The organism is Chryseobacterium sp. CS2K3, assembly GCF_059515185.1.
On record NZ_JCAKRW010000007.1, the window covers coordinates 173,015 to 230,685 of the forward strand.

53 protein-coding genes (2 of these 53 running past the window's edge) are annotated in these 57,671 nt (G+C 36.4%); 32 read left to right on the forward strand and 21 right to left on the reverse strand.

Annotated elements, in window-relative coordinates:
* Nucleotides 1–255, reverse strand: partial view of a helix-turn-helix domain-containing protein gene (locus AC5YGG_RS13810; RefSeq protein ID WP_496145049.1) — the 5' portion only. The gene continues 639 nt to the left of window position 1, outside the view; the window shows 255 of its 894 coding nt (coding positions 1–255); the start codon lies at nucleotides 253–255; the stop codon falls past the left edge of the window.
* Between the two features lie 145 nt (nucleotides 256–400).
* The gene (locus AC5YGG_RS13815) at nucleotides 401–1,342 is read right to left on the reverse strand and encodes a hypothetical protein (protein WP_496145050.1); all 942 of its coding nucleotides are present in this window, start codon (nucleotides 1,340–1,342) and stop codon (nucleotides 401–403) included.
* A 121-nt stretch (nucleotides 1,343–1,463) separates the two neighbouring features.
* On the opposite strand from AC5YGG_RS13815, the gene AC5YGG_RS13820 reads away from it, so the two are divergent.
* Complete coding sequence (locus tag AC5YGG_RS13820) at nucleotides 1,464–1,619, forward strand: hypothetical protein (protein WP_496145051.1); 156 nt, start codon at nucleotides 1,464–1,466, stop codon at nucleotides 1,617–1,619.
* 98 nt (nucleotides 1,620–1,717) lie between these two features.
* On the opposite strand, the gene AC5YGG_RS13825 is transcribed toward AC5YGG_RS13820, so the two are convergent.
* On the reverse strand, nucleotides 1,718–2,188 hold the full coding sequence (locus AC5YGG_RS13825) for an Lrp/AsnC family transcriptional regulator (protein ID WP_496145052.1): 471 nt from the start codon (nucleotides 2,186–2,188) through the stop codon (nucleotides 1,718–1,720).
* A 142-nt stretch (nucleotides 2,189–2,330) separates the two neighbouring features.
* Between AC5YGG_RS13825 and AC5YGG_RS13830 the strand changes: the two genes are divergently transcribed.
* The 8 genes from AC5YGG_RS13830 to AC5YGG_RS13865 all read left to right on the forward strand — a co-directional run bounded on the left by AC5YGG_RS13830 (nucleotide 2,331) and on the right by AC5YGG_RS13865 (nucleotide 14,633).
* Nucleotides 2,331–3,719: an MFS transporter gene (locus AC5YGG_RS13830; RefSeq protein ID WP_496145053.1), complete on the forward strand. Its 1,389-nt coding sequence runs from the start codon at nucleotides 2,331–2,333 to the stop codon at nucleotides 3,717–3,719.
* Between the two features lie 107 nt (nucleotides 3,720–3,826).
* On the forward strand, nucleotides 3,827–4,573 hold the full coding sequence (locus AC5YGG_RS13835) for a metallophosphoesterase (protein ID WP_496145054.1): 747 nt from the start codon (nucleotides 3,827–3,829) through the stop codon (nucleotides 4,571–4,573).
* A gap of 83 nt (nucleotides 4,574–4,656) precedes the next feature.
* The gene (locus tag AC5YGG_RS13840) at nucleotides 4,657–5,583 is read left to right on the forward strand and encodes a helix-turn-helix domain-containing protein (protein ID WP_496145055.1); all 927 of its coding nucleotides are present in this window, start codon (nucleotides 4,657–4,659) and stop codon (nucleotides 5,581–5,583) included.
* A 216-nt stretch (nucleotides 5,584–5,799) separates the two neighbouring features.
* Nucleotides 5,800–6,945 (forward strand): efflux RND transporter periplasmic adaptor subunit, encoded by a 1,146-nt coding sequence (locus AC5YGG_RS13845; protein ID WP_496145056.1) that lies wholly within the window; start codon nucleotides 5,800–5,802, stop codon nucleotides 6,943–6,945.
* A gap of 9 nt (nucleotides 6,946–6,954) precedes the next feature.
* On the forward strand, nucleotides 6,955–10,095 hold the full coding sequence (locus tag AC5YGG_RS13850) for an efflux RND transporter permease subunit (protein ID WP_496145057.1): 3,141 nt from the start codon (nucleotides 6,955–6,957) through the stop codon (nucleotides 10,093–10,095).
* Nucleotides 10,096–10,112: 17 nt separating this feature from the next.
* The gene (locus AC5YGG_RS13855; RefSeq protein ID WP_496145058.1) at nucleotides 10,113–11,525 is read left to right on the forward strand and encodes an efflux transporter outer membrane subunit; all 1,413 of its coding nucleotides are present in this window, start codon (nucleotides 10,113–10,115) and stop codon (nucleotides 11,523–11,525) included.
* Nucleotides 11,526–11,583: 58 nt separating this feature from the next.
* A complete protein-coding gene (locus AC5YGG_RS13860; protein WP_496145059.1) occupies nucleotides 11,584–12,138 on the forward strand; it encodes a DUF2652 domain-containing protein in 555 nt (184 codons plus the stop codon).
* 323 nt (nucleotides 12,139–12,461) lie between these two features.
* Nucleotides 12,462–14,633, forward strand: a complete 2,172-nt coding sequence (locus tag AC5YGG_RS13865; protein WP_496145060.1) for an outer membrane beta-barrel family protein — start codon at nucleotides 12,462–12,464, stop codon at nucleotides 14,631–14,633.
* A gap of 302 nt (nucleotides 14,634–14,935) precedes the next feature.
* On the opposite strand, the gene AC5YGG_RS13870 is transcribed toward AC5YGG_RS13865, so the two are convergent.
* From AC5YGG_RS13870 to AC5YGG_RS13890, 5 genes are all read right to left on the reverse strand, one after another.
* Nucleotides 14,936–17,194, reverse strand: coding sequence for a glycoside hydrolase family 3 C-terminal domain-containing protein (locus AC5YGG_RS13870; protein ID WP_496145061.1), 2,259 nt, complete (start codon nucleotides 17,192–17,194; stop codon nucleotides 14,936–14,938).
* 335 nt (nucleotides 17,195–17,529) lie between these two features.
* Nucleotides 17,530–18,336, reverse strand: coding sequence for a methionine ABC transporter substrate-binding lipoprotein MetQ (gene metQ / locus AC5YGG_RS13875; RefSeq protein WP_496145062.1), 807 nt, complete (start codon nucleotides 18,334–18,336; stop codon nucleotides 17,530–17,532).
* A gap of 78 nt (nucleotides 18,337–18,414) precedes the next feature.
* A complete protein-coding gene (gene metI, locus AC5YGG_RS13880) occupies nucleotides 18,415–19,071 on the reverse strand; it encodes a methionine ABC transporter permease MetI (RefSeq protein ID WP_496145063.1) in 657 nt (218 codons plus the stop codon).
* Nucleotides 19,064–20,092 (reverse strand): methionine ABC transporter ATP-binding protein, encoded by a 1,029-nt coding sequence (locus AC5YGG_RS13885; RefSeq protein ID WP_496145064.1) that lies wholly within the window; start codon nucleotides 20,090–20,092, stop codon nucleotides 19,064–19,066. Before AC5YGG_RS13885 ends, metI begins: the two co-directional genes overlap by 8 nt.
* A gap of 18 nt (nucleotides 20,093–20,110) precedes the next feature.
* On the reverse strand, nucleotides 20,111–21,109 hold the full coding sequence (locus tag AC5YGG_RS13890) for an EamA family transporter (RefSeq protein WP_496145065.1): 999 nt from the start codon (nucleotides 21,107–21,109) through the stop codon (nucleotides 20,111–20,113).
* A gap of 552 nt (nucleotides 21,110–21,661) precedes the next feature.
* On the opposite strand from AC5YGG_RS13890, the gene AC5YGG_RS13895 reads away from it, so the two are divergent.
* The 7 genes from AC5YGG_RS13895 (at nucleotide 21,662) to AC5YGG_RS13925 (ending at nucleotide 26,165) form a co-directional block, all read left to right on the forward strand.
* The gene (locus tag AC5YGG_RS13895) at nucleotides 21,662–22,594 is read left to right on the forward strand and encodes a ring-cleaving dioxygenase (RefSeq protein ID WP_496145066.1); all 933 of its coding nucleotides are present in this window, start codon (nucleotides 21,662–21,664) and stop codon (nucleotides 22,592–22,594) included.
* Between the two features lie 50 nt (nucleotides 22,595–22,644).
* Nucleotides 22,645–22,941 carry a GNAT family N-acetyltransferase gene (locus AC5YGG_RS13900; RefSeq protein ID WP_496145067.1) on the forward strand — a complete coding sequence of 99 codons (297 nt, stop codon included), beginning with the start codon at nucleotides 22,645–22,647 and terminating at the stop codon, nucleotides 22,939–22,941.
* A 142-nt stretch (nucleotides 22,942–23,083) separates the two neighbouring features.
* On the forward strand, nucleotides 23,084–24,037 hold the full coding sequence (locus AC5YGG_RS13905) for a VOC family protein (protein ID WP_496145068.1): 954 nt from the start codon (nucleotides 23,084–23,086) through the stop codon (nucleotides 24,035–24,037).
* Between the two features lie 7 nt (nucleotides 24,038–24,044).
* Nucleotides 24,045–24,665 carry an alpha/beta hydrolase gene (locus tag AC5YGG_RS13910; RefSeq protein ID WP_496145069.1) on the forward strand — a complete coding sequence of 207 codons (621 nt, stop codon included), beginning with the start codon at nucleotides 24,045–24,047 and terminating at the stop codon, nucleotides 24,663–24,665.
* A 168-nt stretch (nucleotides 24,666–24,833) separates the two neighbouring features.
* Nucleotides 24,834–25,181, forward strand: coding sequence for a cupin domain-containing protein (locus tag AC5YGG_RS13915; RefSeq protein ID WP_496145070.1), 348 nt, complete (start codon nucleotides 24,834–24,836; stop codon nucleotides 25,179–25,181).
* 77 nt (nucleotides 25,182–25,258) lie between these two features.
* Complete coding sequence (locus tag AC5YGG_RS13920) at nucleotides 25,259–25,570, forward strand: hypothetical protein (RefSeq protein ID WP_496145071.1); 312 nt, start codon at nucleotides 25,259–25,261, stop codon at nucleotides 25,568–25,570.
* 10 nt (nucleotides 25,571–25,580) lie between these two features.
* The gene (locus tag AC5YGG_RS13925; RefSeq protein ID WP_496145072.1) at nucleotides 25,581–26,165 is read left to right on the forward strand and encodes a Crp/Fnr family transcriptional regulator; all 585 of its coding nucleotides are present in this window, start codon (nucleotides 25,581–25,583) and stop codon (nucleotides 26,163–26,165) included.
* 55 nt (nucleotides 26,166–26,220) lie between these two features.
* On the opposite strand, the gene AC5YGG_RS13930 is transcribed toward AC5YGG_RS13925, so the two are convergent.
* Nucleotides 26,221–26,877 (reverse strand): DUF1349 domain-containing protein, encoded by a 657-nt coding sequence (locus AC5YGG_RS13930; RefSeq protein WP_496145073.1) that lies wholly within the window; start codon nucleotides 26,875–26,877, stop codon nucleotides 26,221–26,223.
* A 143-nt stretch (nucleotides 26,878–27,020) separates the two neighbouring features.
* On the opposite strand from AC5YGG_RS13930, the gene AC5YGG_RS13935 reads away from it, so the two are divergent.
* The 4 genes from AC5YGG_RS13935 to AC5YGG_RS13950 all read left to right on the forward strand — a co-directional run bounded on the left by AC5YGG_RS13935 (nucleotide 27,021) and on the right by AC5YGG_RS13950 (nucleotide 31,828).
* Complete coding sequence (locus tag AC5YGG_RS13935) at nucleotides 27,021–27,779, forward strand: response regulator transcription factor (protein WP_496145074.1); 759 nt, start codon at nucleotides 27,021–27,023, stop codon at nucleotides 27,777–27,779.
* Between the two features lie 122 nt (nucleotides 27,780–27,901).
* Nucleotides 27,902–28,777, forward strand: coding sequence for a pirin family protein (locus AC5YGG_RS13940; RefSeq protein ID WP_496145075.1), 876 nt, complete (start codon nucleotides 27,902–27,904; stop codon nucleotides 28,775–28,777).
* A gap of 12 nt (nucleotides 28,778–28,789) precedes the next feature.
* Nucleotides 28,790–29,494, forward strand: a complete 705-nt coding sequence (locus AC5YGG_RS13945) for a M17 family peptidase N-terminal domain-containing protein (protein ID WP_496145076.1) — start codon at nucleotides 28,790–28,792, stop codon at nucleotides 29,492–29,494.
* Between the two features lie 207 nt (nucleotides 29,495–29,701).
* The gene (locus AC5YGG_RS13950; protein ID WP_496145077.1) at nucleotides 29,702–31,828 is read left to right on the forward strand and encodes a type IA DNA topoisomerase; all 2,127 of its coding nucleotides are present in this window, start codon (nucleotides 29,702–29,704) and stop codon (nucleotides 31,826–31,828) included.
* A gap of 88 nt (nucleotides 31,829–31,916) precedes the next feature.
* On the opposite strand, the gene AC5YGG_RS13955 is transcribed toward AC5YGG_RS13950, so the two are convergent.
* On the reverse strand, nucleotides 31,917–34,526 hold the full coding sequence (locus AC5YGG_RS13955; protein ID WP_496145078.1) for a TonB-dependent receptor: 2,610 nt from the start codon (nucleotides 34,524–34,526) through the stop codon (nucleotides 31,917–31,919).
* Between the two features lie 396 nt (nucleotides 34,527–34,922).
* Between AC5YGG_RS13955 and AC5YGG_RS13960 the strand changes: the two genes are divergently transcribed.
* The 4 genes from AC5YGG_RS13960 (at nucleotide 34,923) to AC5YGG_RS13975 (ending at nucleotide 38,785) form a co-directional block, all read left to right on the forward strand.
* Entirely contained in the window at nucleotides 34,923–35,345 is a 423-nt protein-coding gene (locus AC5YGG_RS13960) for a PaaI family thioesterase (protein ID WP_496145079.1), read from the forward strand.
* 106 nt (nucleotides 35,346–35,451) lie between these two features.
* Nucleotides 35,452–35,796 carry a phage holin family protein gene (locus tag AC5YGG_RS13965; protein ID WP_496145080.1) on the forward strand — a complete coding sequence of 115 codons (345 nt, stop codon included), beginning with the start codon at nucleotides 35,452–35,454 and terminating at the stop codon, nucleotides 35,794–35,796.
* 307 nt (nucleotides 35,797–36,103) lie between these two features.
* Nucleotides 36,104–38,098 carry a S9 family peptidase gene (locus AC5YGG_RS13970; RefSeq protein WP_496145081.1) on the forward strand — a complete coding sequence of 665 codons (1,995 nt, stop codon included), beginning with the start codon at nucleotides 36,104–36,106 and terminating at the stop codon, nucleotides 38,096–38,098.
* Nucleotides 38,099–38,284: 186 nt separating this feature from the next.
* Nucleotides 38,285–38,785, forward strand: coding sequence for a DNA-deoxyinosine glycosylase (locus tag AC5YGG_RS13975; protein WP_496145082.1), 501 nt, complete (start codon nucleotides 38,285–38,287; stop codon nucleotides 38,783–38,785).
* 187 nt (nucleotides 38,786–38,972) lie between these two features.
* Here AC5YGG_RS13975 and AC5YGG_RS13980 read toward each other — a convergent pair whose 3' ends face one another.
* The 6 genes from AC5YGG_RS13980 to AC5YGG_RS14005 all read right to left on the reverse strand — a co-directional run bounded on the left by AC5YGG_RS13980 (nucleotide 38,973) and on the right by AC5YGG_RS14005 (nucleotide 45,221).
* Nucleotides 38,973–40,007, reverse strand: coding sequence for a phosphotransferase enzyme family protein (locus AC5YGG_RS13980; RefSeq protein ID WP_496145083.1), 1,035 nt, complete (start codon nucleotides 40,005–40,007; stop codon nucleotides 38,973–38,975).
* Nucleotides 39,998–40,906, reverse strand: coding sequence for a sugar phosphate nucleotidyltransferase (locus AC5YGG_RS13985; protein WP_496145084.1), 909 nt, complete (start codon nucleotides 40,904–40,906; stop codon nucleotides 39,998–40,000). Before AC5YGG_RS13985 ends, AC5YGG_RS13980 begins: the two co-directional genes overlap by 10 nt.
* Nucleotides 40,896–42,293 carry a Gfo/Idh/MocA family protein gene (locus AC5YGG_RS13990; protein WP_496145085.1) on the reverse strand — a complete coding sequence of 466 codons (1,398 nt, stop codon included), beginning with the start codon at nucleotides 42,291–42,293 and terminating at the stop codon, nucleotides 40,896–40,898. Before AC5YGG_RS13990 ends, AC5YGG_RS13985 begins: the two co-directional genes overlap by 11 nt.
* Before the next feature lie 379 nt (nucleotides 42,294–42,672).
* On the reverse strand, nucleotides 42,673–43,746 hold the full coding sequence (locus tag AC5YGG_RS13995; RefSeq protein ID WP_496145086.1) for a serine hydrolase domain-containing protein: 1,074 nt from the start codon (nucleotides 43,744–43,746) through the stop codon (nucleotides 42,673–42,675).
* 60 nt (nucleotides 43,747–43,806) lie between these two features.
* Nucleotides 43,807–44,499: an AIM24 family protein gene (locus AC5YGG_RS14000; RefSeq protein WP_066696301.1), complete on the reverse strand. Its 693-nt coding sequence runs from the start codon at nucleotides 44,497–44,499 to the stop codon at nucleotides 43,807–43,809.
* A 29-nt stretch (nucleotides 44,500–44,528) separates the two neighbouring features.
* Entirely contained in the window at nucleotides 44,529–45,221 is a 693-nt protein-coding gene (locus AC5YGG_RS14005) for a hypothetical protein (protein WP_496145087.1), read from the reverse strand.
* 176 nt (nucleotides 45,222–45,397) lie between these two features.
* On the opposite strand from AC5YGG_RS14005, the gene queA reads away from it, so the two are divergent.
* The 5 genes from queA to AC5YGG_RS14030 all read left to right on the forward strand — a co-directional run bounded on the left by queA (nucleotide 45,398) and on the right by AC5YGG_RS14030 (nucleotide 50,716).
* Nucleotides 45,398–46,447, forward strand: a complete 1,050-nt coding sequence (queA, locus tag AC5YGG_RS14010) for a tRNA preQ1(34) S-adenosylmethionine ribosyltransferase-isomerase QueA (protein WP_496145088.1) — start codon at nucleotides 45,398–45,400, stop codon at nucleotides 46,445–46,447.
* Between the two features lie 71 nt (nucleotides 46,448–46,518).
* Nucleotides 46,519–47,553 (forward strand): dual-specificity RNA methyltransferase RlmN, encoded by a 1,035-nt coding sequence (gene rlmN / locus AC5YGG_RS14015; RefSeq protein ID WP_496145145.1) that lies wholly within the window; start codon nucleotides 46,519–46,521, stop codon nucleotides 47,551–47,553.
* A 75-nt stretch (nucleotides 47,554–47,628) separates the two neighbouring features.
* The gene (locus tag AC5YGG_RS14020) at nucleotides 47,629–48,576 is read left to right on the forward strand and encodes a sterol desaturase family protein (protein ID WP_496145089.1); all 948 of its coding nucleotides are present in this window, start codon (nucleotides 47,629–47,631) and stop codon (nucleotides 48,574–48,576) included.
* Nucleotides 48,577–48,786: 210 nt separating this feature from the next.
* Nucleotides 48,787–49,665 (forward strand): hypothetical protein, encoded by an 879-nt coding sequence (locus tag AC5YGG_RS14025; protein WP_496145090.1) that lies wholly within the window; start codon nucleotides 48,787–48,789, stop codon nucleotides 49,663–49,665.
* 73 nt (nucleotides 49,666–49,738) lie between these two features.
* A complete protein-coding gene (locus tag AC5YGG_RS14030) occupies nucleotides 49,739–50,716 on the forward strand; it encodes a polyprenyl synthetase family protein (protein WP_496145091.1) in 978 nt (325 codons plus the stop codon).
* A 1-nt stretch (nucleotide 50,717) separates the two neighbouring features.
* On the opposite strand, the gene AC5YGG_RS14035 is transcribed toward AC5YGG_RS14030, so the two are convergent.
* Complete coding sequence (locus AC5YGG_RS14035; RefSeq protein WP_496145092.1) at nucleotides 50,718–51,011, reverse strand: hypothetical protein; 294 nt, start codon at nucleotides 51,009–51,011, stop codon at nucleotides 50,718–50,720.
* Between the two features lie 137 nt (nucleotides 51,012–51,148).
* On the opposite strand from AC5YGG_RS14035, the gene AC5YGG_RS14040 reads away from it, so the two are divergent.
* The gene (locus AC5YGG_RS14040) at nucleotides 51,149–53,581 is read left to right on the forward strand and encodes an alpha-ketoacid dehydrogenase subunit alpha/beta (RefSeq protein ID WP_496145093.1); all 2,433 of its coding nucleotides are present in this window, start codon (nucleotides 51,149–51,151) and stop codon (nucleotides 53,579–53,581) included.
* A gap of 418 nt (nucleotides 53,582–53,999) precedes the next feature.
* Here the strand turns inward: AC5YGG_RS14040 and AC5YGG_RS14045 are convergent, their stop codons facing one another.
* Nucleotides 54,000–54,380: a winged helix-turn-helix transcriptional regulator gene (locus AC5YGG_RS14045; protein ID WP_496145094.1), complete on the reverse strand. Its 381-nt coding sequence runs from the start codon at nucleotides 54,378–54,380 to the stop codon at nucleotides 54,000–54,002.
* 168 nt (nucleotides 54,381–54,548) lie between these two features.
* Between AC5YGG_RS14045 and AC5YGG_RS14050 the strand changes: the two genes are divergently transcribed.
* The gene (locus AC5YGG_RS14050) at nucleotides 54,549–55,610 is read left to right on the forward strand and encodes an NADH:flavin oxidoreductase (RefSeq protein ID WP_496145095.1); all 1,062 of its coding nucleotides are present in this window, start codon (nucleotides 54,549–54,551) and stop codon (nucleotides 55,608–55,610) included.
* A 186-nt stretch (nucleotides 55,611–55,796) separates the two neighbouring features.
* On the opposite strand, the gene AC5YGG_RS14055 is transcribed toward AC5YGG_RS14050, so the two are convergent.
* Both AC5YGG_RS14055 and AC5YGG_RS14060 read right to left on the reverse strand, forming a co-directional pair.
* Nucleotides 55,797–55,958: a bacteriocin-like protein gene (locus AC5YGG_RS14055; protein ID WP_496145096.1), complete on the reverse strand. Its 162-nt coding sequence runs from the start codon at nucleotides 55,956–55,958 to the stop codon at nucleotides 55,797–55,799.
* 47 nt (nucleotides 55,959–56,005) lie between these two features.
* On the reverse strand, nucleotides 56,006–56,158 hold the full coding sequence (locus AC5YGG_RS14060) for a bacteriocin-like protein (RefSeq protein ID WP_496145146.1): 153 nt from the start codon (nucleotides 56,156–56,158) through the stop codon (nucleotides 56,006–56,008).
* 233 nt (nucleotides 56,159–56,391) lie between these two features.
* On the opposite strand from AC5YGG_RS14060, the gene AC5YGG_RS14065 reads away from it, so the two are divergent.
* Nucleotides 56,392–56,823, forward strand: coding sequence for a hypothetical protein (locus tag AC5YGG_RS14065; RefSeq protein WP_496145097.1), 432 nt, complete (start codon nucleotides 56,392–56,394; stop codon nucleotides 56,821–56,823).
* 106 nt (nucleotides 56,824–56,929) lie between these two features.
* Here AC5YGG_RS14065 and AC5YGG_RS14070 read toward each other — a convergent pair whose 3' ends face one another.
* On the reverse strand, nucleotides 56,930–57,671 hold the 3' portion of the coding sequence (locus AC5YGG_RS14070; protein WP_496145098.1) for a C1 family peptidase. The gene runs 461 nt beyond the window's last position; 742 of the gene's 1,203 nt are visible here — the last part of the coding sequence; its start codon lies off the right edge, out of view; it ends in the stop codon at nucleotides 56,930–56,932.

Here is a 57,671-nt window from a genome sequence, read left to right on the forward strand (position 1 = left end):
TGTATCAATTAATAACTGTGGTGGTAAAACCGCTATATCACCTGCATTTATTTCATAATCTAGGAAGTGAATCTGCATTTTCATAGATCCATTAATCATAAAGCCAAGTAATAATCCGTCAAATAAGCGGCTATGCTCAGTATAGTCATTATTGGAGTCGTTCAATTGATGGAATATAACTATTCCGTCTGTCTTTTTTGAAAGATCAATATTATATAATTGATAAACGTTATTCAGAGTTATAAATAAAGCCATGTACAAATATGAATTTTCCTGTATCCCTAATATGAGAAGGGCTTTCGTTTAAGCGATTCTCTACCTACATTGTTTAGTTGTAATACACCTCTTTTGATTTTTTTTTTGCTCCCTTACTTTAAACCTCTTAAGATCCAATAAGCTATCATATTTCCATTAATAACCGAGTACGGTCATAGGGTGATTCCCAAAATCTTCTGATTTTTGTTTCCAAATTATTTTCCTTCATTAAAGACTCATTATAAGAATCTTCAGGAAATAAGTGTACATTATTTGATTGAATTGAAATTGAAAAATGATTTATTTGATCTTCAAAATACCCTTCTTCTTTTAAATCACGTAAAGCATCCAAAAATACTAAATCCAGTGCCTTAAAATCAATTTCAGTTTTAATATCTATCAAAACTTCATCAATAGAAATAGTTTGATGATAGCTCATTTTTTCAGGGTTCCACAATTTATTATAATCTATCGTTTGCTTGTTAATTTCTAATCTAAAAGCAGCAAGACTTCCAGCATCTAAACTGTACAAATTAAGTTTTCTGTTTTTTGTAATAATTACACCATATAACTTATCCTGACTGCTAACGACTGTTGCATTCAATTGACTAAAACTTTTTTTAAAAGAATTTTTCAAAGTAGTTTTATGATCTTGAAGACTTTCATAAACGGAATTAACTTGCTGTATGGTTTCAAACTTTTTAGAATCTAAAGCTTCTACAGCTTGAATCAACATCTGAGAAAAGGTTATTTCCAGATCAATCAAATGATCATCTTCTATTAAAAACAGCTTCTGATTTTCATTGTGTGCAACAATAAGATTTTCATTGTATGCATCGCCTATAGCAATATAACCAGTATATCCTAATTCCTGAATCATCTCATTTTGCTCCAGAAAATCATCTTCCTCATTAAAAACTGCACTAAATAAATTATCATTAAATCCAAAAATGTTGAGATATGATATAAAAAAGCCAGGAATATCGTTTTTTAAACTCTCATTTAACAAGCTAATATTCTCTAAACTAAGTCCTTTTTCTTTTTCAAAACTGTTAATTTGGATTAGTTTGTTTATTATCTTCTCCATGACATGTTTTTTATTGATCTTTGTTTTTCAAATTAAAGCTTTTAAAACTTAAAAATTACTCCCTATAATCAGTGGTTTTCTTAAATATCACAACCATTTTAAGAGATTTATGCTAAAATCAATGAAAAAAGTAGAAATTGATTTCGGTTTAGATGCTTTAGTGAACAAACAAAGAAAAAGCGTGGCGGAAAAAGAGTTAGAAATTAAATTTAATGAGTTGATTTTCTCAGTAATAGAAACAAAAAATCATAGATATATTCTTCCGATAAAATTTTAAATTAAACAACGATTTAACCTCTACTTGAGGTACAAATACTGTGTTTTCGTAATTTGAAATCTTTAAAACAATTTTAATCTTATTGCTTCAATTTTTAATTATATAATCTGAGCACTTTCTTTAATACTACTCATTACAAAAATACTTTTGGTCTGCCCAATTCCTTCAATTTCCGATAATTTGTTGATAAAAAACTCATGAAACTCATCCATATTGGGAGCCAGAATTTTCAGCATGAAATCAAAATCACCACTGATGTTATAAAACTCAACTACTTCTTTTAGCTTGCTTACCTCTTCGATAAATTTTCCGGCAGTTTTTTTATTGTGGACATTCAAAGCAATCATACAGATGACCATCATTCCTTTATTTACTTTTTTGCGGTCCAATACAGCTGTATATTCTTTAATAATTCCTAATTTTTCCATACGCTTGATGCGCTCATGAGTAGGGGTAGGACTTAGGTTGATTCTTGCGGAAATATCCCGTACGCTCATTTTAGCATCTCTTTGAAGAAGCCTTAAAATAGAAAGGTCCTTTTCGTCCGGAGTGTAATTTTCTGTTGACATTTGTTCTGTTTTATGAGTATTATTGTATTTAAACAGTAGTTTTGTTCTTTATTGATTTTATTTTTGGTTGTATTGTTCCAAATTTAGTATAAAATTTTTACATACGTTCTGTTAATTTTAATTTTGCAGGAAATTTGAACATATGGATACAAGGAAGAATATAATATTAATTTTAGCATCGGTAGGAACTTTTGTGGAGGCTTTGGATATTGCCATTATTAATTTAACAATTCCTTCTATTCAGGAGCAGTTTCACATAGGGGCAGGAACGGTTCAGTGGCTGCAAACGTTATATGTATTATTTTTTGGAGGCTTTCTGATTATTGGAGGGAAACTTTCTGATCAGGTAGGTAGAAAAAAAATGTTCTTATGGGGAGCGCTTATTTTTATGCTGACATCATTGGGAGCAGGATTATCTCAAAGTTTTGAAATGTTAGCGCTATTTAGAGCTTTACAGGGATTGGGGGCAGCATTTGTGATGCCATCTACGCTATCTATTGTTACCAATACCTTCAGAGGTGAGCAGGAAAGAAACCGTGCCATAGGAGTTTTCAGTTCCTTTGCCGCAATAGGTTCGGGGAGCGGTCTTTCAGTAGGGGGAATCATTAGTACCTATTTAAGCTGGCACTGGGTCTTCCTTATTAATGTTCCTATTCTTTTAATTACATTAATCTTGTCCTATTATTACTTGCCTGCAGACGAGAAAAATGAAAATAAAGGGAAAACAGATGTGGTTTCCGGAATATTAATGATAATTGGACTTTTAAGTTTAACGTACGGAACGCATGAGTTGGTTCATATCAAAGAACAGCCTTTCCTGGTAATAGGTTCATTAGTTGCAGCAATAGTACTTTTAATAATGGTATTCTATCGTTTAAGATCTGTTGCGGAGCCATTATTTGATTTGAAATTATTTAAACATGGTTCGTTAGTGGTTTCTAATGCTGCTTTCTTTACACTGGGAGCATTTTTTATAGGATTCTTATTTCTTATTTCGCTTATGCTTCAGAAAGATATGGGATATAGCGCTGCTTCGGCGGGATTAATGCTTGTTCCATTCAGTGTTCTGTCAGCTTTAACGGCCAAATTTATTTTACCTCATGTTTCAAAACGATTGAGTTCATCGCAAATGGGGATGCTGGGCTGGTTATTTATGCTTGCTGGAGGGTTATTGTTGTTGATTTCAGTGTTTACAGGGCATCCGTTAACTATAGTTCTGTTGGGAGCTGCATGTATCTCAGGAGTGGGAATGACATTCTGTTTTACAGCATTGTCAGTTCTTGGAATTCAGGATGTAGAGCCTTCAAATTATGGATTGGCATCAAGTTTGAGTTCTACAAGTTACTTTTTGGGAGCCGGGATTGGATTATCCTTTATGACGCTAATGAGTCAGGTTTTTCCTTCAGAATTTGCGGTAGGAAGCCTTAATCTGATCATTTTAATTGGTTACGCTCTTCTGGCACTCGGAATGTTATTCTATTTTATATTGAAAAGCTTAAAAGTGAAGCAGGCAGAAGTAGCTGTTTCATAATAAGCGACCTTAAAATTACACAAACTATATGATAAAGGAATCGGTGCATTGGGCATCGGTTCTTTTTTTGTCTTAGGGATTTCGTCTGTCTTTATTACTTTTGTAGTATGAGAATACAAATCATTAGCGATCTTCATCAGGAATTTGGAAAAACTGAATTATGTTTTGATAATGCAGATGTTCTAGTCTTGGCTGGCGACGTTAATTTGGGAAGAAAAGGAGTTGAATGGATGAAAAAGACAATTCCCAATAAGCCGATTATCTATGTTTTAGGGAATCATGAATATTATAAAGGTTCATACCCGAAAACATTGGAGAAAATTAAAAATGCTGCCGAAGGTTCCAATGTTTTTGTACTCGAGAACTCTTTTGTTGATATTGAAGGTGTTCGTTTTCATGGAACTACTTTATGGACTGATTTTTCAATTTTTGGAAACCCCGTGAAATATGGAATAATTTGTCAGCCCAAGATGAATGATTACAAAAAGATCAGACGAGATCCATCGTACTCGAAAATGAGAACCATAGATACTTTTAAGATTCATCAGTTTTCCAAATTATGGTTGAAGGAAAGTCTTCAGGAATCAAAAGGTCTTAAAAATATTGTAGTTACTCATCATGCTCCAAGTATTCAATCTGTACCGGAACATTATAAGGAAGATCCATTGACCTCAGCTTATGCTTCCAATCTGGAAGATATGATTCTTGAACATCAGCCTTTATATTGGATTCATGGTCATATCCATACGCCATGCCAATATAATATTGGAAAAACTGAGGTGATCTGCAACCCTCATGGATATATTGATGAAAAATACAATGGATACCAGAAGGAATTAATTGTTGAAATATAGAAAAGGAAAGCCCCAAAAGCCTAAGTATACTTTTTATTAATTTCGCCTTTTTCATTACCTTCGTATACCATAATCCGTTTTCCATGGCTAAAAAACTCACAAAAGAACTTGTTTCAGACTCCGATTTCGTATCAAAATTAGCTTTTGATGAAGTTTTACAACAGGTAGAATTTGAGGTAAGGATTAAAGAGTTTGTCGTCATGGAAATTGATAAGGCGAATTATATTATAAAACCGAATATCCCTTACCGTTCAGACTATTTCTGTATTTTTCTTGTGCAGGAAGGAAGTGTAGGATTTAGGTTGGATGATAACAGCTATGAAGTATCTAAAGGGGATGCTATTTTTTGTCCCATGTTAGAAACCTTTTGGTTAGAAGATATTGCAGAAAATTATCGGGCAACCTATATTTTCTTTTCTGTAGATTTTATTTCTCAGGCAGGTTTCAATTATAAGTCAAACAATGTTCTTAAAAGTCTTTCATCAGATCCTACCCACATTATCAGGAACGAACCTGATTTATTCAGGAAGCTTAATTTTCATCTTGCAGAATTGAAACATCTGAATAATAAGGAAAAAGACAATTATTACTTTAATGAAATGATCTGGCATCACTTCTCGCTGGTGATTTATGAAATAGACAATTACTTTAAGAAAATTGAAAAACCTCTTGTTGTCACCCATCGGGAGGATGAACTTACAACCAGCTTCTTCACCTTAGTACAGCAACATTTCAAAGAAGAGCATAATGTTCAATTTTATGCAGATAAGCTATTTATCAGTCGTAAATATCTTACGAAGGTCATTAATAAAACGATGTGTAAATCTCCTCGGGATATTATTCATCAGGTATTGGCAGTGGAAGCAAGGCTATTGCTTAAGAATCCCAATCTTAATGTCAGTGAAGTAGCGTCACAGCTTAAATTTTCAGATCAGGCATCGTTCAGCAAATTTTTTAAAAAACATACAGGAAGGTCACCTTTAGAATACAGGAAAGATGATTTGTATTGAAAATGAGGTGATTATGTTTTAGGTGCCTTTTTGATAAAATTAACACAATATTTTGATTTAAAATATAGAAATATGTCATTTAAATTATCTATGAATGATATTTCTCATGTTTTTAAAAATAAGGAGTCTTTTTGACAAAACAAGGAGTTTTTTGAATAATCCGATTGAATTTTTTTCGTTCGAATTTTGTGCGGAAAATTTAAAAGGACTATTGTTATGCAAAGATTTTTTATTCAGAAATCAACCATACTTTTCCTCTCGCTCATCGTCTTGGCGGGATGTAGGAAAAACAACCAAAACCAATCTTATCAGCAGCAGGCACCAGAACTTCCTGTAGAAATAGTAAAGCAGGGAGACGCTTCTGTTTCCAGAGAATATGCAGCATCCATTGAAGGTGTTTCTAATGTAGAAATAAGACCGCAGGTAACCGGATATTTAAGCAAAATTTTTGTAGATGAAGGAGATTATGTGAGAGCAGGACAGCCTTTATTTAAAATTGAAGACAGAATATTCGCTGAACAGTTAAAAAGCGCACAGGCAGCTTTGATTACGGCACAAGCTAATCTTTCAACTTCAAGAATTGATCTGGACAGAAAAAAAGAGCTTTTTAGAAATAAAATGGTTTCCGAAATTCAGGTGAAAGAAGCAGAAGCGGCTTATAATGCGGCAAGAGGAGCAGTAAGCCAATCAACGTCATCTATTGAATCAGCAAAGATCAATCTTAATTTCTCTACAATTAAAGCCCCGGTGAGTGGATTTATCGGAAGATTCAATTACCGTTTGGGAAGCTTAATGACGCCCGGCAATCAGGAGCCGATTACCTTGTTATCAGATATTCATCAGGTGTTTACCTATTTCAGTTTAAGTGAAAATGATTTTAATAATTTTCAGAAACAATATACAGGAAGCAGCATAGATGAAGTCATTAAAAATACTCCTGCAGTATCTCTATTGCTTTCGGGAGGCGAAAAATATGCTGAGGCAGGTAGAATTGATGCTGTGGAAGGACAGTTTAATAAAACTACAGGTTCCATCACGTTAAGGGCAAGATTCAACAACCCAAATAATACTCTAAGAAGCGGAAACACGGGGAAAATCTTATTAAACCAGTTTTACAGCAATGTGGTTTTGCTTCCTATCGCATCTACCAGAACTATTCAGGATAAAGTTTTCGTATTTACCATCAAAAATGGAAAAGCAGAAATGCTGCCGGTTGAAGTCAATGGAAAAGCAGGTGATAATTTCATCGTATCCAAAGGGTTAAAGGCTGGTGATCAGTATATCGTTTCCGGTTTCGACAGATTACAGCCGGGAACACCTGTAGTGGCACAAAAGAAAAATGCTCAACAGAAAAAATCGTAAGAAGAAATCATGTTAAAGAAAATTATAAAAAGACCCGTACTGGCAACGGTTATCTCTGTATTGCTGGTGATTCTCGGGATCGTCGGGATGGTCAGCCTTCCGATTACAAAATTTCCGGACATTGCGCCACCTACCGTTATGGTAACAGCTGCTTATCCGGGAGCCAATGCTGAAACGATTGCAAGATCTGTAGCACCGCCGTTGGAAAACGCCATCAACGGGGTGGAAAATATGGACTATATTACTTCCACAGCAAGTAATGACGGTACTTTGAGCATTACTGTTATCTTCAAACTGGGAACAGATCCCGATCAGGCAGCAATCAACGTTCAGAACAGGGTAGCACAGGTAACGAACCAGCTTCCTGCTGAGGTAATTCAAGCCGGAATTACTACGGTAAAGAGGCAGAACAGTATGATCGCGATGGTTTCTCTGACGAGTAAAGATGGTTCTATGAATGATCTTTTCCTTGAAAACTATGCGAAAATCAATATTGTTCCTGAGCTAAAAAGGGTAAAAGGAGTAGGAGATGCCATGGTTTACGGAAACAAAGATTACTCAATGCGTATCTGGCTTGATCCGAATAAGCTGACCTCTTATAATCTAACACCATCAGATGTTTCAAGAGCAATTCAGAGCCAGAATCTTGAAGCGGCGCCGGGAAGACTGGGAGAAAGAAGTAAAGAGGTGATGGAATATGTTCTTCGCTATAAAGGAAAATTCACAGAGCCTGAGCAATATGAAAACATTACCATTAAAGCATTGAACGACGGTTCTGTTTTAAAACTGAAAGATGTAGCAAAAGTAGAATTTGGAGCTTACAGTTATACCGTTTCCTCCAATTTCAATAAGAAAGCTTCTGTAACAATGGCAATTTTCCAGATGGCTGGATCAAATGCGAATGAAGTACAGATCGCTCTTCAGGAAAGAATGAAAGAACTGGAAAAATCTTTTCCCGCGGGAATGGATTATGAAATTCCTTATGCAACAAAAGAAGCATTGGACCAGTCTATTGAACAGGTAATTCATACGCTGATTGAAGCATTTATTCTTGTATTCATCGTAGTGTATATTTTCTTGCAGGATTTCAGGTCTACATTGATTCCGGCAATTGCAGTTCCGGTGTCTATCGTGGGGACGTTCTTCTTTATGAGGATTTTTGGATTCTCTATTAATATTCTTACACTATTTGCCCTCGTACTTGCTATTGGTATTGTGGTGGATGATGCCATTGTTGTAGTAGAAGCAGTTCACGCCAAAATGGAACATAAGAAATTGAATCCAAGAGCAGCAACCATGTCGGCAATGAGTGAAATAACGGGAGCAATTGTTTCCATTACTTTAATCATGTCTGCGGTATTTGTACCGGTGGCTTTCATGAGTGGTTCTACAGGACTGTTCTATCAGCAGTTTGCGTTAACATTGGCAATTGCGATTGTGATTTCTGCAATTAATGCATTGACATTAAGCCCGGCTTTATGTGCTTTGTTCTTAAAACAACATCACGGTGGTGCTCATGAAAAGATGAACTTTAAAGACCGTTTCTTTGCGGGATTCAATGCCAGTTTCAATAAACTTACATTCCGTTATGGAAAAGCAGTATTGTTCCTTCTGAAGAAAAAATGGATCGCATTGGCAATAATCGTTGCTTTTGGAGGATTGTTTGCCTGGATGTCTATGACTACGCCAAAAGGATTTATTCCTGACGAAGATCAGAGTTTTATTATTGTAACTGCCAATCTGGCTCCGGGTGCCTCTAAAGACAGAACATCCAAAGTAGTTTCTGATACAGAAGATCTTTTAATGAAAAATCCGGCAGTGGATAAAGTGATTTCAGTAGATGGGCTGAATCTTTTCAGTGGCTCCATGTCATCATCTGCGGCTTCTATTTTCGTTAAATTAAAAAATTCAGGAGAAAGAGGTGCTGTTAACAATATTAATGATATCATCGGGCAGACTCAAGGAATGCTTTCGAAGGATAAAAGAGCAAACTTCCTGGTAATTAATACACCAACCGTTGATGGTTTCGGAAATACAAGTGGAATGGAGCTGGTACTTCAGGACCGTACCAACGGAGAACTTCAGAATCTTGGAAATATCTCTTACGGAATGATGGGGGCTTTGATGCAGAGACCTGAGGTTGCGGTGGCATTTACCACATTTGATGTTACCTATCCGCAGTTTGAAGTGCTTGTAGATGAAGTGAAAGCAGCACAGCTAGGAGTGAATGTTTCCGATGTATTAGGAGTAATGCAGGGATATTACGGAAGTATTCAGGCTTCTGATTTCAACAGATTCGGGAAGTATTACAGAGTGCTGGTACAATCTACTCCGGAAACAAGACAGGATAAAGAATCCCTGAACGGTATTTTCGTGAAAAATAATTTGGGACAAATGGTTCCTATTAATACTTTGGTAAGCTTAAAACAGGTAACCGGAGCTGAAGTGGTAGACCGTTTCAATCTTTTCAACTCATCAAATTTAACGGTAATGGCTGCACCGGGTTACAGTACAGGTCAGGCAATGGCTGCTGTAGAAGAAGTGAGCAGCCAGGTACTTCCCCCGGGATATACTTATGATTATAAAGGAATGAGCCGTGAAGAAGCGGGTTCAAGCTCACAATCAGTGATGATTTTCGGATTGTGTATTGTGTTTGTATTCTTCCTGTTATCTGCTCAGTATGAAAGTTATATTCTCCCTTTTGCAGTATTAATTGCTATTCCAGTAGGGTTATCAGGCGTTTTTGTGGGAATTACTTTTGCGGAATTATCCAATAATATCTATGTGCAGATTGCTTTGGTAATGTTGATCGGACTTTTGGCGAAAAACGGTATTCTGATTGTGGAATTTGCCATTCAGAGACGTAGAGCAGGAAAAAGCCTCATTGCTTCTGCCGTTGAAGGCGCAAAGGCCCGTTTACGTCCGATTTTGATGACCTCTCTGGCATTTATTACCGGATTGTTGCCGTTGATTTTTGTTGTCGGTCCATCCGCAATGGGTAACCATTCTATTGGATATGCAGCAATTTCAGGGATGCTTTTCGGAACCATTCTGGGGATTTTTGTAGTGCCTGTGCTTTTCGTGATGTTCCAGGCTTTGCATGAAAAAATTAATGGAAAAGTAGTAACAGATGCAGACTGGGAGTATTAATTCAAATGATTTTAACAATGAAAATTAGAAATATAGCCTATATTATGTTCGTTTCAGGAGCTGCGGTTTCCTGTAAGGTTCAGAAGTATGAACAACCCCAAATCAACATGCCTGAAGCTTTCAGAAGTGACAGCGTTGTAGTGGAGCAGAACGAAAATATCGCGAAGATCGGCTACAAAGACTTTTTCAAAGATCCGGTTTTGATTGGATTAATTGATAAGGCTATGGTGCAGAATAATGATCTGCAGGTGGCTCTAAAACAGATAGAATTTGCATCACTTGCCTATGATCAGAGCAAGTGGGGCAATATTCCTACCATCAATGCTGCGGCAAACGCGAATATCAGCCGTGCTTCGGACAATAGTATGAATGGCATGATGGGTAGACAGTTCATGGGAAAAAGATATACAGAAGATTATACAACAGCGCTTACTTTTTCATGGGAAGCTGATATCTGGGGGAAAATCAAAGGAAGAAAAGAACAGGCATTGGCAGATTATCTTAAAACTCAGGAAGCGGCAAAAGCAGTGAAAACGCAAGTAGTAGCCGCTGTTGTTCAGGGATATTATAATCTTTTGATGCTGGATACTCAGCTGGAAATTACAAAATCGAATCTGACGTATGCCGATAACACCCTGAAGTTTCTTGTAAAACAACAGGAGCTTGGATTGATAACAGCTTTAGCGGTTCAGCAGCAGGAAATTGTGAAAGATCAGATCCTGAAAACTATTCCGGCAATTGAAAGTTCTGTTGCTACGCAGGAAAATGCTTTAAGTCTTTTGACGGGCTCCATGCCAGCAAAAATTGAAAGAAGTGCAAGCCTGAATAATGTTCAGTCTCCGGATCATATTTCAGCGGGAATTCCATCAGAATTATTAAGTTACAGACCGGATGTGAAAACTGCAGAATTAGAAGTGAGAAAAAGTGCAGCGGCTATCCATATTGCTAAAATGAGTATGTATCCTTCATTGAATATTACGGCTCAGGGTGGGGTAAATGCTTTCCAGATCAGCAAATGGTTCAGTGTTCCCGGCTCTCTTTTCGGAATGGCGGCAGGAGCCATTGCTCAACCTATTTTGAATGGAAAACAACTCAAAACTCAGTATGAACAGTCTAAAGTATTGGCAGATCAGGCAGAAATAAGCTTTAAACAGTCTGTTTTAAAAGCAGTAGGAGAGGTTTCTGATGCGTTGGTGCAGATTCAAAAGCTGGAAGAACAGCAGAAAATTGCTGAAGGACTGGTGGTGAAATCCGGCGATGCTGTGAAGAAAGCTGATATGTTATTTAAATATAACTCAGCAACATATGTGGAAGTGATTTTGGCTCAAACCAATAAGCTTAATGCTGAATTGGAACTGGCTTCTCTGAAAGCTCAACGATTGAATGCAATAACTGCGCTGTACCGTTCCGTAGGTGGCGGATGGCAATAAAGTAAAACTCAACCTGCTTCGTCTTTAATGATGCAGCAGGTTTTTAATCTTGATCACTATGAAGAATACAAATATACAGGAGGGTATCATTCTAATTCCGGATTTCAGCGGATTTACCGAATTTGTGTTCAATACCAAACTTTATACAGGAGAATATATTGTAAGACAACTACTATCTACGCTGATTGATGTGAATGATCAGTATTTTGAGATTTCTGAAATTGAAGGAGATGCCATTTTGTTTTATCGGTATGATGAAAATCCTTCATATGAGAGGATTTCGGGCATACTTTGGAAAATGAGAAATGCATTTAACAGGAAAATAAAAGAATTGAGTAAGAGCTTAAGTACGACAATTGATTTGTCTCTGAAGTTTATCGTTCATTATGGAACGTTTTCGCAGTATAATATCGGTAATTTTAGAAAGCTTTACGGAAAAACTATTGTAGAAGCGCATCAGATGTTGAAAAATGGACTGGCAGAACAGCCTTCCTATGCTTTATACAGCAATTCTTTTTTAGAAAACAGTAATAATCAGGAAACTGAATCTTATAAGGATCAGCATCATGTCTCGGAAGTGGGGCTGATCCATTATTTTGAAAGTTTAAACTAGCATATTTTATTTTTTAATCCTTGTAAATTTGCTTTTGCTAGCGGCCCGGGTGAGATCCGGGCTTTTTTTGTGGGGAATAAGTTGAATTAATATGTTAAAATTTGACAGTTATACGAAATTTTTTTTAATCAATTTATTGTGTATGTTATGGGTATAACTGTATTTGTTTAATTATTTTATCTTAATAATTGTTATATTTTTAAATTATTCTTAAAATCAGTTTTTGTAAAGTGTTAAAACCTAGATGCTTATTTATTTTTTTTTCATTTCTCATGTAACAAAAGGCTAACTATAGTGGTCTTATAGGATAAACTATAACTTTCATGAAAAAAATATTATTTCCGATAGCAGTCATAACGAGTTCATTAGCAATAGCGCAAACTCAAGCTGTAAAGGATACTGTAAAAAGTAATACCAAGGAGATAGAAGCCGTTGCTATTGTGGCAAAAAAACCTACAGTAGAATCCAAAGTAGACAGAACTGTTTTTAATGTGGCAAACAGTGCCATCGTTGCAGGAAATACAACCTGGGATGTTTTGAGAATGACTCCTCTGGTAAGTATTGATAATAATGATGCCGTAAAAGCGGAAGGACAAACGGTAACTGTTTATATCAACGATAGAAAGTCTGTTTTTACAGGAAAAGAATTAAAGGAATATCTTAAAACAATTCCAGCCGATAACTTGTTGAAGATAGAAGTGATCACAAGCCCGTCTTCCCGTTACGAAACTTCCGGATCAGTCATTAACATCGTTCTGAAGAAAAGGGATGACGAAGGGATAAAAGGAAGCATTTCCCTGAATAACAGACAAAGTACGAAGAATTCACAATATACCAATTTCAACCTCAACTATCATAAGAAAGGATTTACCCAGACCTTTATCGGAAGCTATGGAAATAATACCTATGTGCAAAAAGGGGCTAAAAATATCATATCGTATGATAAGAATAATAAAGACAGTGACCTCGAATATGAAACAGTAACAACAAGTGAAACCCCCTCACTTTCCTCTACTTCAGAATTTGAGCTTAATGATAAAAATAACGTAGGGCTTATTCTGGAATATTTTCAAAGCCGCAGCAGGTCTTTATCGGAAACGAATTCAACTGAATATAAGAACGGAGATTTTTTCGATTCATATCTTCAGACCCAGAATGAAAACGGATTTTATCGTAACCTTGGAACAAATGTCTTTTATAAATATTATGACAAGGAGAAAAACAGAATCCTGGATATTAATTTAGGAACAAATTATTCAGGAAATGACAGCGATGAAATAATCAAAAAAGCAACAGCAAAAAACGGAATTAAGGAGGTAGGAATTATCAGTGACAATCAGATGCGTAATTATTATCTGAAAGTAGATTATACCCAGCCATTGAGTAAATCCGGTGGAACGATTGAGGTAGGTGCTAAAACTGAATTCAATAATCACGTAATTCCTAGGACATTATATGGGTATAGTATAAGTAACCTGGATCCTGATTATAAAGGATTGTCTACCAATGATACATTCCATTATGAAGACAATATCACTTCCGTATATGCCAACTATAGCAAAACGTTCTTTAAAAAACTGGAAACCCGTATCGGACTTCGATATGAATATACGGATTTGAGAGTGAGACAAGATGTTGCCGGAACCGAAAGAAAAGATGGCTATGGTACTTTTCTCCCTAATTTATTGATTAAATATAGCTTTTCAGATAAGTATGATGTGAGTTTAACGTACAACAGAAGTATCTGGAGACCTTGGTATTCTGAATTTAATCCTTTTGTAACGCCTTCTATTGACGGAACGTATTCCAGAGGAAATATGGACCTGAATCCCAATCCTAACGACAGGTTGTACCTGAAATTCGGAATCCTGAAAAAGTACTTTATCTCTGCAAGGTACATGCATACCAACCAGGATTACTGGACCACTTTCGCTACGGAAAACGGACGAAATGTATTTTTACCAGGTAATTTTAACGGAAAAGTTGAAAAATATTACCTTTTTGCAAATACAAACCAGAATTTCCTGAAAAATAAATTGAATGTAAATGTTGGAGTTGGGTGGTATTATATCGACAATAAAGACTTTAATGATAAGAACAAAATCGGAGGCAAGAGCTATATCAATTATTGGGGCGGATCTGCGAATGTCTCTTATTCCAATCTATTCAACAAGAATATAAATATCAGTGCATGGATGGAAATTGCCAATCAGAACAATGGAAACTCTTATGCTAATAACACGAACGTGTTTCATAATATTTCAGTGACTAAATTATTCCCTAAAACACAGATGGAAGCCAGCTTACAGCTGATGAATATCTTTAAAAGACCTTTTGCTGACAATACTACATACAGCCAGGTGGGAACTTTCAGGGATTATCAAAAATGGGATTGGTACGGAGTAGCTGTTACTTTTGTGAAGCGTTTCGGAAACCAAAAAGTTAAAGAGAACACGAAAACGGATGTTGAGAAAAACTCCGGAGGGGCGAAATAATAAATATTAGATCAATATAAAGGCAGGTTTCAGTTTGAGACCTGCTTTTTGTTGATTTTAATGCTGTTTTATAACCAGACAGCCACATAGATTTCTATGTTGCATAGAGCAAGTAATATCATTTTTATAGATAAACAGTCTTCACTATTTCTTAATGGTTCAGGTTATTGGATAGATAAGAGAAAATAAAAAAGCAGATTTCAAATAGAAACCTGCTTTATAAATTCTACAAAATTAATAGATAGATTAGTTTATTGTCAAACAGTAAATTCCGTCTTCCTGCTTCCATCTTCCATCCTTTACTATTTCAAAGTAAACTTAACTTTTGTTTTAATAGCATCAGAAGAATTACCGATCAGCGCTTCAAAATCGCCAGGCTCAGCAACCCAGTCATGCTTTTCTGCATCAAAATAGCTTAATGCTGTTTTATCAATCGTAAACGTTACCTCTTTCTGTTCACCAGGATTTAAAAATACTTTTTCAAAGCCTTTCAATTCTTTTGTTGGTCTTTCAACGGAAGATTTCAGATCGGAAATATATAACTGAGCCACTTCCGAACCTGCTCTTTTTCCTGTATTTTTAACAGAAACGGTGAATGTAATTTTGTCATCCTGAGTTATTGTGGTTTGATCTGCTTTCGCTTTTCCAAACTCAAATGTGGTATAACTTAACCCGTGTCCGAAACTGAAAAGAGGTTTGATGTTCTTAGTGTCATGCCAACGGTAACCAACGAATATACCTTCATTATAAGTAATATTGATAGGGTTTTTCTGATCTTTTCCTTTTCCGGCAGCTAATTCATCTTTCTGACCAGGATATTCTCCCAATTGATGAGCCGAATTATCCTCAAGCTTCACAGGGAAAGTAAAAGGAAGTTTTCCTGATGGGTTGGCATCACCTGCTAAAACAGAAGCAATGGAATTTCCAGCTTCAGAACCAAGATACCATGCCTGTACTACGGTTGGAACATCTTTGATCCAAGGCATTGCAATAGCATTTCCTGAAACTAAAACTACAGCAAAATTTTTATTAGCTTTTGCAAGAGCAGAGATCACATTGTCCTGATTATATGGTAATCCATAGCTTTTTCTGTCGTTTCCTTCACTGTCCTGGAAATCTGCTTTATTCAATCCGCCAACGAAGATAACGTAGTCAGATTTTTTTGCCAGTTCTACTGCTTCGTTTAATAGTTCTGCCTCAGAACGGGAATCTTTTAAGTCCTGTCCGGATTTTACACCATTGTATTCACCGCCAATGTCTCCTACATAACCTCTGGCATATTGTACGTCAGATTGCTTCCCGAATCTGGACTTTATTCCGTCTAAAGGAAGAGTTTCGTATTTTACTTTTAATGAAGATGAACCTCCGCCAACAGTCATAATTTTGATGGCATTCTCTCCAATTACTGCTATTTTTTTAGCTTTATTAATGTCAATTGGAAGTACATTACCTTGATTTTTCAATAAAACAATTCCTTCTTCACCGATTTCCTTTGCTACAGCTTTATGTTCTTCAGAAGCAATATTCCCGAAAGGTTTATTTCGGTTCATTGTCGTTTTATAGGCAAGACGAAGTAATCGGGTTACTTTGTCATCAAGTTCTTTGGTTCCTACTTTTCCTGCTTTGATCAGATCAAGATAAGGTTTTGCCAGATAATAATTGTCATAGGCATTTTTAGTTCCGGCTGAAAGACCATTGGTCCAGGATCCGAACTCAAGGTCCAATCCGTTGTGGATGGCTTGTTCCGTATTATTGACAGCGCCCCAGTCGGAAACCACTACGCCTTTGTAATTCCATTCTTTTTTTAGAATATCATTTAAAAGGTATTGATTCTGGCTGGCATATTGTCCTTTGTACATATCATAAGCTCCCATGATCGTCCATGAATCACCTTCTGTTACAGCTGCTTTGAAAGGTGGAAGATAAATTTCATAAAGAGTTCTGTCATCCACATTCACATTGCTGGTATGACGAAACATTTCCTGATTATTCAGGGCAAAATGTTTTACGGAAGTAGCAACGCCATTTGACTGTACTCCCTTGATGTAAGGCACCACCATTTTTGATGTTAAATAAGGATCTTCACCCATGTATTCAAAGTTTCTTCCGTTCAGAGGAGTTCTGTAGATATTGACGCCAGGTCCCAGGAGAATATCTTTCTTTCTGTAGCGTGCCTCTTCTCCTAATGCCTTACCATAATTCCAGGACATCTTTTTATTCCATGTAGCGGATAAAGCAGTAAGGGCAGGGTAGGCGATGATAGAGTCATTGGTCCATCCGGCTTGATCCCATTCATCCCACATTACCTCAGGACGTACCCCATGAGGACCATCCGTTGTCCAGAACTCTGGAATCCCCAATCTTGGAACACCCGGAGAACTGAATTTTGACTGTGCGTGAAGCATAGCTACTTTCTCCTCCAGTGTCATTCTGGAAAGAGCATCCTGAATACGCTGTTCTACAGGTTTCGATTCATCTAAATAAACGGGAGTATTGTTCTGAGCCATATAAGAAACAGAAATAAAGGTGAATAAACTTACAATGGCGGTTTTTTTTAACATATTGCCTTTTTATTGGATTGAAGCAAAAATAAACAAAATTTTTATATTATCTCAAATTGAGAAAATAAATTTTGAACCATAAAAAAACTGCCTGCAAATCGCTGACAGTCTGTTTTTATTGCTGGGTAGAAATGTGATTTTGGAAATAAGAGATGTAAAGAGAATAGGCAAAGAGATAATAGACTGATAGAGGATAGACTGAAAATATTGAATTCTAAATATCAATAGTCAATTTTGCTTCGCAAGTGAATCTTCAGTTTGGAGTGAAAGGATAACCATCTTAAACCTGAACTCAAGATTCCGAAACTCTCATACTCTCCCGCACTCAAACACAATTACCATCCTTTCACCGCTCCTCCTTTGAACACTTCAAGAGCTTTCTTTTCTACCTCATCGGATTGATAAGCTTTTACGAAGTTTTTTACTTTCTGACTGTTTTTATTATCCTGTCTTGATACTACAAGGTTAACGTAAGGGGAATCTTTACCTTCTTTGAAAATTCCTTGCTTTTCAGAATCCAGCCCGGCTTGGGCTGCAAAATTATTATTGATAATTCCTACTACAACATCACGGTCATCCAAAACTCTTGGGATCTGAGCTCCTTCAATTTCCATAATTTTCAGTTGTTTTGGGTTCTCAACAATATCAGTCACTTTTGGAAGTAATCCAACTCCTGCTTTTAGTTTCAATAAACCGTTTTTCTGTAACAGAAGCAGAGAACGTCCGCCATTGGTGGGATCATTGGGAATAACAATAGTGCTTTCATTCTGAAGCTGGCTGATATTCTGAATTTTCTTTGAATACGCTACAATAGGATAAACAAAAGTATTTCCAACAATAGCAAGATTATATCCTCTTTGTTTAGATTGTTCGGTTAAATAAGGCGCGTGCTGGAAAGCATTGGCATCAATATCACCGTTCACTAAAGCTTCATTAGGAACTACGTAGTCATTGAAAGGAATCAGTTCCACTTCAAGATTATATTTTTCTTTAGCTACTTTTTTAGCAACTTCAGCCACTTCCTGCTCGGGTCCGTAGGTGATACCGACTCTGATAAAGTTCGGATCATCTTTTCTCCCTGAGCAAGCACTGAAAAGCAGTACGCCGGCAGCTATTAAACTTAAAATCTTTATTTTTTTCATTCTATTCTTTTTAATAATATGGTTAGGAAGTACAAAACTCATACGTTCACTAAAACTCAAACGCTATAACCCCCAAACTCACCTATGGTCAAATTTCTTAGATAATCTGTCTCCCATAAACTGTATAATGAATACCAAAAGAACAAGCAAGATTAAAACTGTATTCATGATCACAATATCATAACCGATATATCCGTACTGATAACCAACCTGTCCTAATCCGCCGGCACCTACAGCACCTCCCATCGCGGAATATCCAACTAAAGTAATCAGAGTAATAGTTGCATTATTAATTAAGGAAGGAAGGGCTTCAGGAAGTAATACCTTTCTGATAATCTGCAAAGGTGAAGCCCCCAGGGCTCTTGCTGTTTCTATTAATCCATGAGGAACTTCGATAAGGCTGTTTTCAACCAATCTCGCAATAAAAGGAGCTGCTCCTACACTTAATGGAACCAACGCGGCATTCACTCCAATAGAGGTTCCTGCCAGAATTCTTGTAAAAGGGATCATCCACACGATTAAAATAATGAACGGGATCGCCCGGAAAATATTAACGATGATAGATAGTGTTCTGTGATAGACTACATTTTCCAGAAGTTGTCCCTTTCTTGTTAAAAATAACAGGATGCCTACCGGAAGCCCGAGGACAAATCCAAAAAATCCAGACACAAATGTCATATAAACCGTTTCCCAGGTTCCTTTTGCCAAAAGGGCAAGTACCGCATCACTAAGCATATCCTTTTACTGTATTTTGAATTTTATTTTGATTGAAATAATAAATAGCCTGTTGGTTCTTTTCATCTTCTCCTTGAAGTTGCAAAAGTAGTTTACCAAAATTAGAATTCCCAAAATATTCTACATCAGCTTTCAAAAGTTTGTAAGGGATTTTATGTTCATTATATAAGGCTGAAAGAATTTGTTCAACGCTTATGTTCTCGTTAAGTTCTATTTCGACCAGTGGGAATAAGCCTTCCTGCGGCTCTTTCTGTAGTCTTTTATTAAGTTCCTGTGGCAGGGTCATGATGTCTGAATTTATAAATTGTTGGATCACCGGATGTTCTCTGTCCGAAATAATCTCGCTTAAAGTTCCTTTTGCTAATAATTTTCCTTTGTCTATAACGGCAACGTGGTTACAGACCGCTTTGATGACTTCCATCTCATGGGTAATCAGAAGAATAGTAATACCAAGCCTTTGATTGATATCCTTTAACAACTGTAAGATGGATTGCGTGGTAACCGGGTCAAGAGCGCTGGTTGCTTCATCACAAAGCAAAAGATGCGGTTCATTGGCTAATGCCCTTGCAATGGCAACTCTCTGTTTCTGACCCCCGGAAAGACTTCTGGGATAATCATTGGCTTTATCTTCAAGACCTACAATTTTCAGTAATTCATTGACCTTTTTATTGATTTGATCCTTGCTGCTATGATCCAGTTCCAGAGGAAGTGCTATATTATCAAAAACAGTACGGGAAGAAAGAAGATTGAAGTGCTGGAAGATCATCCCTATTTTTTTTCGTTCTTCGGCAAGCTGCTTGGAGCTTAACTGGGTGAAGTCCTTTCCATTGATAATGACCTGTCCTTCATCCGGTCTTTCCAAAAGATTAACGGTGCGGATCAAAGTACTTTTTCCTGCGCCCGAGAATCCTATAATTCCTACGATATCTCCTTTGTCTATATTGATACTCACCTGATCCAGTGCTTTGAAAGCCTGTTTTTTCTGGTGGAATGTTTTTGATATGTTTCTGATTTCTATCATTCTGATATTTTATACTGTTTAAATAGGCTGATATCGTCTGCCTGTTCTGTTAAAAAATCTTTTCACTCTTCTGATTTTGACCTTAGACCGTTTTGAAAGTTTAAAGTATTTGGTAACATTGGTTAGAAGTACTCCCAGCAATATAACTGCCAAACCATATAGCTGACTTCCATTGATACTTTGATTGGCTACAATCCACCCAGCAATAACCGTAACAATAGGGTTAATGTAGGTGTGGGTGCTTACCAATGCAGCGGGTTTCACGGACAACAGCCAAATGTACGACAAATACGCGACTATTGATCCAAAGAAGATCAAAAACAGAACACCCAGCCATGCTGATAACGGGATCGCTGATACTGAAAAACCAGTCCATTCCTTTCTGAATAAAGAGATAAGAAATGCTGCTAGTCCTGCTACAATAAGCTGTTGCGCAATATTCATAAAGGTAGATTGTGATGCAGGATTTTTCTTAGAATATAAAGATCCTAAAACCCATGCCACAGAGCTCAGCCCTAAAACGATAAAAGCTGTAATACGAAGATGACCGTCTGCGGCTGCATGCGCTGTATGTGAATTTACACTGCCTTTTAAAAATAAGATCAACCCCGCAAAACCAATGGCTAAACCTATCGGAATAAATTTATCTGAAAAATAATACTTCCAGTTTTTTCTGTCGATAGCGATAAACCAGAAAGGACCGGTAGCAATACAGATGGCGGCTTCGGATGCCATCACATATTGTTCTCCCCATGCCACAAGCCCGGTTCCTCCGGTAAGGATAAGGATTCCGGTGATCGCATTTTTCTTCCAGTTCACTAAAGAATTTGCCTTTTCTCCTTTAGAAAGAAGGTATCCCATCATTAGAATTCCCGCTACCAGAAATCTCAATCCGGATAGTATGAATGGAGGAAAACCTTTTAAGCCAAATGAAATAGCTAAAAACGTCATCCCCCATATTACATAGATGTTTGTAAATGCCAATGGAACTAACCACTTGTTTTTAGAATTGCTCATTTTTATTTTTTTTAATGTTGTTGGTTTTTAATAAAAAAAGGCTCTACAACTTGGTAGGGCCTTATGAAAAGTATGTCATATTAAAAGTAAGGTCACCCACAGTATTCTTGATGCACAGGCATACAGATATCTTTCATCATATTTTTGATGATATGTTTCTTTGTTGCGTTATTCTTTGTTTCTGTGCTCATTTTGTTTTATTTCCTGAATACGTCTGCAAATATATAATATAATTTCTATTAGTCTACTAAAAATATAGGGTTTTTGAATATTAAATTATCGTTAATGAGTTATGTGTTTGGTTTGTAGTGTATTGTGTGTTTTGTTTTGATGTGTTGTTATTGGTTTAAAAATTCATTTTATACTTTATAATTCATTTTTTGTTGAAATGGATAATTTTCATTGTTGTGAAAAAAATAAAATAAGTTGAAATTTTTAGGAATTATGTAAAGTGAATGTTGAGGTTGAAGAAATCCTTTAAAATTGTATTTATTAAACTAGTTAAATGTGTAGAATTTTCATTGGGCGTAACTTAGCATTAAAATTAAAGACATGGATAATAGAATATTAGGTCTGCATCATATTACTGCAATTGCAGACAACGCAAAAAGAAATTTAGATTTTTATACTCAGGTTTTAGGAGTAAGACTGGTAAAGAAAACCGTTAACTTCGATGATCCGGGAACTTATCATTTCTATTTCGGGAATGAAAACGGAACGCCGGGAACCATTCTGACTTTCTTTCCTTGGGAAGGAGTAGGGCAAGGTACTAACGGAAGCGGAATGGCAACCCATATCGGATATTCAGTGCCTAAAGGAAGCTTAGCATTCTGGAAAGACAGATTGAAAAGTTTCAGTGTCAATGTAGAGGAAGGAGAGATTTTTGGTGAAAAAATGATCTCATTTAAAGATCCTGACGGACTTCAGCTACAGTTTATAGAGCCTTCCACTGAAGATAACCGAAAAGTATGGACTACCGATGATATTAAAGATAAAAATGCTTTGAAAGGATTCCATAATGTCACTTTAACCTTAAAAAAAGCTGATCCTACGATTAAAGTTCTGACTGATATTTTAGGATATGATCTTCAAAAACAGGAAGGTGAAAGGTATAGATTTGCAACAGACGCTATTGATACAGCCAATCTCATCGATGTTATTGAAAATGATAAAACCCCGGGAGGAAGAAATGCTGCCGGAACCAATCATCACATTGCTTTCAGAGTGAAAGATGACAATATTTTGATGGAATACCGTGAAAAAGTATTATCTGCCGGATTAAGTATTACCCCGAAAATCAATAGAGATTATTTCTACTCACTGTATTTCCGTGAGCCGGGAGGTGTTTTGTTTGAAATCGCAACGGATAACCCAGGATTCACAGTAGACGAACCTTTGGATGAATTGGGAAAAAACCTTAAGCTTCCTGTTCAATACGAAGGAATGCGTGATAAAATAGAAGATGTATTGCCAAAGTTATCATAGATCATGACACCGCTTTTATAAAGAAACTACCTTTGAAAAAAATATAAGACATGGAAAGAACAGCAATCGTTTTAGAAGGAAGAAAAGGAGAAATTCAACTTTTCTCAGATGATCAGAAAGCCGGTAAAATGGATATTTCAGTCATTGGAAAAAAACTTACCGTATACCATACTGAAGTTGATCCGGAATTTGAAGGAAAAGGTTTTGCTAAAATTTTATTGGAAAAGCTTGTTTCCTATGCCCGGGAAAATGATCTGAAAATAGTACCGTTATGTCCGTTTGTTCATGCACAGTTCAAACGTCATCCGGAAGAATATAATGATGTATGGCTAAAGGAAGAACTCTAACTGGGTAAAGGTTTGAGAGTAAGAGAGTAAGAGGGTTTGACTGTCTGTGTTTTAGCAGAGATAAGAAAAAAATGCTTTTCATCTGTTTGCCTCATTTGCTTTCTTAGCTTTATCACAACAACTATTAATAACAATTCACATTATGAACCTTATTACAGGACTACATCACGTTACAGCAATCACGGGCAATGCTCAGGAAAATATAGACTTTTATACAGGAGTTTTAGAACTTCGTTTGGTTAAAAAAACAGTAAATTTTGACTATTCAGATGTGTATCATTTCTATTTCGGGGACGAATATGGAACACCCGGAACCATCATGACTACTTTTCCTTATGGTAAAGACCTGATTAATGGAAGGCATGGAAAAGGAATGCTGAATACGACTGCTTTCTCAGTATCTATGGATGCATTGGATTATTGGATAAACCGTCTGGATCAGTTTAATATTCCCTACAAGCAGCCACAACAAAGACTGTCCGGTGAAGTTTTTATTTATCTTGAAGACTTTGATGGGTTGGGACTGGAGCTTGTTTTTAACGATAAGGATGAAAGAAAGGGGTATTACAATGGATATATTCCTAAAGATTATGCTCTAAAAGGAATTCACCATGTTGAAATCTGGCAGGATGCTTACGAAAGAACAGCTGCTCTTCTGACGACTCAGATGGATCATAAGATCATTTCAGAAAGTCCGGACCGATTGAGATTAGGGACAGAAGATCTTCCCGGAAAATATGTAGACCTTCTTTCTACTCCAAATGCATTAAAAGGACTTGCCGGCAGAGGAACCGTACATCATGTGGCTTTTGCTACACCGGATGCGAAATCTCAGCTTGAAATGGTTGAAAGGTTAAATGCGTTTGGATTGGAACATACCGAAGTGAAAGACAGAAAATATTTTACATCAGTCTATTTTAAAGAACCGGGAGGGGTATTGTTTGAAATTGCCACTTCAGGTCCCGGATTCGATGTGGATGAAGAAGCTGCCTTTTTAGGAGAAGATCTGCAGCTGCCCCAACAGTTTGAGAAACGTAGAAATCGTCTGATAGATGTTCTCCCAAAAATTGATTATCCAACAGAAAAATACAGATAGAGAAATAATGAGTCATATTTTAAATATAAAAACAGCAGGAATACCATTAAGACAGGCGGAAAAAGCTTTGATAATGGTACATGGAAGAGGAGGAAGCGCTCAGGATATTTTGAGTCTTTCCCAACACTTGAACGTAAAAGATTACGCCATAGTAGCTCCACAGGCATTAAATCATACCTGGTATCCGTTGTCATTTATGGCGCCGGTAGACCAGAATGAGCCGTGGCTATCATCTGCTTTGGAAATGATTGAAGAAACAGTAAAAGCCGTTATGGATGCAGGGATAGCTCCTGAAAATATTTACTTTTTCGGATTTTCACAGGGAGCTTGTCTTACGGTAGAGTTTTTGGCAAGAAATGCTCAGAAGTTCGGGGGTGCAGTAGCAATTATTGGAGGAGTGATTGGTGATAAGATCAATCGTGAAAATTATAAAGGTGATTTTGCAGGAACTCCGGTTTTATTAGGAACCAGCAATCCGGATTTTCATGTTCCGGTAGAAAGAGTATATGCTACAGCCAATATTTTAAGAGAAATGAATGCTGAGGTAACGGAGAAAGTATATGCTAATTTCGGACATTCTATTAATCAGGAAGAAATTGAATTGGCTAACTCGATTATTTTTAAATAGGGAACCTCAATAATAAATCTCCCGCAGATTTCACAGATGACGCAGATTTTAATGCATAATCATCTGTGAAAATCTGTGCTATCTATGGGAAAAATAATCTGCCGGATCTGCTCAATCTGCGAGGTACATGAGACAAGAGATAGTCATTAATTCATAAAAATAAAAACAATGAATATCACAAGAATCTTCAGCGACGAAAAAGGAGAAACTCATTTTGAAAATCTGGAAATTCCTCTTATTGATCAGGGAAATATCGGTTTTCTTTCTGAAACTCTTGACGTTAAAAAATTACAGTTCAGGAAGGTTTCCGCGGCTTATGATTATGACTTTCATTGTGCACCGCAAAAACAATATATCGTACTTTTGGATGGTGGAGTAGAAATTGAAACTTCATTGGGTGAAAAAAGAAAACTCCAAACAGGAGAAATACTTTTGGTAGAAGATATTACAGGAAAAGGACATAAAACAAAGAACCTTGAGTTTCAAGAGAGAACGTCATTATTCATTTATGTTTAAGAATAAATTGATGATGTATCCATTCTCCGTTTCTGCAATTTATTTTAATCTTAGAACCCTAACCCTTAAACGTTGTAATGAAAACACTACATTTTTTAGTCATAGGAAAGAACCAGGAAATTCTGGATGTCCTAAAAAGAATTATTGAAAATAATGAAGGCTGGACTGCCGAAATTCAGAGTGATGAGAGCTTCTGTTATGAATATCTAAAGGATAATCATGTGGATATTGTACTGCTGAGCTCAGGATTGGAAGATCAGTTTGAAAAAGATATTAAAGCATTTTGTGCCGGATTGGATAAGGATGTTAAAGTAATTGATCATTACGGAGGCGGAAGTGGACTTTTAAAGAATGAAGTTTACAGTCTTTTTCCTAATTTGCAGGAGTAAACTTTACTCCATGTTTGAAAATATTATCAAAAACATTACAAGATTCGTTACCATTACACCAGAGGAAGAGAAAGTATTTACAGATTTGCTGGTGTGTGAGAAATATCCTAAAAAAACGATTTTACTTAAGGAAGGAGAAATCTGTCAGTTTGAAGGATATATTCATAAAGGATGTTTAAGAATGTACTGTCTGGATGATGACGGAACTGAAGTGACGCTGCTTTTTGCCATTGAAGACTGGTGGATCAGTGATATTGCATCATTTCAGGATCAGAAACCCTCTAAAGTGTATATTGAAACGCTGGAAGACTCAGAAATTTATATATTGAGTCCATCAACAAAAGAGCAGTTGCTGAATGAAATCCCAAAGTTTGAAAGGGTGTTCAGAATGTTGGTACAAAGAAATCTCACTACTCTTCAAAGCCGTCTGGTAGATACTATTTCAAAATCTGCTTCAGACCGATATTTAGAGTTCATCAAAGTATATCCATCCATTCCACAAAGAGTTGCACAATACTATATTGCATCTTATTTAGGCGTTTCAAAAGAATTTGTGAGCACTATTAGAAAACGCCTTGCCTCAAAAGAAAAGTAGAAATTCCAATCCTTGTCAGGGTTTTAAACCTTGACAAGGATGAGACCTTCAGACCTTATTTATTTTTATTCAGCCAGTCCAGTCTTCTCTGATCAGGAAGATGCTTTACCTGAAAATGTTCAAATTTTGCATTGAAACCATTTCCATCCGGACACGCAGCCATTAAGCCTACCATAACGGGAGTATTATCCTGCAAATGAGCATTTCTCATCATGATATAATTCTTATCATCAAAAGAATAGAAGATTTCAACAGCATCCAGACGTCTAATGGCTTTGATCCATACAGCCTGTGGTTTTTCTTTAAGTTCTATTACACTCCAGTCACTTGTATTGTGCGTAACTACAGTACTTAAGTTATATTTTCCATCTACGTATTCAATTCCAAATTTGATGTAATTTTGATGATCTGTACGAAGCATCAGCCCCATCTGATCAAACCGGGCTTTATAATCACCTGTAATTTTGACTTTAACTTCAAATTCCCCACCGTAAGTAGCATAATAAAACGGCGCATCATCCACTGTAAATCCATAATGAGAAATCCGCCAATAGTCACTTTGCGGAGTAACGAACATCGATAATGAATTGTCTTTTATTTCCCATTTTTCAGGCTCATTGAACCAATTCATTTTTTCTAAACGCTGTGCTCTGACATAATGCATAAATCCCGTCATGAAAGACAGAGAAGCTGCAAGTAATAATTTTTTCATTAAAAAAGTATAAAGGTTAGTATGAAACAGGAAGCTATTGCTTGAAACTGATATTCCGTTTCATTGAATGACCATTAAAAAATCTATATTTACAAAGGTAATTTCCCGAAAAACGGAATTCAATAGTTAGAAATAACCATACAATGAATATTAAAGCTAAGCTTGATAAAGCATTATTAAACCAGTCTTTTGAAAATAAAGAGGTCTCCGGAATCTGGTTAAAATACAGGTCGATTGCAAAAATGTATTCTGAAATTGAAAATGCGATCTGTGTTTTGACAGACCTTAAAACCAGAAGAAGTGTGATTCACTATGGCGGTATGAGTTCGCTGATCGGGGATGACCGTAGGGGGGAAGAGACAGAGATTTCCTCTATCTGGGAGGATGAAATCCTTAATAAAGTACATCCTGAAGATGTCAGAAAAAAACAGATTCTGGAATATTATTTTTTTCACTTTTTGAAAGATATTCCAATGGATGAATGGATGGATTATTATATGGTTATTAACCTTAGAATGCGCAGTCATTCAGCGGAATATTTTACGGCATTGCATCGTATGTTCTATGCTGTAGAGAAAGATAATGCGAGACTGGCACTTTGTATTTATAATGTATCCGGAAATAATGTGAATACCCTGCTTCACGAGAATGGGGTCATTGTTAATTCTATGAATGGTGCTACACTGTATTATAATGAATTTAAATATAAAAATATATTATCGGCAAGAGAAAAGGAGGTGCTGCTACTGATCGCTCATGGAAAAATGAGTAAAGAAATTGCGGAGTCGCTTGAAATCAGCCTAAACACTGTCAACAGGCATCGGCAAAATATTCTTCAGAAACTGCAGGTAAAAAACTCGATTGATGCTTACAGACTCGCTAAAGCAATGGAATTGGTTTAAATAATAGAATTGCATCAGAAAAAATATTTTTCTTAAAGTCATTTATTAAACTAGTTAAATGGATAGCTCCTTTCATTGATCTAAATTTGTCATATCAAAAACAAACAAATAACACTTGAGATATGGACAGAAAAGATTTTTTAAAAAAAGGGTTACTCGGAACAGGAATGTTTGTAGCATCCGCTTCTCTGGGAAATACAATGAAAAACGAAATAGACGAGATTGAGCCATTAGAGCCCATAGGATATAATCATTTGCCTAATACAGATTCAAAAATCAAAGATAATTCTGTCATTCATAAAGCAGATTCAAGAGGGAAGGCGGATCACGGTTGGTTGCTGAGTCAGCATACCTTCAGTTTTGCCAATTATTATAATCCTGAAAGAATGCATTTCGGAGTATTAAGGGTTTTAAACGATGACAGAGTAGAAGCAGGACGAGGTTTCGGAACGCATCCGCATGATAATATGGAAATCATCAGCATTCCTTTGGAAGGTGATCTTGAGCATAAAGACAGCATGGGAAATACAGCCATCATTAAAAGCGGAGACATTCAGGTCATGAGTGCCGGTACCGGAATCATGCACAGTGAATTCAATAAAAACAGTGATCATCTGGTAAAGTTTCTACAGATCTGGGTGTATCCTAAAAAAAGAAACGTGACGCCAAGATATGATCAGATTACCTTAGATAAAACAAAAAGCCACAACCAATTCCAGCAGATTCTTTCACCAAATGCTGACGATGAAGGAGTATGGATTCATCAGGATGCATGGTTTCATCTGGGAACTTTTGATCAGAATAAAGAAATGAATTATCAGATCAGAAAAAAAGGAAATGGGGTGTATGCCTTTATCATTAAAGGAAGCGCTGAAATTGAAGGTCAGAATGTAGAAGAAAGAGATGGTTTCGGAGTGTGGGATATTAAAGATTTAAATGTAAAATCTACATCAGAAGGTACAGAAATTCTCTTAATGGAAGTTCCTATGACCATGTAAAATTGTAATATCATGAAAAACTCAGTAAATAAATTAGTGGTCGCTATTGTATTGGTATTTTCAAATCTGATACTGGCACAAACTGCAAAGGTAGGAACATCCAAAACCTGGGGCTCCGTAGATGGAATTTCTATGATAGGATTAGTACAGGGACCTTCTTCTGCAGATGCTCAGCTTCAGGTAGCTTGTGTCTTTGAATATACCGATGGAGATATTTTTAATGCTCCGGCTTTACCGGCTAATCTGAACGGATTGGTACATCTGGATGAAGCTTTGAAAGGAGAGCTTACGAATATCAGAAAATCAGGACAATTTTTAGGGCATTCCTTAGAAACGATCTTAATTACACCTCCTGTCGGATCTATGTCTGCTAAAAAACTATTATTGATAGGTTTAGGTGATCGCAACAAATTTACTCCGGATTTAATGATCTTAGTAGGAGAAGTTGCAGCCCGTGAAGCAATGAGATTAGGTGTTTCCAATTTCGCTTTTGCCAGCGATTTAAAAGATGCCGGAATAGATTCTCCGACAGCTTTAGTAGCAGGAAATGTAGTAAGAGGCATTGTGCATGTCAGTCGCTCTGAGAATTATTTAAAAGAACATAAACTTTCTACCACGAAAAAATTAGAAAAAGTATATCTGCTGGCTGGACCTGCCTTCTTTGAAACCGCAGGCACTGGAATTTCAGAAGCCATTACAGAAGCAAAAAAGAAATAATGAACTGGTTTCATTAATATTGTTGATCCTGCCCTCTTTTTTAAGGGGGCTTTTTGTATAAAACACCTTAAGAATGATGAAAATAGGAGAAAATAGTCACTTTTTATGATCTTCATAGCTTCCTTCTTCCATCTTCAGGCTTCAAACTAAATTAGCTAAAGTCAAAAAAAATCCCGATTTTTGCACTCCTTCATTAAACCCGAGTTCATGAAATTATGTATTGCCGAAAAACCAAGTGTTGCCAGAGATATCGCCAAAGTATTAGGTGCTACCACGCCTAAACAAGGCTATATGGAAGGGAACGGCTATTGCGTGACATGGACGTTCGGGCATCTTTGTACCTTAAAAGAACCTCACGATTACGGTCCACAGTTCAAATCCTGGAATTTATTTTCATTACCCATTATCCCCAGCAGTTTTGGGATTAAACTTATTCCTAATAAAGGCGTTGAAAATCAGTTTAAAGTAATTGAAAGATTAGTGGAAGAATGTGAGGAGGTCATTAACTGTGGGGATGCCGGGCAAGAGGGAGAATTGATCCAGCGTTGGGTATTACAGAAAGCAAAATGTAATAAGCCGATCCAGCGTTTATGGATTTCTTCATTGACGAAAGAAGCCATTAAAGAAGGTTTTGCCAGTTTAAAACCAGCCGAAGATTATAAAAACCTTTATCTTGCCGGAAATGCAAGAGCAATAGGGGATTGGTTATTGGGAATCAATGCGACAAGGCTTTTTACAAAGAAATTTGGAGGAAATAAAGCCGTACTTTCCATCGGAAGAGTGCAGACCCCTACATTGGCAATGCTGGTGCAGCGTCAGAAAGAAATTGATGCCTTTACCACAGAAGAATACTGGGAGCTTAAAACGAAATACCGCGACGTTATCTTTAATGCAGCGATTGATCGTCTGAAAACTTTAGAAAGAGCAGAAAAAGGACTTGAATATCTTAAAGTAAACCCTTTTGAGATCGTTTCATTTGAAATTAAAGAAGGTAAAGAGAAAAATCCAAGACTTTTCGACCTTACCGGACTTCAGGTAGAAGCCAATAAAAAATACGGATATTCTGCAGAAAATACCTTGAATTATATTCAAAGTCTTTATGAAAAAAAGCACGTAACCTATCCGCGTGTTGATACCACTTATCTATCCGAAAGTTTGTATCCGAAAATTGGCGGAATTCTTCAGAAAATGCATTTTTATCAGGATCTGATAGCTCCATTATTAGAAGCTCCGATTCCAAAATCCAAAGCAGTTTTTGATGATGCTAAAGTAACCGATCACCATGCGATCATTCCTACGGAAGTTCCACCTTCTCAAAACCTGAGCAGGGAAGAAAAACTGATTTATGATCTGATTGCCAAACGTTTCATAGCTGTTTTCTATCCAGAATGTAAAATTTCAAATACTTTGGTAGAAGGAAAAGTAGGCACCATTCCTTTCAAAACCAGTGGAAGACAAATCCTTGAACCGGGATGGAGAGCCGTTTACGCAAAAGAGCCTAAAGAAGAATCTACAGATAAAGAAAAAGAAAAGGAAGAAGAACAGACCATTCCTGAGTTTACTGTGGGAGAAACGGGACCACATGATCCGATGATCCACCAGGGAAAAACATCGCCTCCGAAACCTTATACGGAAGCAACATTGCTGAGAGCGATGGAAACAGCCGGAAGACAGGTAGAAGATGAAGAACTTCGTGAATTATTGAAAAACAACGGAATCGGAAGACCTTCCACCCGTGCGAATATCATTGAAACCCTTTTCAAAAGAAAATATATCGAAAAGAAAAGGAAAAACCTTATCGCTACTCAGACAGGAATTCAGCTTATTGACACCATTGAAGATGAACTTCTGAAAAGTCCGGAACTTACCGGAGAATGGGAATCAAAACTTCGTAAAATAGAGAAAGGCGAGTATGAAGCAAATCTTTTTAAAGAAGAATTGATTCAAATGGTAACAGAACTTACCGATAAAGTAGTATACGGAAAAGGAAAAGTAATTACACTGCAGAAAGAAGAGGAAGAGGAAACCAAGGAAAAGAAAAAAAGAGAACCTGCACAGAAAAAAGAGCTTCAGGCATGGGAAGATACCAAGTGCCCGAAATGTAAAGAACACAACCTCATCAAAGGTAAAACTGCTGTAGGCTGTTCCGACTTTAAAAACTGTGGATTTAAAATCACTTTTGAAATTTTCGGAAAGAAACTATCTGATAAACAACTGATGGACCTGGTTGTAAAAGGAAAAACCTCAAAGCTGAAAGGCTTTACTACACATCCTGAAAGTCTGTCAGAAGGAGTTTTATCTTTAACAGATGATTTTCAGGTTCAGCTTTCTTAAATAAGCTGCTTTAAATAAAAAACAATTTATTGTATAAATACAGAAAACCCGCCAATATTGGCGGGTTTTCTATGATGTAAGATCTCTATTAGAATCTGAAAGTCGCAGCCACAGACCACGTTCTTCCGAAACCTAAGAATCCTGTATTACCATCTGCCACACCTTGATAAACTCTTCCAGCTTCCTGGTAAGTTTTTCCGGCACCCGGACCATTGGCAATTTTATCAGTTGTATGAATATTAGAGCTTAATTCAGAAATATAATACGTATTGAATACGTTATATACGTTAGCTCTTATGGTTAAAGATTTTTTAGAATCAATAGTAAACTTGTAGCTGGCACCCACATCAAATAAATGGTAGCTAGGTAGTTTTACGATTCCCTTTTCTCTTGCTGCTTCAGTAAGGAAATTGATAGGGTTGAACTGTGCATATAGCTTGTCATAATATTCCCAGTTTGCATCAATACTGAATGCTTTTGTAATATTGTAGTCAGCTCCGATGCTTGCCGTTGTTTGTGCAGCGTCACCCACTTTCAGGTCTTTAATATTGATGGTTCCTGTTGCTCCGGAAACTTCCTGATTGTTCTGAACATCAATAATATTAAAGCTTGCATTTCCTTTATACTTCCAGTTTCCAAGAGAAACCATCCCTCTAAGTCTAAGATTTGTGAAAGGTCTTGCTTTAGCTTCCAATTCAACTCCCTGGTGAAGCTGTCCTACATTCAGTGCATTATAGAAATAAGAATTTCCAAGTTTTAGCTGTGGGAAGTTCGCAATATCAGTAGAAGTAGCATTGAACGTTCTTGAAATGAATCTGTCATCCCACTGCGTTCTGTATGCGTTAATATTCACATCGATATAACGGGATTTGAAGCCATATCCTAATTCTACAGAGAAAATTCTTTCATTCTTAGCATCATTGTAGATATTCTGGTTCGATGGGAATAATGCATTGAATAACGGCTGTCTTGAGATAATCCCCGTATTGAAAAATACATTATGGTGATCATCAATATTATAGTTAGCACCACCTTTTACAATATATCCGGTTTTGTGATACCATTTTGTTTCCTGGTTGCCCGGAGTATACAGCATATAATCTCTTCTCTTATAATACTGCTCGGAAACTGATCCCTGAACAGATGCACTTAGCTTTTCAGAGCTATATTCCACCATTCCGTAAACACCAGCCCATTTTACTAAACCTTCATTGTGAACAGAAATTTTCTGAGCGTTATTAAGCTTGGTAAGAGGTTCAGGTTTTACCGTACGATCAATAAAATATCCTTTAGGAGAATTTACGGTGCTGCCTACAAACAAAGCATCTGATCCTAGCATATCGGTAGCAATATCATAAAGAGCTCCTTTATAGGTTTTAAGATCAATACCTCCGTTGAAGGTCCAGTTGTTCTTTTTATAATTTAAATCAGCGATTACTCCGTACCAGTCGTGAGAATTGATACTTTGCTTTCTGAAAATACCGGTATTTCCGTTTAAAGTAGTTACATATTGACCATTATGATCAGTAGGAGAACCTGCAGGAGCTGTAAACGTAGATTTCTGGAAAGTATTTCCATTGTAATCAGTTACCATACCCCCTCTGTTATAACGGTAGATCATATCCCAGTTGATGGTACCATCACCTCCAGGACCGTTGTTGGCAAAGTTCATTACATCTCCGTTAGCGTTTTTAATAGAACCGTTCAATCCGGTACCACCGCCACCACGTCCCCAAGAACCGTAAAGAACCGTAGAAAGTTTCAGGTTGTCATTAATATTCCAGTCCCAGTTAAGAGAAGCAATAGGCTTATGATAGAAGTTCGGGGCTAAATTGAATTCAGAACCGTTCAGCATTCCTGTTTGAGGGTTGAATCTTCTTCCGTAAGTATCAAATTGTCTGAGTGTTGCCACGTTTGCTCCTGTTGCCGAAGATCTTCTGGTGTCGTGTACCTGTGGTGCACCTGTTGCAATCAAATTGAACGCATGCTTTTCATTAGGCTTGAACCCTGTAGAGAAAAACCATGAATATCCTTCACCTTTAGTTCCGTTGATGTAACCATCACCTTGCCAACGTGAAAGTAATACCGTAGTTCCCCATTTGTTTTTTAACCCTGAAGAATACATTGCCGATAATCTGGAGTAGTTGTCGTTACCCATCTCCGCTTTTATCATTCCTTTTTGCTCAGAATCTGTAGCCTTAGTTACAATATTGATCGTTCCTCCTACAGACGGAACTACAAATTTAGATGCTCCCAAACCTCTCTGAATCTGAATAGAACTTGCAATATCTGCCAGTCCGGTCCAGTTAGACCAGTAAACAGTACCTCCCTGCATATCGTTCACAGGCTGTCCGTTGATGATTACCGCAATATTGGCACCATCAAAACCTCTCATGTTAATTCTGCTGTCTCCAAATCCACCACCTACTTTGGTAACGTATACAGATGGTGTAGACTTCATAATCTCAGGGAACTCTCTGTTTCCTAATTTCTCCTGAATTTCAGCTGCCTTAATGTTGGAAACTGCTACAGGTGTTTTTCTTTCTTTGGCTGTCTGGGAAAGGTTTCTTCCCACCAACATCACCTCATCAATAGATTTCGATTTCTCTAAAGAATCCTTCGTACTCTGCCCATAATACAAGGCGGCAGTTGGTAATACAAGCGCTATAAGAAGTCGCTTCTTGAAAATAGTGTTCATGAAATAAACTAGCGTGTTTGATTTTAAGGCTGCAAAGATGAATATTTTATTTTGAATAGAGTATTAAATCTTTACCAAGTGATTTTATGAAAAATATCATATCAGATTATTGCTCTTTTTTTTGGATATCTCATATTAATTTCACTTTATTATTTTCAATTTGGCAAGTAAACATTCCGGCTTAACTATTATTTAATCTCTTGATTTTGTATATACTCTGCAGATTAGAGGTTTTAAGCAGATAAAAGCCTTGTTTTTTTAAATTTAAATTAACATTATTTATATAGAATATTAAAAAATAGCTAAAGTGTTTAAAAGTAATTGTATTGTCAATTTTTTAATCTTTTAACCCATCTTTTTAAATCAATTTCTAAATTTACACTCAAAATTAAAGTAATGACCCCAGAAAAAAAGAAACTCATCACCGATAGCTTCAATCGTTCCGAAACTTTGAAATTCTATAAAGCAGAACTTCTGGAAACAGAAACCGATTTTATATCCATCAAAATTCCTAAAATGGAGCTGATGACCAGAAAAGCTGGGATGTTCAATGGTGCCATGATTGCTTCATTAGTAGATGTTTCCTCAGGATATGCAGCCGTGAGCCATTATCCGGAAGATTGCTATGTAGTGACTGTGGAACTGAAGGTAAACTATCTGCGTCCGGCAATGGGAGATGCTTTGGTTTCAAAATCGTATGTTATTAAAGGTGGAGCTAAAATAAGTGTGATCAGAACAGAAATCTATGTTCAGAGTGAAGGCTCTGATTCAGAAAGTCATGTGGCAACTTCATTGGTGACAATGATGAAGATTAAGTAATATATCCAATCTGAAATCTTCCTTCAATAAAGGGTTTGATGAATATTTTTCACTAAAATGGAATGGCTTTTGCTCAACAAAACGAATAACATTAAAAAATAACGATATGAACTTAATTATCCGATTGTTTGTCACTGCAATAGTTGCCTATCTTTTAACTAAAGTTTTACCGGGAGTACATTTTGAAGGATTTTCAACCGCTATTATTTTTGCAATAGTACTTGGGGTTTTAAACATATTTGTAAAACCTATTTTAAGTCTGTTCGGACTTCCGCTTACTATCCTTACTTTAGGGTTCTTTGCATTGGTAATCAATGCTGGAATTATCCTGATTGCTGATTATTTTATAGATAGTATGGTGGTAGATGGCTTCTGGTGGGCATTTATCTTCAGTATTCTATTATCAATCGTTACTTCACTGGCGAATTCAATGTTCTCAGATGGAGATTAATAAATGTAATAAGATATAATATACAGAAGTCCGTTGGTAAATTCCAGCGGATTTTTTTTGTCTTAATGTTTTTAATTTTGAAAAAGGGTATCATTAATAAAAATAACAAATTGGAGTGCTTTGTTCTATTATCTTCCTTTTAAACCTTTGTTCTTTTGATATTTTATGAGGTACAGTTAATTTTAATTGTTAATTCTTTCGTTAATTTTTATTTTAAATATTAACTTTGGCAATCTTTGAATTTAATGAAAGGGTTTTGTAAGATCACTGTGATTTTATAAGGTCCGATAAAAATGAATATCAACATATGAAACTTAAGTACAGCCTGCTGGCTTTGGCAGCTCCGCTTTTAATGAATGCACAACAATTAATGACGCCTGAGATTCTTTGGACTTTGAAAAAAGTAGGAGTACAGGCAGTTTCACCGGATCAAGCTTCTCTTATCTATAAAGTAGGACAGGTAGATCTGAAAACAGAGAAAACAAAAAATGAGAACTATTTCCTTAATGTTCTTAATAATCAGTCTTCAAAAATCGATTTCGGTAAAAAATCATTGATCCAATGGGATAAAAACGGAATTTATGCTCAGGAAGGTGATAAAATTTATCTTTCAAAAGATGCGGGAAAAACGTGGACAGAATTTTATACTATCGGTGAAGTAGACAATATCGTTATTTCTCCAGACGGGAAAAGAATTGCTTTCAGTAAGCAGGTTCTGGTAGAAAAATTGATGGGGAAAGACAAATACAGCGATACTCCTAAAACTACCGCTCAGGTATACACAGACCTTAACCACAGACATTGGGATTATTTCAATGAAGGAAAATACAACCACGTATTTGTAGTAAATACAGCCGATAAAGTAGAAGCTGCTAAGGATCTTTTGGAAGGAAAAACGTGGGATTCTCCACAAAGACCTTTCGGTGGTGCTGAAGATTTTATCTGGAGCCCGGATTCTGCACAGCTTTTATATGTTACAAAACCTAAAAGCGGTAAAGAATATGCTACAAGTACCAATACGGATATCTTCGCATATGATATGGCAACAGGGACCACGAAAAACCTTACTGAAACCAATAAAGGATATGACGTAAATCCAAAATTCAGCCCGGACGGAAAATCTCTGATCTGGCAGAGTATGGCTAGAGACGGTTATGAAGCTGATAAAAATGATGTGAAAATCATGGATTGGAAGTCAGGGAAGACAACTAACCTTACTGCCGCTTGGGATGACAGCGTTTCAGGAGATGTACTTTGGGGTGCAGATTCAAAAACAATTTACTTTACAGCTGCTTACAGAGGGACAAAACAATTGTTCTCTTTAGATTCAAAATCTGCAAAAGTTCAGCAGATTACTAAAGGAGACTTTGATGTGAATGAAGTTTTCACAGACAATAAAACTTCAGTATTAGTAGGAAGAACAGACGTAAACCACGCTACTGAATTATTCTCTGTAAACCTTAAAAACGGAGAAATGAAGCAGGTTACCGAGGCAAATAAAGATGCTTATGCTAAATTGGCTCAGGGTAAATCTGAACTGAAAATGGTAAAAACTTCAGACGGAAAAGAAATGGGCGTATGGTTCCACTATCCTCCGAATTTTGATCCAAACAAAAAATATCCGACATTAGTATACTGCCAGGGAGGACCACAGTCTGCATTGACGCAATATTTCAGCATCAGATGGAACTTTGCTCTAATGACAGCTAACGATTATATCGTAGTGGCTCCAAACAGAAGAGGTATGCCGGGCTGGGGTACAAAATGGAATGAAGAGATTTCAAAAGACTGGGGCGGACAGCCAATGAGAGATTATCTTGCAGCAACAGATTATGCTAAGACATTACCATACGTAGACGGTGATAGAGTAGCGGCTGTAGGAGCAAGCTACGGAGGATACAGCGTATTTATGTTAGCAGGAATTCATGAAAACAGATTCAAAACATTTATCGCTCATGATGGATTATTTGATATGAAGTCATGGTATCTTACAACAGAAGAACTTTGGTTTGCAAACTGGGATATCGGTTCTCCATGGGAAAAACCACAGCCAAAAGCTTATACAGAATTCAACCCGAGCAACTTCGTAGAAAAATGGAACAAGCCTATCATGATCGTTCAGGGAGGAATTGATTTCCGTGTTCCTTACGAACAAGGACAGGAAGCTTTCCAGGCAGCGAAATTAAGAGGATTAAAATCTAAATTGGTTTACTTCCCGAATGAAAATCACTGGGTACTTCATCCACAAAACGGATTGGTATGGCAGAGAGAATTCTTTGACTGGTTAAAAGAAACATTATAATATATCAATGGGAAGCGGGCTTTAGCCCGCTTTTTTTTATGAAAAAATTCAATGATTTATCAGTCGAGATAATTGTTTTGATTTTTAAATTTTGATAGCTGAATTCCATTGGCTTTAGCCTAACCCTAAATAAAAATATATTTAAAGCCTGCATAATCCAAAAAAAATAATTCAATATATTTGAATATGCAAAACCGTATTTCTTCATTTCCTCCACTTATTGATGATCTGTCTGAAATCCTGATTCTGGGTTCAATTCCTGGGGTGAAATCATTGGAAAAGCAGCAATACTATGCCCATCCCCAAAACAAATTCTGGAAAATCATCTTTGAATTGCTGCATGAAGAATTTACCGATGACTATTCTAAAAAATTGGAGATTTTAAAGAAGCACCATATTGCTCTTTGGGATGTTATTGATTCCTGCGAAAGAAAAGGAAGCCTTGATTCAGAAATTAAAAATGAAGAAGCCAATCAGATTGCTGAATTATTGGAAGAACATCCGAATGTGAAAGCTATTTTCTGCAATGGTGGAAAATCCTATAAGAACCTGCAAAAGCTGTTAGGGAAAAATTACGGATTACCAATTTACCAACTCCCGTCTACGAGCCCGCTTCATACAGTTTCTTTTGAGAAAAAATTTGAGGAATGGAAGAGGATTTTAGAGTTTTTAGGTGAGGGAGTTTGAGTGTTGTAGGGTTTTTGGAGTGGGAGAATATTAGAGTATTAGAGTGGGAGAGTTTTAGTGTAATGTTGAAATAAAAGATAAATTCCTACGGAATGACAAAGTGTGTAATCTAAACGTTTTGCTTGTCATTCCGTAGGAACCTTAATATTGTATTTCTTTTTACTTAAGGAAAATAAAAGATCTGAAATCATTCACTTCCCAAGAATTCTCTTAAACCTTTCAGTAGCTCCAATTGATTTTTCGTTCGGTCCAGATTATGTTCCGGATATTGGGTAGAGTAATAGGTGCTTCCGTTCAGATAATCAGTTAGAAAACGAATTTCCTGAATATAAATAGCGACCTGTGCAGCATAATCAAGGCTCATAATTTCCTGAGGAGTCAGTTTTTCTTTTAAATAGAACAAGAATCCTTCTTTTACAGCCTTATACATTTCCGGATTGAAATTGTTTATAGCACTTCCGTCGTCTTCGAGCGTAGTATTCGTATAGGATTGGATCATTGTTCCAAAATCATATAAAATAGTTGAGATCATCATTGTATCCAGATCAATAACTGCTAAAGGTTTATGATTTTGATCGAAGAGGATATTGCTGATTTTTACATCTGCATGAATAATTCTTTTGGGAATCTGATTGTTCTTCTCCATTTCAATCCATTGATCAGGCAAGGATAGAAACTGGTTGGTGATTTCTATTTCTGCTTTTGCTTTTTCTTTTAAAGAAGGAACTGCATTTTCCAGTGCACTTTTATAATCTGCAACTCTTTTCTCAAAATTAAGAAAATTGGGAAGAGAGTCTTCAATAGCAGGAAGGTTTTCAGTATTTACAGTGTTAAGAAAATAACTGAATGCTTTAGCTGCTTCAAAAGCTGTTTGTAAAGATGGTGCCGCAAGGAAGGTTATGCTGTTTTCTATAAAACTTAACATACGCCATGAATCTCCATTGGCATCATTTACCAGAAACTTGTTCGTTAGAGAAAGAACGGGTTCTATAATTTGAAGCTGGTAATTATTGGATTGAAGAATTTCATTAATCATTAAATGATTATTGACAATCACTTCCGGTTGTTTGAAAACATGAGTATTGATTTTTTGAAGAATAAATTTTTTTGCCCGATCTTTATCTTTCAAAAGATAGGTGGTATTGATCAATCCGTCAGTAATAGGAGCGAGCTCATAATTATCCGTCCCGATAAACTCAATTACAATAGTATTTAACTCCATAAATTTTCAGGATATCTGTTTTTTTGAATTTCTGCCATCAGAAAATCTTTAATATGTTTTTTATCATCGGCGTACGTTACTCCCATCCATTGAGAAGGAGAAGCTTTAACCTTTACTCTTACGTTGTTTTCATCCATCATTCTTTGTACCGCACTCGGAATATAAAATTCATGTCTGGATGTAGGATCAGACTCTATAAAATCATAGAAATAAGCTTCCAGAGAGCAGAAAATATGAGGATTAAAAATGAAAAAATTCATGGAAACCAAAGTGTCAGGATCCAGTTTTATGTTTTCGCCGTTTTTAGTATAAATAATAGAGCCATTAAGCCTTTGAATAGAAGTTTGTTCCTCTACCCGAACCAGATAATTTTCAGCATCTAAAGTACATATTCCTCGTGCTACAGTTCCATGACCGCTCAGTGTTGTACCTACAGGATAAGCAATCATCCCGAATTCAGAATCGGAAATATGATGGTGATCAATTTCATGGGCAGCAAGCAAATAAGCTTCTTTTCCATAAAAATCATCCGCATTGATCATAATAAAAGGTTCCTGTATGGCATATTTTGCACATAAAACAGCATGCGCAGTTCCCCACGGTTTTTCGCGTTCAGGATAATCAAAACCCTGCAAAGGAATACTGTTCATTTCCTGATATACCCAATGCAGCTCAAAACCTTTTGCTTCAGAAATGACATTCAGTCGTTCAATATAACTTTGAGGAATTAATGAGTTGACAATAATAACCACTTTTGAGAAACCTGCTTCCAAAGCATCATAGATAGAATACTCCAGAATGGGCGAACCATTATCAAGTATCCCATCCACCTGCTTCAATCCTTTATAGCGACTGCCTAATCCGCCTGCTAATATGAGTAATGTCTTCTTAGAACTCATCAGTCATTCCAAATACAGGTTTACGGGTTTTCCATTTTCCGTTGGTAAAATCAGGTATTTCAACTACCTGACCTCCCTTAGCAATAGACTCTTCACTCAATGGAGTAATGGAATACCATAGGGCAAGGTCATAGACATCCATCGGGAACTCAATATTTCTTTTGATACATTCAATGAAAGTATTCATGACGAAGAAATCCATTCCACCATGTCCGGCACCTGCAGCAACGTTTTCAAACTTCTTCCACATCGGGTGATCATATTCTTTCATCCATTTTTCCGTATTATCCCAACGGTGGGTGTGATTCATTGTTTTTTCAAAGTAAATATGTCCTTGATTAAAATCTCCCCATCCGAAATCCTGCCACAATCCATCAGTTCCCTGTACACGGAATCCAAGATCATAAGGTCGTTGTAAGCTGGTATCGTGAGTTAAGAGTATAGTTTCCCCGTTGGCACAGGCGATTTGTGTAGTGACAATATCTCCCTGATTGAATTTTACCTTTGCATTCGGGTGGTTTTCTCCACCTTTGGCATGTTCTACAATATATTTATGCAATCCTACAGACTTTGATGAGAAAGAAGAAAGCCTTGTTAAGCGGTTTCCGCGGTTAATATCCATCATCATTGCAATAGGTCCTAATCCATGCGTAGGATAAAGCTCCCCGTTACGTTTTACATAATGCTCTGTTCTCCATTTCGCTTCACTGAACCCTTTTTCTCCAAATTCAGCTCCGGAATTGTAAGGAGTAACTCCATCATTGAAAAGTACACCTCTCAGATCATGCTGATAGCCGCCTCTTCCATGCACCAATTCCCCGAACATTCCTTTACGCACCATATTCAGAATTGCCATTATATCTCTTCGGTAACATACATTTTCCATCATGAAAATAGGAACTTTCGTTTCCTCATATACTTTCACAAATTCCCAGCAATCCTCAAGCTTGATGGCTCCGGAAACTTCCATTCCCACAATCTTTTTAGCACGCATTGCCTCTACACCCTGTGTAAGGTGCCACTCCCATGGAGTTGCAATCACAACCGCATCTATCGTTTTTAATTTCAGGAGATTTCGGTAGTCATATTCACCATTAGAAAATTCCTGGGCTGCCGATTTATTATTGTCTTTAAGAATTTTTTGAGATGCAGCCAGCATTCTCTTATCCGGATCAGCAAACGCTACAATCTCTACATCATTACGTTTTGCCAGTAATTTTACGTGTTCCTGACCACGAAGACCTACCCCGATAAATCCTACGCGAACCTTTTTATCTGTTTTAAAATCATTGGAATAAGCAAACATGGAATTGGGCAATACCAATGCACCAAAGCTTGCCAGTGCAGCCGTTTTAATGAAACTTCTGCGGGAAGTATTATTCTCCATCTATTTTTTTTCTAAATATATTAAATCTTTTGTAAATCACGATAGGGTGGGAGAAGGGTGTGGGGAGAGTTTGAGTGTGTGAGTTTTTGAGTGTTTGAGTGTGTGGGAATTGGAGTGGGAGCGTTTTTCGGGTAATAGATATGGGGATGAGAATCCCTGATGGAGAAAATTAATGTTTTAGTATAAGGAAGATACTGAATGGCTTATTATAGCTTCTGGAAAAACAATCATCTCATTATATGATCATTCCCATCTTTTGGAGGGGTGGCAAAAACTCTTTGAATTTTTGACGGGTGGTTAATAAAGGATTAAACTTATATAAAATTCACCATTCACTTGCGGAGCAAAATTGACTATTGATCTCTAAATCAAAAATTAATCACTGCCCATAGTAAGCTTTAATCAGTTTTTCCCTCATTTTATTCAGGTATTTGATGTCTTTTGTATTGGAAAGAATGATTAAACTTAAGTTCTTATCAACCAAATGTACCCAGTTAGCGCTATGTCCATAGCCCTCTCCCTGCCGTTCTGCAAATATTGTATTCATGGTACCGAACTTTTTAGGATATACCCAGAAGCCTAATGCGGTGTCTTCTAACTTTTTGTCAGCAGTAAGCATAACCTCCAAGGTCTTTTTATTAAATAATACCGAATTAAATACTGCCTGATCAAAAACTAACAGATCCTTGGGAGTTGAATACATCGCTCCGGCAGAATAGAAATTATCAATATAGCTATTGGTGGGCATATAGAGAGCGAACGGATCGGATGGTTCTGCAAAATATCCTTCATCTATATTTTTAATAATATCATTATGATGAAGAAAACCCGTACCTTCCATTTTAAGAGGAGTCAATATTTGCTCTTTGAGAACCTCTTCAAAAGGTTTTTTATAGATTTTTTCAATAATTTTCCCCAGCAGGATGAAATCCCCATTATTGTAACTGAATTTTGTTCCGGGTGGATCTATCAGTTTTTCAGAAAGATAAGTAGTGATAAAATCATCAAGATTCCAGATGGTATTATCATAAGCCTGATGAATAAGTTCCGGTGAGCTGATGTCTTTATTTTCTCTGCCGCTGCTGTAAGTAAGCAGATTTCTGATGGTTGCTTTTTGCGCTGCTTCTCCTTTATATTCCGGATAATAGGTGGCGATGGTTGCCTCTAAATCAATCTTTCCCTTTTCATAAAGCTGCATGATTAATACGGTTGTAAATGTCTTTGTAAGTGAGAAAATGTGAAATCGTGTTTCATCAGAAAAAGGAATGTCATAATGCCTGTTGGATAGCCCTTTGTAAGTAAGTAGTTCAGTTTTTCCATTTTTGGCTAATAGAACCGAACCGTTAAAATTATCTTCTTTCACACACGAATCGATGACTTGCTCTACTTTCTGTATCTGCGGGTAGGCTGCACTGATGATCATCAAGAATAGCCCTGATAGGATATTTTTCATAGGTTCGTAATATAAGTGTAATGAACTGAATTACTTACTTCAAAGATAGCTATTTATGAATTACTTTTCCATATAATATACCTCCTCATAAGGTTGAATAAGTACCCATCCGTGTCCTGAGAATTTCATTTGAAACTCTTCACCACTTCCTCTTCCGATAAGGCTTTTAAAAGAAACGTTTGTCTTCAGTTCCGGGCTGAGATTTCCGGACCATGCAACCGTAGCATTAGGATCAGTGAAAACAGGAGTGTCAGGCGTTACCAGTAAAGTTAAAGGATCTCCGTGGGTTGTAATCGCAATATGCCCCGTTCCTGAAAGTTTTACCTGAAAAAGACCGCCAGACATCATGCCTGCAATGCTTTTAAGCATCGTGATATCACTTTTTACACTTTGCTCATGAGCTAAGACATCATTACCATTCACACATACAGATTCATTATTCAGGTAAAGGATACGAACCTTCTTCCCGGAATCTGCTACATATAATTTTCCCGTTCCTTCAGCCTTCATCAATTTACTTCCTTCACCACTGATGGCTTTCTTCAAAAGATTTCCGAGACCACCGGCTAGCATTCCCTGTCTTTCAAAATTAATATTTCCAACGTAGCTTACCATACTTCCTCTTTTTGTCCATACCGCCTGATTATTAAGATTGATTTCTAAAAGATGCTTTGTTTCCAGTTCAAAATAATCCCTCTGCTGCGGATTCTCCTTCGTCTCATTGATAAACGCTTCAATTGAATATTTGCTCATAATTATAATTTTTTAATTTGTTATTTGTATTACTTTAGTTTGCAGAGTTTATACTCCCGCTTGTTACTTTTAGGATTCAGATCTACAAATTCATATTCTTCAAAATTAGCAAGATTAGCCTTGAATATTTCAGTGGCTTCTTCTATGGTCCAGGTTTGAGGATAATGAAATCCGTCGAACTTTACATTGAAAATCTGTGCTTTGAAGTCATGGCAAAACTCATTCTCGCCAGAATAGCCCAACGCTATTTTACCAGTCCAGATGATATCATATTCATTATTATCTTTCTTTGAAAATCGAATTTGATGATCTGCGCAGCTATCGTGTCCCAGCAAATAAATACTAAAGTCGAGATCTTCATCATCAAGATCCTGTCCGGAAGAAAGGTTATTGCTGAAAATATCATTTTTAACAATCTCATCGAAATTTAGTTTTTCACCAGGTACATTCATTCTGATTCCTCTTTTTTCACCCCAATAATTTGACGATAAAGTGCAGGCATGATAGTTTTTCCATACTGTTTTGGAGTTCCAATCAGACATATCTTCATCTTCTTCCTCAATGTTTTCATCATCATTTGCATCATAATCTTCAGTTTTTAAATGAAAATCAAAGCTGATAAACCCATATGTATCAATTCGTCCGCTCCAGATAAATGATTCAATTGCATGTCCGTTAGGATACGGATTATCAGTGAAATATATTTTACTTATACACTCCATAGTTCATTTCAATTTTTCCAAAAATACTATTTTTATGCTTTAAAATTTCCCGTAAAATCACGGTTTTATATTTGAATCAAAAATAATACTTGACAAAGGGGTATTCAATGTCGTATATTTGCACTCCGAAAATTACACCATGTAATTTCAATAATTTTTAAACCGTAATTTAAAAAATGAAAACATCAGATTTTAATTTTGATCTTCCTGCGGAATTATTGGCAGAACACCCATCAGAGCACAGAGACGAAGCTAGATTAATGGTACTTGATAGAAAAACACAAACTATCGAGCACAAATTATTCAAAGATGTAGTGGATTATTTTGATGAAGAGGATTTGTTTATCTTCAACAATACTAAGGTTTTCCCTGCACGTCTTTATGGAAACAAAGAAAAAACAGGTGCTAAAATTGAAGTTTTCTTATTAAGAGAACTAGATAAAGAAACAAGAGTTTGGGATGTTTTAGTAGATCCGGCAAGAAAAATCAGAATTGGTAACAAATTATTCTTCACAGAAGACGAATCTTTGGTAGCTGAGGTTATCGATAATACAACTTCAAGAGGGAGAACGTTAAGATTCTTATTCGACGGTTCTTACGACGAATTCAGAGCAAAACTTAAGGAATTAGGAGAAACTCCACTTCCAAAATATATCAAAAGAGCAGTAGAGCCGGAAGATGCAGAAAGATACCAGACCATCTATGCTAAAGTAGAAGGAGCAGTAGCTGCACCTACAGCAGGTCTTCACTTCTCTAAGCACCTGATGAAGAGATTAGAGATCAAAGGGATCAATTTTGCAGAAGTAACGCTTCACGTAGGATTAGGAACTTTCAACCCAATTGAGGTAGAAGATCTTTCTAAGCACAAAATGGAATCTGAAGAGATCATCATTGATGAGAAAAATGCTGCTATCATCAACAAAGCAGTAGAGTCTCACAGAAGAGTTTGTGCAGTAGGTACTACTACAATGAGAGCATTAGAAACTTCTGTTTCTTCAAACAAAAAAATCTCTGCTTTCAACGGATGGACAAATAAATTCATTTATCCGCCTCACGATTTCGGAGTTGCTAACTCAATGATCACGAATTTCCACACACCGAAATCTACATTAATCATGATGATTGCTGCATTTGCTGGAAGAGATTTCATCATGCATGCTTATGAAGAAGCCGTAAAAGAAAAATATAAATTCTATTCTTACGGTGACGCAATGTTAATTCTATAAAAAAGATATTAGGTAAAAGGTTGCAGGTAGTAGTTACCTGTAACCTGAACCCTAAAATCTACAACCTTACAATGAAAGATATCCGTACATTATCACTAGATCAGCTTAAAGATTACTTTGTATCTTTAGGAGAAAAGCCGTTTCGTGCGAAACAGGTCTATGACTGGCTATGGAGCAAAAATCTCCACTCGATCGATGAAATGACGAATCTTTCGAAACCTCTTCGTGAAAAAATTGCCGAAGAATATACCATTAATCCTGTTTCCGTAGATCTTCTTCAAAAAAGTACCGACGGAACCATCAAAAACGGAGTGAAACTTCACGACGGATTGCTGGTGGAATCTGTTCTTATTCCTACAGAAACAAGAACCACAGCCTGTGTATCCTCACAGGTAGGCTGCTCATTGAACTGCGAATTCTGTGCTACTGCAAAACTGAAAAGAATGAGAAATCTTGAAGTTGCTGAAATTGTAGACCAGGTAGCTTTAATTGATAGCCAGAGTAGAATGTATTTTGACAGACCTCTTTCCAATATCGTATTCATGGGAATGGGAGAGCCAATGATGAACTACAAAAATGTAGTGGAAGCTATCCGAAAAATTACCCAGCCGGAAGGATTAGGAATGTCCCCAAGAAGAATTACGGTGTCTACTTCAGGAATTCCCAAAATGATCAAAATGCTTGCTGATGATGAATTGCGTGTAAAACTAGCTCTTTCTCTTCACTCAGCTATTGAAGTTAAGCGTAATGAGATCATGCCTTTCTCAGATAAATTCCCGTTAACAGATATCATGGAGTCACTTCAATATTGGTATCAGAAAACCGGTTCAGTAATCACTTTCGAATACTGTGTATGGAAAGGAATCAATGATGGAGACGAAGATATCAAAGCTTTAATCAAATACTGTAAACAGGTTCCTTCAAAAGTAAACCTCATCCAATATAACCCAATCGGGGACGGAAAGTATGACCAGTGCAACAAACAGGCTGAAGAAAATTATATCAGACAGCTTGAAAATGCAGGAATTACAGTGATGGTCAGAAGAAGCCGTGGAGGAGATATAGACGCTGCCTGCGGACAGTTGGCAAATAAAAACGCTGATTAAAATTTCCTTAAAAAAAACTTAAAATTCTCTTAAGACATAGCCTAAAACCCTACCTTTGCACAAAATTATTTTGTGATGATGGATTTTTTTATGAGTGAGGACGGGTTAGAAAATGTTTATGCGTGGTCTATTCCGTTGCATGCTACTGTTATTTTAGCTGAAATGATTTATAGCCATGTTTCCGAGGCGAAATTATATAGTGGAAAAGATCTTGCAACCAATGTTTATCTTGCTTTGATGAACTTCGGTCTTGACCTTATCATGAAGGCGTTTGCAATGGGGGTAATGTTTTTCTTTTACAACCACAGACTTTTTTCATGGGAGTTTAGCATCTGGTATTTACTGGCTTGTTTTATAATCACAGATTTTGCGTACTATGTGCTGCATTATGTAGACCATCGTTCCAGAGCTTTCTGGGCTGTACATATTACACACCATAGTTCAGAATACTTCAACCTTACCACAGGATTCAGAAGCCCTGTATTACAGCCGCTTTACAGATATTTATACTTTTCACCATTAGCTTTCTTAGGATTTAATCCTTGGCATATCATGGTAGCTTATGCTATCGGACAGGTATATGGAACATGGGTGCATACCCAAACTGTAAAAAGCATGGGATTCCTTGAATATATTCTGGTAACACCTTCTCACCACCGTGTACACCACGCTTGTAATATTAAGTACCTCGATAAAAACATGGGAATGTGCCTGATTATTTGGGATAAAATTTTTGGAACCTTCCAGAAAGAAGACCCTAATATTCCTGTGAAATATGGTATCTATCCAAAAATGCCGGATAACAGACCAGATACTGTTCTCTTCTACGAATGGAGAAAAATATGGAAAGACCTGAAACAGCCGGGATTAAAATTTACTGACAGAATCAATTATATTTTTAATTCGCCGGGATGGAGACATGACGGAACCGGAAAAACGGTGAGACAATACCAAAAAGAATACTTTGCAAAACAGGCTCAAAAAGAGCAGGCAAAGAATAAGAAAGAGCAGAAAACTGCTTAATTTATATTTAAAACAATAAAAATCTCTATAGAAGGACGGGCTTTGAGCTCGTCTTTCTGCTTTTTAGATACTTGTAAGATAAGTAAAAGAAATTACGTTCGAATATATACAGTATTTGTGTATTCTTTATCTTATTTATACATCATCCTTAGATACTTAAAATATCAATCCGGAATCTTTCATTTAAACTAAAAGCCCTATTTTTGTCTCATGAAAAGAACATTTCTGTTATTGGCTTTTCTTGCCTTTCAAACTGCATTTTCTCAACAAACAGATTTCCTGAAAATCAAAAAATACAGAGTCAGCCGCTTGGATGATAAAATCCAGGAAACTTCCGGACTGAATATTTTTAACGGAAAGCTCTACACTTTTAATGATAGTGGAAACGCTCCTGAACTCTATGAGATCAATAAAACCTCAGGAGAAGTGATTAAAACTTTAAAAGTAAACGCAAAAAATACCGACTGGGAAGCGTTAACCAATGATGGAAGCCATTTTTATATCGGTGACTTTGGGAATAATGACGGAAGCAGAAGACACCTTACTATTTATAAAGTTCCTTTTCAGGGAGACAGCATACAAAATAATCTGATAAAGGAAATTAAATTTCATTATCCTGAGCAGACAGACTATAAATCGAGCTATTATAATACTGATTACGATGCCGAAGCGATGATATTTGCCCACGGAAAAATTCATTTGTTTACCAAAGAATGGGTATCAAAATCTACGGCACATTATATAATTGATCCTGAAAAAAATGAAAAACAGGATGCTGTAAAGGCTGAAGATTATAAAACGAATTTCATGGTAACCGATGCAGCATACTTTGATAGAAAGCTTTATTTGGTGGGGTATAGCAAGAAAACAGAAGTTTTTATGGATGTTTTTACAGAAACAGAACCAGGCATTTTTTTCAAAGAAAAACCGAAACATTATTACTTAGGAAGTGCTTTGTCAATTGGTCAGATTGAAGGAATTGCCGTAGACGAATCCGGAATTTCCATTTCGGGGGAAAAATTTAAATCTCCGCTGGGAAGTACAAAACCGGCACTTTATTTTATCCCAAAAGAACAATTCAAAGATTAATTATCCTTTACAATTGAGCGAAAAAAATTATCTTTGTGAGAATTAATAATTATTCACCCAGCATTCGCAGATTTTGGCAAATACAGTAGAAGAGATTAAACGACCAATCAATGAGGAAATGAAACTTTTCGAGCAGAAGTTTTATGAATCGATGCAGAGTAAAGTAGCTTTATTAGATAAAGTAACCCGTTTTATTGTTACCACCAAAGGAAAACAGATGCGTCCGATGTTTGTGTTTCTTTGTGCTAAGCTGGTAGGAGATGTTACAGAAAAGACCTATCGCGGAGCTTCCATGATTGAATTGATCCATACCGCTACCCTTGTACATGATGATGTAGTGGATGAAAGCTTTAAACGTCGTAATTTTTTCTCTATTAATGCTTTGTGGAAGAATAAAATTGCCGTTTTGGTAGGAGATTATCTGTTATCAAAATCAGTTTTATTATCTACAGATCATAAAGATTATGACTTGCTTGGTGTAATCTCAAGAACCATCCGTGAAATGTCTGAAGGTGAGCTTCTTCAATTGGAGAAAGCGAGAAAGCTGGATATTACCGAAGATGTCTATTATGAGATCATTCGCCAAAAAACAGCAACTTTAATCGCTGCATGTTGTGAAATAGGGGTTTTATCCAACAGTACAGATGAAGTACTTGCCAAGAAAATGCAGGACTTTGGAACCTATACAGGGATGGCTTTTCAGATCAAAGATGACCTTTTCGATTATCTGAGCTCCAATGTAATTGGTAAACCTGTAGGAATTGATATCAAAGAACAGAAAATGACTCTGCCTTTGATCCATACTCTTAAAATTGCCAATGAAAAAGACAAAAAATACTATTTCGATACGATAAAACGTTATAATAATAATCCAAAACGAGTAAAGGAGTTAATAGAATTCGTTAAAAGTTCTGGTGGGTTAGAATATGCAATTACTGTAATGAAAGACTTCCAGCAGAAAGCAAAGGATATTTTGAATGAATTCCCGGATTCTGAAGCAAGAAAATCGTTACATATTATGCTGGATTATGTAATTGAGCGAAAATTTTAAATTAAATAATTTTCAGGGTTACAATAATAACGGCTAAAACTATACAAAATAAAGCGGTTAAAAATAAATAATCCGCAATACCTTCAAACGTATATTCCCGCCTTTCGCTTTTCGTTCTGATCGCCAGAAATGAAAAGAAGCAGCTGCATGCAAATAAGATGCAGGCAAGTCCTGCAAATTCATCCAAATACGTATTGTGGCTGATCTTGGCGATTTTTAGAGAGGTCATAATAATCAATGAAAATCCTAAAAGATTACTCGATGCATTCAGAATATGGGGTGACTTTTTTTCCATCTTTTACAAATTTTTTCAAAATAAAGCACAATTTTTTTTATTATCAAATTTTTAAAAAAGATTATTAAAAATTAAAATTAATTTAAAAAGTGTATATTAGCAAAATACTTGAAGAACAAAAACTTTTTTACTTAGCTATGCAAACAACCTATATTGAAACACAGCAAATATCCTTTCAAGATTTTAAAAATCAGATACTTGAAGATTACAAGTTAGGAAGGATTTCTCGTGAAATGTCTTATCTCGGAAGGAGAGAAGTACTTACCGGAAAAGCTAAATTCGGAATTTTTGGGGATGGTAAGGAACTTCCTCAGCTGGCAATGGCGAAGGTTTTCAGAAATGGAGACTTCCGTTCAGGGTATTATAGAGACCAAACTTTTGCATTGGCAATTAATGCTTTAACGGTTGAAAGTTTCTTTGCACAAATGTATGCTGATACAAGCGTGGAAAGAGAGCCGGCTTCAGCTGGAAGACAGATGAACGGACACTTTGCAACAAGAAGTTTAAATGAAGACGGAAGCTGGAAAGATTTAACGGCACAGAAAAATATATCTTCCGATATCTCTCCTACAGCGGGACAAATGCCAAGACTATTAGGACTAGCTCAGGCATCTACAATATATAAGAGTGTAAAATTTGACGGTTCTGAGAAATTCTCAAGAGAAGGAAATGAGATCGCTTTCGGAACAATCGGGGATGCTTCTACTGCTGAAGGTCATTTCTGGGAAACGTTAAACGCAGCATGTGCGCTTCAGGTTCCTATGATTGTATCTATCTGGGATGACGGATACGGAATTTCAGTTCCTACTAAAAACCAAAGAGCAAAAGCTGACATCAGTGAAATGCTAAGCGGTTTCCAAAGAAAAGAAGGTGAGAACCAGGGATGTGAGATTATTCAGGTAAAAGCTTGGGATTACCCGGCATTATTGGATGCTTATGCTAAAGCTGAACATTTTGCAAGAACAGAAAGTGTTCCTGTTGTAGTTCACGTGGTAGATGTTACCCAGCCTCAAGGACACTCTACATCAGGATCTCACGAAAGATATAAAAATGAAGCACGTTTAGCTTGGGAAGCTGAGTTCGACGGATTGGTAAAATTCAAAGAGTGGATTCTGAACTATTCTATTGAAATTGATGGTAAAGAAGAAGTAATCGCTACTGCTGAAGAATTAGATGCCATTGATGAAGAAGCTAAAAAAGCAGCTAAATCAGGACAAAAAACAGCTTGGGATAACTACCAGGGGGCTATTAAAGAATTAATTCAGTCTGTTGTTCCTTTAGTAGAAAACCTTAAAGGTCAAAATACTGAAGTGGAGGCAGCTCTTACTCATTTCAATAAATTAGTTACAAAAGCTAAGAAAGATGTATTCCATTTAGCCAGAAAAACTTTATTGGCAACAAGAGGTACTGATTCTGCAGAGAGAAACCAATTGATGCAAAAATACAACGAAGTAGCTGAAATTGAAAAAGACAACTACTCTTCACACTTATACTCTCAGTCTGAATGGAAAGCTGAAAATATTAAAGAAATCAAGCCTGTTTACTCAGACAATTCTGAAGATGTGGACGGAAGAGTTGTGATCAGAAACAACTTTGATAAAATATTTGAAAAATATCCTGAAACATTGATCTTTGGTGAAGATACCGGAAACATTGGTGACGTAAACCAGGGATTAGAAGGTATGCAGGAAAAGTATGGTGCGCTACGTATTGCTGATACAGGAATCCGTGAAGCTACTATTCTTGGACAAGGAATTGGTATGGCAATGAGAGGTCTGAGACCAATCGCTGAAATTCAGTATCTGGACTATGTTCTTTACTGCTTACAGGGAATGAGTGATGATCTTGCCACTGTACAATACAGAACAAAAGGAGGTCAGAAAGCTCCATTGATTATCAGAACAAGAGGGCACAGATTAGAAGGAATCTGGCATTCAGGTTCTCCAATGGCGGGAATTCTTAACCTTTCAAAAGGTATTTTAGTATTAGTACCAAGAAACCTTACAAAAGCAGCCGGATTCTACAACACAATGCTTCAGGCAGACGAACCAGCGATCATCGTAGAATGTCTGAACGGATACAGATTAAAAGAAAAACAGCCTGATAACTTAGGTGAGTTCACTGTTCCGGTAGGTAAAATTGAAGTGACAAAAGAAGGTAAAGACGTTACTTTGGTAACTTATGGTTCTACATGGAGAATCGTAACAGAAGCAGCTAACGAGTTGGAAAAACTTGGAATCTCTGCAGAAGTAATCGATATCCAGTCATTGATTCCTTTCGATTTATCTCACGAAATTGCTGAAAGTGTAAAGAAAACAAACAGATTAGTAGTAATCGACGAAGATGTGGAAGGAGGAACAACAGGATTTATCCTACAACAGATCTTAGAAAAGCAAAAAGCTTTCAGATACTTAGATTCAGATCCGTTGACGATTTCTGCTAACGATCACAGACCAGCTTATGCAAGTGATGGAGACTACTTCAGTAAGCCATCTACAGACGATATGGTAGAAAAGATCTATGCCATGTTTAATGAAACCAATCCTCAGAAATATCCTGCGATATTCTAATTAGGATTTAAGATAAATAAAAAACCGCTTTCAAATGTTGAAAGCGGTTTTTTTTATTTAGAATTTATGCTCTTGGTTGCAAATTATAAAATGTGGGATCAAAGCGCAAAAGTTGTGGGCTTAAAATATTTAGATCTGTTTAATTTTAAAATCTACCGCAAAGGATTTCTATTATTTGGTGTTGTATTTTAGGAAGCAAAACTTGAATCAATTGTATTGATTCTTTCTAAGTGTACGCGTACCTACATCACTTCATCAGTGACTTTTGTGGCTTTCTTAGCTCCTTATCAACAATCAATTCCATCATGTCTTTGCGTGTAAATAAAATGTTCTTTCCGAATAGAAATCCGTGCATTCGTAGCAAAATAGCATTAAGCTGTATAAGAGGTGAAAAATATATATGTGACATTATGAAACATTATACATTCACCGCTTTCTTTTTTTCTTTATTCATCACACAATCTTCAGAATACTGTCCTTTCACCTGATATTTCGCTTCCCATTCTTCCAACAGATATAAAATAGGCAATAGCGCCAATCCTTTTTCCGTAAGAGAATATTCTACTCTTGGTGGCAGTTCTTTAAATTCTTCACGGATCACTAAACCGTCAGTTTCCATTTCGCGTAACTGATCCGTTAATACCTTTCTGGAGATCACATTAATACGTACAGCAAGCTCCCCAAAACGTAATTTTCGGTCTTTAATTACCAGTACAATAATGGGTTTCCATTTACTTCCCAAAGCAGCCATTGCTTTTCCTAGCGGGCAGCTGTATTGCATTAATTCATTCTTTTTCATAGAGATACGCTTGTTATTATGATGTCATGTAGAGTTAAAATGGCAAACGTTACTTTAATGTTACTAATGTAAGTTACTGCGAAGTTACCACTATTTTTTCAATAAAAGATACAAAAACAAACTATTATTAGTTACTTTGTGTAACAATTATAAAATACATATTTAAATATGAGTACATCATCATTATTTAAACCGTTTCAATATAAAAGTTTAGAGCTTAAAAACAGAATCGTAATGGCTCCTATGACCAGAGCACAGTCTGATAATGGCGTTCCTACCCAGAAAATCGCAGATTATTATGGAAGAAGAGCTGCTTCAGAAGTAGGATTGATTCTTTCAGAGGGAACTGTTATCAATAGACCAGGGTCTAAAAACTTACAGAATATTCCTGATTTTTACGGAAATGAAGCGCTAAACGGCTGGAAAAATGTAATTGATACCGTACATAAGAACGGTGGTAAAATGGGACCCCAGATCTGGCATGTTGGCGACACTAGAATGTCTGAAGATTATCCTTTGGTTGCGATGGAGAAAGCTTCCACAATGACTCTTGAAGATATTCAGGATACCATTGCACAGTTTGCAGCTTCTGCAAAATCAGCAAAAGATCTTGGTTTTGACTGTCTTGAAATTCACGGCGCACATGGCTATCTTATTGATCAGTTTTTCTGGGAAGTAACCAATACAAGAACAGATGAATATGGAGGGAAAACGCTAAAGGAAAGAAGCAGATTTGCTGTGGAAGTAGTAAAAGCAATCAGAGAAGCAGTAGGGGAGGATTTTACGATAATTCTTCGTCTTTCACAATGGAAACAGCAGGATTATAAAACAAAGCTGGCTCTTACGCCAAACGAAATGGAAGATTGGTTATTGCCTTTAAAAGAAGCCGGAGTAGATATTTTCCACTGTTCACAGCGTCGTTTCTGGGAACCTGAATTTGAAGGATCAAGTTTAAACTTTGCAGGTTGGGCTAAGAAAATTACAGGGCAGCCAACCATTACTGTAGGTTCTGTAGGGTTAAACGGAGATTTCCTGAATGCTTTTGCAGGACAGGGAACTGAAAAAACAGATCTGACTGAACTGATCAAAAGACTGGATAATGAAGAATTTGATCTTGTAGCCGTAGGACGTGCTATTTTGCAGGATTACGAGTGGGTAAAGAAGATCAAAGACGGCAATACAGCAGATATTTCGGACTTTACAGCAGAAAGTATGAGCGTATTATTTTAATATGATGAATGAAAGTAAATAAATTTCGTAGTTGATTTTTAACAGCATATTTTATTCACTAACGAAGTAAAGTTTACGATTTACTATTCATATTAATCATCATAATTCACTTTATTTTATATTTAATTTTCACCTATTTATTAAAGAAACCCGCCTTCAGAAATTCTGAAAGCGGGTTTTATGTTTTTAAAATCTGCAATAGGTTTCTGCCATTTCGCAGGTCCAGTAGCTCGGTCCTCCGTTTTCACCTTTATGATGGCAGGCAATTTGTCCTTCTCCACATTGTGGAGCATTCCCACCCTTGATTTTCTTTAATTCTGATTTTACTAATTTCTTTAAATTTTTCATAGTTAATAGTTTTCAGTATTGAGATTTCTTTTCAATTAGATAGTGCATTATTCACATTCCTGTGTGGTTAAAATACATCTCCAACGAGCGCGCCCGCCAGAAAAATATAAACAAGGAGTTGTGTCTGCTGGGCAGTCTGGAGCATTTCCTCCATTAATTTTCTTTAATTCTGACTTTGCTAATTTTCTAAGGTTTTTCATGTTGTAGTGATTTGTTAGTGGTTGCAAATGTAATATTTTTTATGAATACTGCAAGGTTTTTATTTGGATTTTGAAATAAGTATAAGTTAATAGTATTGTGTCATTTTTTCTTTTCTTTGTTAATCAATTTATATTCGAAAAAAGAGACTTTAGAAACAGTTATACTATTCGGATGATCATAGAAGAGAAGCAAAGAGAAATTAAAACTAAAACTATTATATTTAAAAATGAAGATGATGAATTACATAAGCATTGTATCTTTTTCAATTTTGATCAGTACATTTTCCTGTACCAAAACAGACCATAAACCTGTTGTACAAAAAACGGAGCAGAATCAGAAAATAAAGGCAGATACGGTAATCACCACATCAGCTGTATTATTGCTGAGCCCTGATGAAAAAGAGATAGAAGAAATGAAAAAGAAACAGGGAGAAGATAACTTCTATACCATTGCTGATGATGCCAATTATTATTCAGCAGAAATATATGAAGCTGCTCCCAAAACCATTTATTTTAATCATAAAACAATTGATTTTCCGAAAGAAAACTATGTCTTTGACAAAGATAAATTTGAAGATAAATGGGTAGTTATTGATTATAAGGAAGGTTCTCAACCTAAAATATACTCTTTGGTAGACTATCATCGCCTTATAACCGAAAAGTAATCTTCTGATAGATAAAAATAAACGCGCTCCCAATAGTAAAGGAGCGCATTTTTTAACAGATTTAAATATCTAAAACTGTCATATTAAAAATGACAGAAGTGATTTCTTACAAACCAATGTTTTTTGTTGGCTTTAACTGCTTTAAAATACTTTTTGGAATTGCATTTTTGTGAACCAAAATAGCAGTCGATTTGTACTCTACATAGGGTCTTGTTACATAAAGATATCCTGCGAAGTCATTCGTTACTCCCCAAGAATTTTTTACCATATAATATTCTTTACCCGTCTGGTCTTTTGCCAAACCTACGATGTGCATACCGTGATCATCTGTTGTAGAAAGATTATTAAGTGCTTTCTGACGCATATCTTCAGTGATGGTTTTATCTTTTTTAGGTTCCGTAAACAAAGTTTGTTTGTTATCCGCGTTGATCTGGTCTAAATCCATATCCGGAACATAAGCAACACCATTTTTGTAAGAGAAGTAAGGCTCAGAAACGTCCGTTGCCCAACCTACAGAATATCCTTTATTTACAGCATTATCAATAATTGCTGTAAGATCTTTCATTGGAACATTCCAGTCAGAATCATGGCTCCAGTTATCAGGAATCGGAACTACAAATTTTTGGTAATACGCATAATCTTTGTAAGAAGATAGTTCTACATAATCCTCAGCATTGATCCCTACTACTTCCTTCGCAAAAGTTTTAGGCGTGTAGTTTTTCCCTTCATACGTGAAGTTTGCAGGTACTTTCCCTAGATATTCATCAAGAATAGCATCTACAGAATCCATCCAGTTGTCTGTAAGTTTTCCTTTAGAAGATGCCTGAACAAGGCTGTCAAGAACGGGC

Bases quoted from the DNA above. Each gene is read 5' to 3' on its own strand.
- AC5YGG_RS13815 (WP_496145050.1), bottom strand. From the start codon at position 1,342: ATGGAGAAGATAATAAACAAACTAATCCAAATTAACAGTTTTGAAAAA.
- AC5YGG_RS13820 (WP_496145051.1), top strand. From the start codon at position 1,464: ATGAAAAAAGTAGAAATTGATTTCGGTTTAGATGCTTTAGTGAACAAA.
- AC5YGG_RS13825 (WP_496145052.1), bottom strand. From the start codon at position 2,188: ATGTCAACAGAAAATTACACTCCGGACGAAAAGGACCTTTCTATTTTA.
- AC5YGG_RS13830 (WP_496145053.1), top strand. From the start codon at position 2,331: ATGGATACAAGGAAGAATATAATATTAATTTTAGCATCGGTAGGAACT.
- AC5YGG_RS13835 (WP_496145054.1), top strand. From the start codon at position 3,827: ATGAGAATACAAATCATTAGCGATCTTCATCAGGAATTTGGAAAAACT.
- AC5YGG_RS13840 (WP_496145055.1), top strand. From the start codon at position 4,657: ATGGCTAAAAAACTCACAAAAGAACTTGTTTCAGACTCCGATTTCGTA.
- AC5YGG_RS13845 (WP_496145056.1), top strand. From the start codon at position 5,800: ATGCAAAGATTTTTTATTCAGAAATCAACCATACTTTTCCTCTCGCTC.
- AC5YGG_RS13850 (WP_496145057.1), top strand. From the start codon at position 6,955: ATGTTAAAGAAAATTATAAAAAGACCCGTACTGGCAACGGTTATCTCT.
- AC5YGG_RS13855 (WP_496145058.1), top strand. From the start codon at position 10,113: ATGAAAATTAGAAATATAGCCTATATTATGTTCGTTTCAGGAGCTGCG.
- AC5YGG_RS13860 (WP_496145059.1), top strand. From the start codon at position 11,584: ATGAAGAATACAAATATACAGGAGGGTATCATTCTAATTCCGGATTTC.
- AC5YGG_RS13865 (WP_496145060.1), top strand. From the start codon at position 12,462: ATGAAAAAAATATTATTTCCGATAGCAGTCATAACGAGTTCATTAGCA.
- AC5YGG_RS13870 (WP_496145061.1), bottom strand. From the start codon at position 17,194: ATGTTAAAAAAAACCGCCATTGTAAGTTTATTCACCTTTATTTCTGTT.
- metQ (WP_496145062.1), bottom strand. From the start codon at position 18,336: ATGAAAAAAATAAAGATTTTAAGTTTAATAGCTGCCGGCGTACTGCTT.
- metI (WP_496145063.1), bottom strand. From the start codon at position 19,071: ATGCTTAGTGATGCGGTACTTGCCCTTTTGGCAAAAGGAACCTGGGAA.
- AC5YGG_RS13885 (WP_496145064.1), bottom strand. From the start codon at position 20,092: ATGATAGAAATCAGAAACATATCAAAAACATTCCACCAGAAAAAACAG.
- AC5YGG_RS13890 (WP_496145065.1), bottom strand. From the start codon at position 21,109: ATGAGCAATTCTAAAAACAAGTGGTTAGTTCCATTGGCATTTACAAAC.
- AC5YGG_RS13895 (WP_496145066.1), top strand. From the start codon at position 21,662: ATGGATAATAGAATATTAGGTCTGCATCATATTACTGCAATTGCAGAC.
- AC5YGG_RS13900 (WP_496145067.1), top strand. From the start codon at position 22,645: ATGGAAAGAACAGCAATCGTTTTAGAAGGAAGAAAAGGAGAAATTCAA.
- AC5YGG_RS13905 (WP_496145068.1), top strand. From the start codon at position 23,084: ATGAACCTTATTACAGGACTACATCACGTTACAGCAATCACGGGCAAT.
- AC5YGG_RS13910 (WP_496145069.1), top strand. From the start codon at position 24,045: ATGAGTCATATTTTAAATATAAAAACAGCAGGAATACCATTAAGACAG.
- AC5YGG_RS13915 (WP_496145070.1), top strand. From the start codon at position 24,834: ATGAATATCACAAGAATCTTCAGCGACGAAAAAGGAGAAACTCATTTT.
- AC5YGG_RS13920 (WP_496145071.1), top strand. From the start codon at position 25,259: ATGAAAACACTACATTTTTTAGTCATAGGAAAGAACCAGGAAATTCTG.
- AC5YGG_RS13925 (WP_496145072.1), top strand. From the start codon at position 25,581: ATGTTTGAAAATATTATCAAAAACATTACAAGATTCGTTACCATTACA.
- AC5YGG_RS13930 (WP_496145073.1), bottom strand. From the start codon at position 26,877: ATGAAAAAATTATTACTTGCAGCTTCTCTGTCTTTCATGACGGGATTT.
- AC5YGG_RS13935 (WP_496145074.1), top strand. From the start codon at position 27,021: ATGAATATTAAAGCTAAGCTTGATAAAGCATTATTAAACCAGTCTTTT.
- AC5YGG_RS13940 (WP_496145075.1), top strand. From the start codon at position 27,902: ATGGACAGAAAAGATTTTTTAAAAAAAGGGTTACTCGGAACAGGAATG.
- AC5YGG_RS13945 (WP_496145076.1), top strand. From the start codon at position 28,790: ATGAAAAACTCAGTAAATAAATTAGTGGTCGCTATTGTATTGGTATTT.
- AC5YGG_RS13950 (WP_496145077.1), top strand. From the start codon at position 29,702: ATGAAATTATGTATTGCCGAAAAACCAAGTGTTGCCAGAGATATCGCC.
- AC5YGG_RS13955 (WP_496145078.1), bottom strand. From the start codon at position 34,526: ATGAACACTATTTTCAAGAAGCGACTTCTTATAGCGCTTGTATTACCA.
- AC5YGG_RS13960 (WP_496145079.1), top strand. From the start codon at position 34,923: ATGACCCCAGAAAAAAAGAAACTCATCACCGATAGCTTCAATCGTTCC.
- AC5YGG_RS13965 (WP_496145080.1), top strand. From the start codon at position 35,452: ATGAACTTAATTATCCGATTGTTTGTCACTGCAATAGTTGCCTATCTT.
- AC5YGG_RS13970 (WP_496145081.1), top strand. From the start codon at position 36,104: ATGAAACTTAAGTACAGCCTGCTGGCTTTGGCAGCTCCGCTTTTAATG.
- AC5YGG_RS13975 (WP_496145082.1), top strand. From the start codon at position 38,285: ATGCAAAACCGTATTTCTTCATTTCCTCCACTTATTGATGATCTGTCT.
- AC5YGG_RS13980 (WP_496145083.1), bottom strand. From the start codon at position 40,007: ATGGAGTTAAATACTATTGTAATTGAGTTTATCGGGACGGATAATTAT.
- AC5YGG_RS13985 (WP_496145084.1), bottom strand. From the start codon at position 40,906: ATGAGTTCTAAGAAGACATTACTCATATTAGCAGGCGGATTAGGCAGT.
- AC5YGG_RS13990 (WP_496145085.1), bottom strand. From the start codon at position 42,293: ATGGAGAATAATACTTCCCGCAGAAGTTTCATTAAAACGGCTGCACTG.
- AC5YGG_RS13995 (WP_496145086.1), bottom strand. From the start codon at position 43,746: ATGAAAAATATCCTATCAGGGCTATTCTTGATGATCATCAGTGCAGCC.
- AC5YGG_RS14000 (WP_066696301.1), bottom strand. From the start codon at position 44,499: ATGAGCAAATATTCAATTGAAGCGTTTATCAATGAGACGAAGGAGAAT.
- AC5YGG_RS14005 (WP_496145087.1), bottom strand. From the start codon at position 45,221: ATGGAGTGTATAAGTAAAATATATTTCACTGATAATCCGTATCCTAAC.
- queA (WP_496145088.1), top strand. From the start codon at position 45,398: ATGAAAACATCAGATTTTAATTTTGATCTTCCTGCGGAATTATTGGCA.
- rlmN (WP_496145145.1), top strand. From the start codon at position 46,519: ATGAAAGATATCCGTACATTATCACTAGATCAGCTTAAAGATTACTTT.
- AC5YGG_RS14020 (WP_496145089.1), top strand. From the start codon at position 47,629: ATGATGGATTTTTTTATGAGTGAGGACGGGTTAGAAAATGTTTATGCG.
- AC5YGG_RS14025 (WP_496145090.1), top strand. From the start codon at position 48,787: ATGAAAAGAACATTTCTGTTATTGGCTTTTCTTGCCTTTCAAACTGCA.
- AC5YGG_RS14035 (WP_496145092.1), bottom strand. From the start codon at position 51,011: ATGGAAAAAAAGTCACCCCATATTCTGAATGCATCGAGTAATCTTTTA.
- AC5YGG_RS14040 (WP_496145093.1), top strand. From the start codon at position 51,149: ATGCAAACAACCTATATTGAAACACAGCAAATATCCTTTCAAGATTTT.
- AC5YGG_RS14045 (WP_496145094.1), bottom strand. From the start codon at position 54,380: ATGAAAAAGAATGAATTAATGCAATACAGCTGCCCGCTAGGAAAAGCA.
- AC5YGG_RS14050 (WP_496145095.1), top strand. From the start codon at position 54,549: ATGAGTACATCATCATTATTTAAACCGTTTCAATATAAAAGTTTAGAG.
- AC5YGG_RS14055 (WP_496145096.1), bottom strand. From the start codon at position 55,958: ATGAAAAATTTAAAGAAATTAGTAAAATCAGAATTAAAGAAAATCAAG.
- AC5YGG_RS14060 (WP_496145146.1), bottom strand. From the start codon at position 56,158: ATGAAAAACCTTAGAAAATTAGCAAAGTCAGAATTAAAGAAAATTAAT.
- AC5YGG_RS14065 (WP_496145097.1), top strand. From the start codon at position 56,392: ATGATGAATTACATAAGCATTGTATCTTTTTCAATTTTGATCAGTACA.